This is a genomic window from Amycolatopsis thermophila, assembly GCF_030814215.1.
Classification (GTDB): domain Bacteria; phylum Actinomycetota; class Actinomycetes; order Mycobacteriales; family Pseudonocardiaceae; genus Amycolatopsis_E; species Amycolatopsis_E thermophila.
The window spans coordinates 2,984,136-3,040,500 of the sequence record NZ_JAUSUT010000001.1; the positions used below are offsets into that span (position 1 = coordinate 2,984,136).

A 56,365-nucleotide genomic window follows, 5' to 3' on the forward strand; every position below is an offset into this window, starting at 1 on the left:
TCGATCAGCCGGGTCGTCGCGCCGGTGGTCAGGCCGGTGCGCGTGGAGAGCTCGCCGGAGGTCAGTGACCCCTCGAGGTCGAGCAGGCTGATCGCGTACCACTCGGTCGCGTGCAGGCCGGCCGCTTCGGCGCCGGCCAGGCCGTGCAGTCCGACGGCGTCCAGGTAACGGCGGAACACCACGTGGCGTTCGTCAGAGCTTGCCAAGGGAACCATCCTCTGCCTATTATCTGCATGCACGCAGATACTGCATCACTGAAGATAAGTGTAGCGGACCTGGAGGGACGATCATGATCGACACCGACCGGACGGCAGCCGTCACCGCGGTTCTCGACTCGCTCGCCGAAGCGTGGTCGCGGGGTGACGCCGACGCGTACGCCGCGCATTTCACCGAGGACGCCACCTACATCACCTTCGTCGGCACCCGCTACCAGGGGCGGCAGGACATCGCCGGCAGCCACCGCGCCCTGTTCGCCAAGTTCCTCAAGGGCACCCGCCTCGCGCACGAGGTGATCGACGTCCGCTTCCTCGGCCCGGACGCGGCGGTCCTGACCAGCCGAGGCGACACCGTCAAGGGCGAGCGGCCGAAGAAGCTCACCAAGGTCCAGACCTACACCCTCGTGCGCGAGGACGGCCGCTGGCTCGTCGCCGCGTTCCACAACACCCAGCGCAAGGCTCTGATGGAAGGCATCTCGTTCCGCTTCGCCCCGGAGACGCGCCCGAAGGTGGAGCAGTGAGAGCACTGGTCACCGGAGCCGGCGCCGGGATCGGCCGCACGTTCGCGACCGCCCTGGCCCGGGCGGGTTACGCGGTGACAGCCGTGGCCCGCCGCGAAGACCGGCTCGCCGAACTGGTGGCCGAGCTGGGCCCGGGACACGACTTCCTGGCCGCGGACCTGGCCACGCCGGACGGTGTGCGCACCGCGGCCGATCGGCTCGCCCGCGGGCGCTACACGCTGCTGGTGAACAACGCCGGCGCGGCGGTGCACGGGGACTTCGCGGCGACGCCGCTGGAGGACTCCCTCGCTCAGCTGGACCTCAACTGCCGGGCAGTGGTGGCCCTGGCGCACGCCTTCCTCGGTGCCGCCGAGCCGGGCGCCGCACTGGTGAACGTCTCCTCGACGCTGGGCCACACCCCGAAGCCCGGGCTGAGCGTCTACAGCGCGACCAAGGCGTTCGTCACGTCGTTCTCGGAAACGCTGTGGTACGAACAGAAAACGCGCGGGATCCACGTGATGGCGTTGTGCCCCGGGGTCACGGCGACCGGTTCCCAGCAGGGGGACGACGTTCCGGACTGGCTGGTGCAGACTCCGGGCGAGGTGGTCCGGCAGGCCATGGTCGCGGTGGCCGGCCGCAAGGGCCCGGTCGTGGTGTCCGGCCGCGGCAACGCCGTGCTGACGGGCGTGGCCCGCCTGCTGCCCCGGAGCGCGGTGCTGTCACTGCTCGGCGGCTGAACGGACCCGCCTCACAAGGCGTGCTTCAGGAACCAAGGATCGTGCCCCGACAGGACCGTGACCTCGTCGCCGTGATCGCGCACCAGTTCCCGCAGTCGCTGGTGGTTACCGTGCCGGGCGCCCTTCACGGTCTCCACCCTGGACTCGAACCACGCCAGGCCCGGCGTGGCGTGCGGGCGGAACGGGTCGATCTGGCCGTGGTGGAAGAACGCGTCACCGGCGTGCAGCAACCACCCGTTCCCGGTGTCCACGGCGACCCCGGTGTGTCCGCGCGTGTGGCCGCCCAGCGGCACCAGCAGGATCTCCGGCGGCAGGCCCTTCAGCTGCCGCACCGCGCCGAAGCCGTACCAGGTCTCGCCGGTGTCCAGGTAGCTGCTCCACTGTGGACCGTGGGCGAAGTGCGCCTTCCGGTACCGCCACCGCTCACGCGCGTCGCCGGGCGACTCCAGCGCCCGCAGCTCCTCGGCGTGGACGTGCACCGTCGCGTGCGGGAAGTCGACCAGCCCGCCGGCGTGGTCGAGGTCGAGGTGGGTCAGGACGATGTGCCGGACGTCCTCGACCCGGTAGCCGAGCCGCCGCACCTGCTCCGCGGCGGTCTCGGCGACCGACGTCCGCACGCCGACCATCCGCACGAACCGGGCGCCGAGCCACTCCGCCGCCCGGTCGACCGCCGGGGAGCCCATCCCGGTCTCGATCAGGACCAGCTCGTGCCCGGTGTCGACGAGCAGGCAGTGGCAGACGAGTTCGGCGCGGTGCAGGTACCCGCCGCGGCCGTCGATCAGGCGCCCGCCCAGGGGGCGCATGGTGCCGCAGTTGAGGTGGTGGACCTTCATGGCAGCTCCCGTGCGAAGGTGGCGCGCAGGTGCTCGCCGACGGCGTGCAGCGGCGCGAGGTCGTGCTGGGTCCTGGCCAGGAGCAGGGCGCCCTCGATGGCGCTGAGCGCGATGGTGCCCAGCGTCGCCGCCGTGCCGGGTTCGATGCCCTGTCCGGTCAGGTATTCGGTGATGACCGCGTGCCAGGACGTGTACCCGTCCGTGCAGGCCTGGCGGATCGTCTCGCTGTCCCCGGCGTCGAGCGCGACCGTCGCGATCGGACAGCCGCACCGGTAGTCCGTGCCGGCGAGGTTCTTCCCCAGTGCCTCGACCACCTGGGTGATGGCGGTGCCGCAGTCCGGGGACGCCTCGAGCACCTCGCGCAACAGCGCGGCCATGTTCTCGCTGGAGTGGGTGATCGCTTCGGCGGCCAGTTGCTCCTTGCCGCCGGGGAAGTGGAAGTACAGCGAGCCCTTCGGCGCGCCCCCGGCGCCGACCAGCTGGTTGAGGCCGGTGGCGTGGTAGCCCTGCGCGCGGAACAGTTCCGCGGCCGAGGTGACCATGCGCCGGCGGGTGTCGGTTCTCCGGACCATGACGATCACCGTAGCGCAAACTATGACGACCGGTCTAGTTACTTTCCCGACCGCTAGATTCGGGGTATGGCCAACCCCACGGGACAGCAGTTCGAGATCACCCGCGGCAACGCGCGCGCCGTCGTCACCGAGGTCGGTGCGGGCCTGCGGGCGTTCGAGTTCAGCGGCGTGCCCTACTTGGAGACCTTCGCCGAGGACGCCCGCCCGCCCAAGGGCGCCGGGCAGATCCTGCTCCCGTGGCCCAACCGGACCAAGGCCGCGCAGTGGACCTACCGGGGCGAGACGCAGCACCTGGAGGTCACCGAGGAGGCCCGCGGCAACGCCATCCACGGCCTGACCCGGCACCGCGAGTGGACGCTCGTCGAGCACGCCGAATCGTCGATCACCTTCGAGATCGAGGTGCCGGAGCAGCCGGGCTGGCCGGTGCCGCTGCTGGCCCGCACCACCTACGACCTGGCGCCGCGCGAACTGACCGTCACGCACGAGATCCGCAACGAGGGCGAGTCGGCGATCGGCGTCGGGGTGGGCGCGCACCCGTACTTCCGCATCGGCGACGTCCCGACCGACGAGCTGACCCTGACCCTGCCGGCCACCCGCGTCCGCCCCTACGCCGGTGACCGGCAGCTGCCCTACGCCGACGAGCAGGACACCGCGGGCAGCGGGTACGACTTCCGCGCGGGCCGGGTCCTGGCCGAGGTCGACCTGGACACGGCGTTCGGCGGCCTGGTGCCGGGGGACGACGGCCGGTTCCACCACGTCCTGTCGGCGGGGGAGCGCAGCGTCGACGTGTGGGCCGGGCCGGACTTCAAGTGGGTTCAGGTCTTCACGCCCGCCGACCTCGTGGGCCGCGGACGGGCCGTGGCCATCGAACCGATGACGTGCCCGGCCGACGCCCTCAACTCGGGCACCGACCTGATCGACCTCGACCCGGGCGCGTCCTGGACCGGGAGCTGGGGGATCAGGGTCAATGCCTGATCCCGTCAGACTCGCCGACGCGGACGCGGGCGAGCTGCTCACCCTGCAGCGCGCCGCGTTCGTCACCGAGGCCCGGGCGCACCGCGACCTCGACATCCCGCCGCTGCGCGAGACGCTCGACGAACTGCGCGCCGTGCTCGCGGATCCGGACGTGCTCACCTGGGGTGTGCGGGATTCCGGGCGGCTGGTCGCGGCGGTCCGGATCCGGATCCGCGGCGAGGTCGCGGAGGTCGGGCGTCTGGCCGTCGCACCGGACCGGCAGGGGCACGGTCTCGGGTCGGCCCTGATGCGCGCGGTCGAGGAGCGGCTGCCGCCGCCGGTGCGGGTGCTGCGCCTGTTCACCGGTGAACTCAGCGCGGGCCCGCTGCGCCTGTACGCCCGGCTGGGTTACGTCGAAACCGGACGAACCCCCGAGGCGGACTACCACCTCGTGCACCTGGAGAAGCATTTCCGTTAGCGTGTCTAACCATGGTGAGCGCGATTGTTGGCGGATACGTGGTGCCGGTCGAGGGTGACCCGATCGACGGCGGCACGGTCCTGATCGAGAACGGCAAGATCACCGCGGTCGGCACGGCCGCCGAGGTCGACGTGCCGGAGGACGCGGAACTGGTCGACGCCTCGGGCGCGTGGGTGCTGCCCGGGTTCGTCGACGCCCACACCCACCTCGGGGTGCACGAGGAGGGTGAGGGCTGGGCGGGCAACGACACCAACGAGATGACCGACCCGAACGGCGCCCGCTTCCGCGCGATCGACGGCATCGACCCGTTCGAGATCGGCTTCGACGACGCCCTGTCCGGCGGGGTCACGAGCGTGGTGATCAAGCCGGGGTCCGGCAACCCGATCGGCGGGCAGACCGTCGCGGTGAAGACGTGGGGCCGCACGGCCCTCGACATGGTGTTCGACGAGGCGGTCAGCGTGAAGAGCGCGCTCGGCGAGAACCCGAAGCGCGTCTACGGCGACAAGAAGCAGACGCCGTCCACCCGGCTCGGCGTGGCGGCGATCATCCGCGAGGCGTTCACGAACGCCCGCAACTACGCCGCCCAGCGTGACCACGCCCGCGCCGAGGGCAAGCCGTTCGACGTGGACCTGACGCTGGAGACCCTGGCGAAGGTCCTGGACGGCGAGCTGTACTGGGACCAGCACACGCACCGCGCCGACGACATCGTCACCGCGATCCGGCTCGCCGAGGAGTTCGGCTACAAGCTGGTGGTCAACCACGGCACCGAGGGGCACCTGATCGCCGACGTGCTGGCCGAGAAGGACGTGCCGGTGATCCTCGGGCCGCTGTTCACCACGCGGTCGAAGGTCGAGCTGCGCAACCGGTCCCTGCGCTCGGCCGGCATCCTGGCGCGGGCCGGGGTGAAGATCGCGATCACGACCGACCACCCGGTGGTGCCGATCAACTTCCTCGTCTACCAGGCGGCGCTGGCGGTGAAGGACGGACTGGAGCCCGAGGCGGCGCTGCGGGCGCTGACGGTGAACCCGGCGGCGATGCTGTCGCTGGACGACCGGATCGGCTCGCTGAAGCCCGGCCTGGACGCCGACATCGTGCTGTGGTCCGGCGACCCGCTGGACGTGATGAACCGCGCCATGCGGGTCTTCGTGCGGGGCCGCGAGGTCTACCGGTTCGACGACAGCCGCGGCGAGGGCGTCGTGGCGCCCCGCCGCTACAGCGAGTAGGTCACGCCGCCGGCCGTGGTGCGTGTGATGCCGCGGCCGGCGGCCCCGACCGCGGCGCGCTGCCGCGGGACGGCCGTTCAGGCCTTCTTCAGGTGCCGCGCGATGACCATGCGCTGGATCTGGTTGGTGCCCTCGAAGATCTGTGGCACCTTCGCCTCGCGCATGTAGCGCTCCACCGGGAAGTCGCGCGTGTAGCCGGCCCCGCCGAGGACCTGGACGGCGTCGGTGGTCACCTTCATCGCCGCGTCGGTCGCGACGAGCTTCGCGACCGACGCGGCGCGGCCGAACGGCATCCCGCGGTCCCGGCGCCGCGCCGCGTCCAGGTACGTCGCGCGTGCCGAGTCGACCGCGGCGGCCATGTCGGCGAGCAGGAACTCCAAGCCCTGGAAGTCGATGATCGGCTTGCCGAACTGGGTGCGTCCCTTGGCGTAGGCGACCGCCTCGTCGAGCGCGGCCTGCGCCAGACCGACCGCGCAGGCGGCGATCCCGAGCCGCCCGGAGTCCAAAGAGGACAGCGCGATCCGCATGCCGGCGCCCGGTGCGCCGATGAGCCGGTCCGCGTCAACCCGCGCGTCAGAGAAGATCATCTGCGCGGTGGTCGACCCGGTGAGCCCCATCTTGCGTTCCGGCGGCGCCGCGGACAGCCCCGGCGTCCGCCCGTCCACCAGCAGGCACGAGATCTCGTCGTCGCCGGTGCGCACCATCGTCGTGTAGAAGTCGGCCTGCCCGCCGTGCGTGATCCACGCCTTCGTGCCGTTGACGACGTAGACGTCCCCGTCCAGCCGCGCCCGCGTGGACAGCGCCGCCGCGTCCGACCCGGCGTGCGACTCCGACAGCGCGTACGCGCCCAGTAGCTGCCCTTCGAGCATGTCCGGCAGCCAGCGGTCCCGCTGCTCGTCGGTGCCGTGGTGGGCCAGCGCGAAGCACGACATGGTGTGCACCGACAACCCGACGCCCACCGACATCCACGCGGCCGCGATCTCCTCCAGGACCTGCAGGTACACCTCGTACGGCACCTCGCCGCCGCCCCAGCGCTCCGAGTAGGGCAACCCGAGCAGCCCGGACTTGCCGAGCAGCCGGAACTGCTCCCGCGGGAACCGCTCGGCCTCCTCGTACTCGGCGGCGAGCGGCTTGAGCTCGTCGCGGGCCAGCTCGGTCGCCAGTGCGAGCAGGTCCGTGTATTCGCGGTCGGGCAGCAGGCGGTCGACCGGCATGGCAGCCTCCGAAGTGGTGTACTTGAAGCAGTACTCTGTAATCGTCTCCAGTACAGCACATACGGTGGGTCCATGACCAGTCGCGAGGCGCTGCGAACCCCGGGCGGCAAGGCGCTGACCGCCCGGCAGCGGGCTCTGCTCGCCGAACTGGAGGAGCTCTTCCTGGTCGAGGGCTTCGTGCACTTCACCCTCGACGACCTGGCGGCCAAGACGCACTGCTCGAAGTCGACCCTGTACGCGCTCGCGCCGAGCAAGGAGCAACTCGCCGTCCGCGTGGTCGCGCACTACTTCAAGGGTGCCGCCGACCTGCTGGACGAGCGGATCGCCGGCATCGAGGACGCGCGCGAGATCATCGGCGTCTACCTCGACGGCATCGCCGAGTACCTGAACCGGGCGTCCGCGGCGTTCATGCGGGACATCAACGACTTCGCCCCGGCGCGCGCCGCCTACGAGCTGAACAGCCGGGCCGCGGCGGCGAAGATCCGCTCGTTCATCGCCAAGGGCGTGGCGGACGGGGTGTTCCGCGACGTGCACGCGACGCTCATCGCGGAGATGGCCGGCGTGCTCATCGAGGGCATCCAGAGCGGGGTGGTCGGCGCGCGCACGGGTGTCAGCGACGCGGAGGCCTTCACTGCTCTCTCGGAACTGTTGCTCGGTGGCCTAGCATCACGCCCGTGATCGTGGTGGGTGGCGAGGCGCTGGTCGACATGGTGCCGGGTGCCGAGAAGACGAACGACGGCCTGACGTCCCTGGTGCCGCGCCTCGGGGGTGGCCCGTACAACGTGGCGCTCGCGGCCGGGCGGCTCGGGACGCCGACGGCGTTCCTGTCCCGGATCTCGACCGACCGCTTCGGGCAGGCCCTGCGCGATCGGCTGACGGCCTCGAATGTCGATATATCGATGGTCCAGGAGGGTCCGGAGCACACGACACTCGCCGTCGTGGCCCTCGCGCCGAACGGGTCGGCGAGCTACACCTTCTACACCGAGGGGTCGGCCGACCGGCTCGTCGCGGACCCGGGGCCGCTGCCCGGGGACGTCTCGGTCCTGTGCCTGGGCACCCTCGGCATGGTCCTGGAGCCGGGCGCGACGGCCTACGAGGCGATCCTGCGCCGCGAGTCCGCGCGCGGCGTGCTGACCGCGCTCGACCCGAACATCCGGGCCGACCTCATCGGCGACCCCGACGCCTACCGCCGCCGGTTCACCTCGTGGCTGCCGGACGTGCGCCTGCTGAAGCTGTCCGACGACGACGGCGAGTGGCTCGCCGGGCCGTCCGGCCTGGACGCGGCGGTCAAGTCGTGGCTCGACGCCGGGGTGGACGCGGTCGTGCTGACCCGCGGCGGGGACGGGCTGGCCGTCCACACCGGATCCGTGACCGTTTCGGTACCGTCCGCGCCCGCGAAGCTGGTGGACACGATCGGCGCCGGCGACACGGTGCAGGGCGCCCTGCTGTCGTGGCTGCACGACCGGAATGTGGGCACGCTCACCGCCCTGGGTGAGACCGACTGGCGTGCGGCCTTGACTTTCGCGGCGAAGGCTGCGTCCATCACCGTCTCGCGGAGCGGTGCCGAACCGCCCACGGCGGCCGAGATGGTGTGAACCTGATCCCAACGGTTTGCTCTAGGTAACACAATGGCTGCGCGAAGGCCCGTTGTTCGACTAGCGTAATGGGGGAATTAATACCCCAGCGGGGCGGTGTGCGCGGACGATTTCCGGTGACGCGCGATCAAAGAGCTGCCTGTGTGACCTGCAGGAGCTACCGGCCCGTGTGACCGTGAGAGGGACGACCTGCATGTCCGACGCGACTGCGGCGACCGGTGGCGGCACCGTATCGCTGCGCCTACCGACTGGCGAGCACGAGCTGAAGGTTGTCAATGCCGTCGAGGGTGCTCCCGGCATCGAGCTGGGGAAGCTGCTGGCGTCGACCGGGTACATCACCTATGACCCGGGGTTCGTCAACACCGGGTCGTGTTCCTCGGCCATCACCTACATCGACGGCGACGCCGGGATCCTGCGCTACCGCGGCTACCCGATCGAGCAGCTCGCCGAGCGGTCCAGCTTCCTCGAGGTCTCGTACCTGCTGATCTACGGCAACCTGCCGACCCAGGCCCAGCTGGACGACTTCACCCAGAAGATCAACCGGCACACCCTGCTGCACGAGGACCTCAAGCGCTTCTTCGACGGCTTCCCGCGTGACGCGCACCCGATGCCGGTGCTGTCCTCCGCGGTGTCCGCGCTGTCCACCTTCTACCAGGACTCGCTCAACCCGTTCGACGAACCGAACGTCGAGCTGTCCACGGTCCGGCTGCTGGCCAAGGTGCCGACGCTGGCCGCGTACGCCTACAAGAAGTCCATCGGCCAGCCGTTCCTGTACCCGGACAACTCGCTGGGCCTGGTGGAGAACTTCCTGCGGATGACGTTCGGCCTGCCGGCCGAGCCGTACGAGGTGGACCCCGAGGTCGCCAAGGCGCTGGACCTGCTGTTCATCCTGCACGCCGACCACGAGCAGAACTGCTCCACGTCGACGGTGCGCCTGGTCGGCTCGTCCGAGGCGAACCTGTTCGCGAGCATCTCGGCCGGCATCATGGCGCTGTTCGGGCCGCTGCACGGCGGGGCGAACAGTGCCGTGCTGGAGATGTTGAACGGCATCAAGGCCGACGGCGGCGATGTCGCGAACTTCGTCAGCCGCGTGAAGAACAAGGAAAAGGGCGTGCGCCTGATGGGCTTCGGCCACCGGGTGTACAAGAACTACGACCCGCGCGCCAAGATCATCAAGCGCACCGCGGACCAGATCCTGGGCAAGCTCGCGCCGAACGACGAGCTGCTGGACATCGCGAAGCGCCTCGAGGAGACCGCGCTCTCGGACGACTACTTCATCGAGCGCAAGCTCTACCCGAACGTCGACTTCTACACCGGGCTCATCTACCGGGCGCTCGGGTTCCCGACGCAGTTCTTCACGGTGCTGTTCGCGCTCGGCCGGCTGCCCGGCTGGATCGCGCACTGGCGCGAGATGATCAACGACCCGCAGACCAAGATCGGCCGCCCGCGGCAGATCTACATCGGCGAGAAGGAGCGCGAGTACACCGCGATCTCCGAGCGCTGAGTTCGGGTTTCGACGGCGCGTCCCCGGTTGGGGGCGCGCCGTCTTTTTTTGCGGCTTGCGGTCGTGGTCGGTGGGTGTGGCTGCTGGGTGCGGGTCGACGGTGGTGGCCGTGGCGCCTGCGTGAAGGGGCTGGTCGTGTGGCCACCAGTGGTGCCTGCACGAATGGTCCGGTCGCGCGGTCACCGGCGGCGCTTGCACGAACGGTCCGGTCGCCCAGCCACCAGCGACGCCCGCGTGAAGGCTCCACTCACGCGGACCCACCAACGGCGCCCGCACGAACGGTTCGGTCGCACGGCCACCGGCGGCGCCTCAAGGAAGGGGTCACTCGCGCGGTCGCCAGTGGCGCCCGCGCGAAGGCCTCACTTACGCGGACAGTCCGCGGCGCCCGCACGAAGGGTCCACTGGCACGGTCACCAGTGACGCCTCAGTGAGCGGTCCGGTCGTGCGGTCACCAGTGGCGCCCGCGCGAACTGCCCACTCGCACGGCCGCCAGCGGCGCTCGCACGAACGCTTCAGTCGTGCGGCTGCCAGTGGCGCCCGCGCGAACGCCCCACTCGCACGATCACCACCCGCGCCCGCGCGAACGCCCCACTCGCACGATCACCACCCGCGCCCGCGCGAACGCCCCACTCCCACGGTCACCACCCGCGCCCGCACCAACGCCCCACTCGCGAGGCCACCACCAACCCGAACCACCCATCTACCGCGAAACCGGACACCCGTTCCCCTCCCGGGGCGAATTCTCGCTGTACAACCGGCCGATCAGGTACGCACACGTGGGCACCCCGTCCACCCCGTCGAGCCGGCTGATGTTGGTGATCGTCAGGATCGCCAGGCTGCGCTCGTTCGCGATCCGCGACTCCCGGAAGCTGATCTCGCCCGTCGCGCCCTGGAAGGTCATCTCGCGGAACTGCTGGGCCACCGCGGCGCGGTTCGGGGCCTCGGCGCCCGCCGGGAGCGGCAGGCGACGCGCGGCGTCGACGAAGAAACCGGCCGCGTCGTAGAGCCCGCCGACCCGCTCGCCGGCCCACGGGGTCGTCGGCGCCTCGTCGGGCGGCAGCTGCGCCAGGTCCTTCCGCAGCCCCGAGTATCCGGCGCAGAACGCGTCCAACGCAGGCCCGCCACCGGGCAGCGAACCGGGCCGTCCGTCCACACACGCCTGCCCCCCGAGCACCACCGGGCTGCCCATGCCGACGTACGAGATCGGAACCCCGTTGAGCTCACTGCGGTTCCGGTCCGGCGCGTGCGCCACGAACCGCGACACGGCGTCATCCGCCACGATCCGCGGCAACTTCGCCGGCTCCACACAATTGCTGCGCACCGTCCGCAGGAAATCACCGAACTCGGTCTCCCGCCCGGCGTAGAACACGATCTCCCGGCTCCGGTCGGCCCCATCGGCGCACAGCGACGGCAGCTCACCGACCGTCGCGGCCCACCCCTGGGTCCGCACCTCGACGCCGGTCAGCTTCTGCTGCACCACGTCGACCAGCGTGGTCACGTAACTGTTCTCCGGGGCCAGCCGCGGGTGGTAGATCGTCACCTTCGGCGCGTGCACGTACTGCGCGTACCCGGCCAGCAGCTCGGCCTGCTTCGCGTTGTCCGGCACCAGCTGGAAATACAGCGGGGACTCGTCGGCCAGCCCGACCGCCGTCAACGTCGTCCCCAGCGCCGGGATCCCGTGCGCCCCCAGCACGGCGATCGCCGACTCGGTCTGCGCGACGCTGCGGTCGAATCCCAGCACACCGAGGATCCCCGGCTCCCGCTCCAGCAACGGCACCAGCATGTCCCGCGTGACCACGTCCGCGGCCGACATCCCGGTCCCGCCGTTCGCGACGATCACCCGCAGCAGCGGTTTGACGTTCGACGAGGGGTCGTTCTGCTCGCGCTGCCGGATCACCACACCTTCCAGCTCCTCGGCGACCGCGTGCGCCGTGGCCGGTGAGTTCTCGTTGTTCGTCAGGCCCGCCAGGTACACCAGGCTCACGTACGCCCGCCCCGGGCTGGCGCGGTGCAGCTCCTCGGCCTTCGCGTTCTCCGCGAACACCGACAGCTGCGCCCGCCGCAAGCGTTCGTTGTCGCCGAACACCTGCCGCGCGTTGTCGCTGTAGCCGACGCACTGCCCGTCCACCACCTTCGTCGCCACGCCCGCGGACAACCCGGCCCGGAAGAACGAACAGTCCGCGCCCCAGTACCGGTCCACGGACACCGCGACCGGCGCGAGACCGGCCGCCAGCAGCACGACGACGGCCAGCTCGATGACCCCGCGCCGGGCGATCCGCGGCGGCGGGGGCGGCCCGGACTGGCGGTCCTCCCACACGCTCGCGTCCTCCGGCAGCCGGGCCTTCGCCGTCGCACGGGGCAGGTCGATGAACAGGTACCGCGCGTCACGCGCCAGCATCTGCCGACGGCCGGGCAGGCGGCGCTTCCACGACGCCCATGCGCGCGTGGCGCGGTCGGCCGGCTCGATCCCGGCCCCGGACTCCGCCGGAGGCGGCGGGCGTTCGTCGCTGGCGGTGACGATCAGCAGCGGGTCGAGGTCGCCGGTCTCGTTGCGGACCTCGTTGATCAGGCGGAGCAGTTCCCAGCCGCCGTTGGCTTCGGTGACGTTGTCGAGCAGCACGGTGACGTACGCCGTGCGACGCCAGCCTCGCCGCCGGGGCAGGAACCGCAGCCGCCGCCGTCGGTAGGCGTCCCGCAGGTCTTGCAGGAACGCGTGCACGAGCAGTTTCTTGAGCTGCTCGGGGTTCTCGGAGCCGAGCCGGTCGCGCGTGAGGCGTTCGGCGAAGCCCAGGAAGTCCGCGGAGTGGCGAGGCACCATGAACGGCTGGCGCATGAACCAGCGGCTTTCCCGGCCCAGGCCGGGCACGCGGTGCCGGCCCCACCGGAAGCCGAAGTAGCGCACGATCCACCACGCGATGCTCAGCACGAGCTTGCTCCAGCCGCCCGCCGGCACCTGGTCGACCGCCGCGTCCGCACCGCCCGGCGCGCGCTGCCCGCTCCAGTCCCGCAGCATCCGCACGACCGGCCGGTCGCCCTTGCCCTCCGGCCGCGGCAGGGGACGTTCGGTGAGCCACGTGACGAGCCGGTAGTGGTCGAACCGTTTGAGGTGGCCGCGGCCGAACGCGTCCGCGCCGAGGCGGTCGTGCAGTTCCTCCAGCAGGGGCAGGATCGCGGTGGTGCGCACGGCGTCCGCGTCGAGGTAGGCGTGCGGCACCTGCCGCAGCTCGAGGTCGAGCTGCGCGCCCAGCCGCGGCAGGAACCGGGGCGAGCCCGGCCGCCGGAGCAGGCACACCAGCGGCAGCGGCACGTCGCCCCGGACCCGCAGCTCCGGGTCCCGCTTGCTCAGGCCCGGGCGCCGGTACAGCGTTCGAACGAGGTCGACGAGGGCGTGTGCGCCCTCGAACACGGGGTTCTCCGGTGACTGCCGCACAAGATCTAGACGCACGCAGCGTCATGGACGTTCCCGCACCCGTAGTCACCGCGCCGGATTGACCCGGATCGCCCAGAGCCGGACGCCGTGCGGACCGCGGTGTTATGGTTTCGGCACGATTGCCGCGGGCCGGATCACGAAGCCGGGCGGCGAGCCGGACCGCGTCTTCAGCCCGTTCTGCCGGACTCGGTCCACTGTGGACCGATGGGGTGGGGGTGCGGGATCGAGCCGCTGTGGCCGTCGGTGGTGCTCAACGCACGGGGCGCCCGGGCCCGCCGCGCAGCGCTGTCCGCAACTTCACCCGCGTCCCGGTGCGCAACACGGCGTTCCGGTAGATCCGCCCGCTCACCCACGTCAGCACAGCCCCGCACAACACGGTCAGCACCAGCGCCGACGCGACCTCCCAGGGCGCGGCCACCCCGGCCGCGATCCGCCCCGGCATCAGGATCGGCGAGAACACCGGCACCAGCGAAAGCACCTGCGCGCCCAGCGAGTCCGGGTCCTGGATCAGCACGTTGAACCCGGCCACGAAACCCACCGTCAACGTCAGGCTCACCGGCGTCACCACGGACGCGGTGTCCTCCTGCCGCGACACCAGCGATCCGGCGGCGGCGTACACCATCGCGTACAGGAAGAACCCCAGCAGGTACCACAGCAGACCCCAGGCCACCGCCCCGACGGCGACGCCGGACAGCGTCAGCGCGCCGCTCGCCGCGGCCATCGCGAGCCCGGCGACGGCGAGGATCGCCAGCTGAACCAGGCCCACCAGCCCCAGCCCGATCACCTTGCCGAGCATCAGCTGCCACGGCCTCAGCGTCGACAGCAGGATCTCCACGACGCGGCTGGTCTTCTCCTCGACCACGCCCTGCGCGACCATCCCGCCGTAGGCCTGGATGCCGAAGAACAGCAGGAACACCACCACGAGCCCGATCGCGAGGCGCTGGTCGCCGTCGGCGTCGCGGGGCTGGAGTTCGTCCACCTCGACCCGCGCCGCGGTCACCTCGCGCATCACCTGCGCCGGATCCAGGTCGGCCTCGAGGAGCTTCGCGTTCAGCACCTGCTGCTGCGCGATCCCGTTGAGCACCGCCCGCAGTTGCTGGTCCAGGTCGGACTTCACGACCACGCGCAGGTCGGCGGCGCTGCCGGACAGGACCGCGTCGAGGTCGCCGTCCCGCACCTGCCGGGTGCCCTGCTCGACACCGGCGACGGGCACCGTTTCGACGTCCTCGCCGACCGACGCGGCCGCGGTCCGCAGCTGGTCCGCGATGCCGGTGGTCTGCCCGGCCAGCCCGATCCGCGTGGTGTTGGCGCCGCTGATGAGCGTCGCCTGCAGCAGCAGGTACCCGCCCAGCACCACCAGGATCACCACGGTCCCCACCAGGAACGACCGCGTGCGCAGGCGCGTGTTCAGCTCCCGCCGGGCGACCAGTGCGACGCCCGTCAGCGGTGGGACGGTCATGACGGGCTCCCCGTGACCACGTTCCGGAACAGCTCGGCCAGGCTCGGCCGCCGCCACCGGAATTCTCGCACCGGTCCCGCGGCCAGCGCCGCCGACAACACCGTCTGATCGTCGACGCCCGGTCCGAGCGACAGCACGGTCCGCCCGGACTCCGCGGCCACCACCCGCACCCCGGGCAGCTCGGGCGTCCAGCCCGGCGCGGCGGACACGACCAGGTGCGCGCCGGCCGGGGCGGTCAGCTCCGCCACCGTCCCGCACGCCACCATCCGTCCCTTCTGGACGATCCCGACCCGGTCGCACAGCCGCTCGACCAGATCGAGCTGGTGACTGGAGAACACCACCGGCACCCCGGACGCGGCCTTCTCCCGCAGCACGTCGCTCATCACGTCCACCGCGATCGGGTCCAGGCCGGAGAACGGCTCGTCCAGCACCAGCACCGCGGGATCGTGCACGAGCGCCGCGGCGAGCTGGACGCGCTGCTGGTTGCCCAGGCTGAGCTTCTGCACCTCGTCCCGGCGCCGCCCGGCCAGCCCGAGCCGCTCGATCCACGCCTCGGCCGACCGGTGCGCCCGCGCGGTGTCCAGCCCGTGCAGTTCCGCGAGGTACACGAGCTGGTCGGACACCAGCATCTTCGGGTACAGGCCGCGTTCCTCCGGCATGTACCCGATGCGGGTGCGCGTCTCGTGCGTCACGAGCTCGCCGCCGAAGCGCACCTCGCCGCCGTCGGCGGCGAGCACGCCCAGCGCGATCCGCATCGTGGTGGTCTTGCACGCCCCGTTGCTGCCGACGAACCCGAACAGCTCGCCCGGCCCGACCTCGAAGGAGATCCCGTCGAGCGCCACCACGGATCCGTAGCGTTTGGACACCCGGTCGATCGTCAGCGTCGCCGCGGAACCGCTCACAGCGGCCGCAGGGCCGCGTTGAGGTGGTGGGCCAGCTCGCTGAGCAGCGCTTCGGCTGCGACGTCGGCCGTGGCCGGGCGCAGCGAGAGCACGAACGACTGCACCACCAGCAGCACCGAGCGCGCCTGCACCGCCGTGGTCGCGCGCCGGATCGAGCCGTCCCGGTGCCCGGCCTCCAGCAGCGCGACGATGAACTTCTCGCCGAGCCGCTGGGTGCCCCCGAGCCGGTCCAGCACGTACGGCACGACCAGCGCCGTGTCGACGTCGAGGATGGTCCGCATCAGCGGGTCGGCGTTGAGCAGCCGCACGGCCGCCACGGAGCTGCGCACCAGGCGCGCACGGGCGGTCGGGGCGTCGGCCCCGCTCACCGTGGCCTGGTGCAGCAGCGTGCCGAACTCGCGCGTCATCAGCGCCGACAGGACGCTGCGGACGTCCGGGAACCGGCGGTACAGCGTCATCCGGCTGACCTTCGCGGTGCGCGCGATCTCGGCCAGCGTGGTGCGCCGCAGCCCGGACGCCAGGACGCACCGGCGCGCCGCGTCGAGCAGGACGTCGTCCGACACGCGCGCCGCCGTGGGACGCCCGCGGGCGTTCGCGAGCGCGCTGGGGGGCCGGGCCTGACCGATCACAGCGCGACTGTCATCGTCCATCGGCCGCACTGGAGCCCGTTGCCATTGTTGACCACCATGCCTCATGGTTCGCCTGCCCCCACCGGTACCGAGAGTATCGGGAAATCCGGTGTGAGGCGCGGTGCCTTTTGTAGGCGGGCGATATTAGACGATCGGGAACGGGGTCGCGGGCATGACCCGAACGGGTTCACCAGTTACCAGTAGGCGCGACCGCGCGGGAATTCGACCGCACCGCGGAGCGCCTCGCCGCGGTGCATCTTGCCGAAGGCATCCTCGTCGGCGCCGAGGTCACGAACTGCCGAACCCGCTCGTGCGGTCCGGAATGGCCTCGATGACCTCGTCCGGCGATTTCCCGCGGATGCGCGTCCGCGACGCCTGCTCAGGGGGTGATCAGGTAGACCACGCCGCCGGGTCCGCTCGCGACCGAGCCGTCGTCGGTGTACCGCTTGGTGCGTTGCCAGATGTTCTCGAACTGGGCCCGCGGGTACACGGTCCGCACGTTCGCGTTGCTGTTGGCCGCGGGGTCGTTGGCGATCACGTCACCGTTCTCGGTGAACCCGACGACGACCATGATGTGCCCGGCCGTGCCGTAGCCGGCGCCGTCCAGTTCGTCCGCGCGGAAGGACTGGGACGTGATGACCGGGATCCCGCGGGCGATGTAGTCCTCCAGGTCGGCCAGCGAGTGCAGCCGCGTCACGTGCCCGCGCAGCCCGAAGGTCGCCGCGTAGGCGGTGTTGAAGGGCCAGTTCCCGGTGCCCTCGTAGGAGTGGTCGTAGGTGTACCGGGCGGCGTAGTCGATCGTCCGGTCGGGGTAGTCCGCGGGGATCCAGTCCATGTCCTCCTCGCGCGGACGACGGCCCCAGTACTCGACCACCATTTCGGTGGACGCCGGGCTGCACCAGCTTTCGCCGCCGCCGCCGTACTCCGGGAAGTGTCCCTTGTGGATGTTCTGCGCGTGGGCCGGCACCGGCAGCTCGATGCCGGACGCCTTGCCCGGCTTCGAAACCGGCACCTCGAACCGGTCCGGCACGTTCGAGGTCATCGCGCCGACCGCGCTGATCACCGGCATCGCTCCCGTGCCCGGTTCGCGGTAGAGCGAGACCCGCAGGCGGTAGGAGCGCAGCAGGACGCCGGGCTTCATGACGAGCGTGTCGACCGAGACCTGGGCGTGCGCGTCGTCCTGGCCGTCGACGCTGGTGCGTTCGATGTCGCCGTCGCCGCTGGCCCACCGTCCCATCACGTACCACGCGGTCTGCTCGCCGGTGGCGGTGCTGCCCTGCGCCTCCACCTGGATCCAGGTGTGCGGCGGGGTCCGCGCGTTCCACGACGCGATCAGCTCGGTGGCGTCGAACCCGGGCGCGTGGAACGGCGAGGTCCACTGCGACCGCTCGTAGTCCCGCCCGTCGTGGGCGAGCACGCCGGCCGGCACGAACGGGCCCGCGTGGGTCCACTCGTGGTAGTCGATCGCCTCGTCACCGGCGCGGCCGGGCGAGGCGGAAGCGGGTTGGACGGTCACCGTCGCCATCATCGCGGCGGCCAGCACGGCGAGCAATGCGCGGGTCATCCGGAAATTCTCACCCGCGGCGGCCGGTGGCGTAAACCATTCACCGCCGAGAGCGCGCCGCCGCGCTTCGGGAAACGCCCTGGATGCGACCTAGAGGACCGCCTGGGACTGGGTCACCTTCGCGACGAGCTTGCCCGCGTCGTCGTGCAGTTCGGTCTCCACGACGATCACCTTGCGGCCGGCGTGCAGTGGCCGCGCGGTCGCGGTGACGTGACCCTCCCGCACCCCGCGCAGGAAGTTCGTCTTCGACTCGATGGTCGACGTGCCCTGCGCGCCCTCCGGCAGGTTCAGGAACGCGCACACCGCCCCGGTCGAGTCGGCCAGCGCCATCAGCGCACCGCCGTGCAGCACGCTGCCGATGGTGCACAGCGTCGCGTCCCACGCGAGCCGCGCCCGCACGACGTCCTTCGAGTGTTCCAGGACTTCGACGCCGAGCCGCTCCGAGAACGGCATCGACTGGTGGAACAGCGCCGTTCCGGCCTGATCGAGCTCAGTCATGATCCGTTTCTAGCGCACCGGATGCACGACCGACAACTCCGTGTTGTGGTCGCCGGCCACGAGCGCGACCGTCACACCGGGCCCAGTGTCTCGTGTGGACGGTGCAAGGGGCCGATCAGCGGGTGCGGGTACCCGACGGGGCGGGCGACGGCCCCCCGGGAACGTGCGAGACGGCCACCCGCGTCCCGGCGGGCGCGGGTGGCCGTCAGGCGAACGTCAGAAGTGCGTGACGTCGAGTTTTCCTTGCGAGTGGAAGGCGCGCAGCCGCTTCTTGTCGAACTTCCCGACGCTGGTCTTGGGCACCTCGTCGATGAACGTCCAGTGCTCCGGCAGCTGCCACTTCGCGACCTTGTCGGCGAGGAAGTCGCGCAGCTCCTCGGCCGTCACGCTGTGGCCCTCCCGGACCACGACCGCGACCAGCGGCCGCTCGTCCCACTTCTCGTCCGGCACGCCGACCACCGCGGCCTCGGCGACCGCCGGGTGGCTCATCACCGTGTTCTCCAGGTCGACCGACGAGATCCACTCGCCACCGGACTTGATGACGTCCTTCGCGCGGTCGGTCAGCGTCAGGTAGCCGTCCGGGCTGATCTTGCCCACGTCACCGGTGCGCAGCCAGCCGTCGTGGAACTTCTCCGGGTCCGCGCCGCCGTAGTAGCCGCCCGCGATCCACGGGCCGGCGACCTCGAGCTCGCCGACGGCCTCGTTGTCCCACGGCTGCTCGTTGCCGTCGTCGTCGATGAGCCGCGCGTGCACCGACGCCGGGAAGCGGCCCTGCGTGTAGCGGTACTTCCAGGCCTCTTCGCCGGTCGCGCCCGCGGGCGGTCGCGCCACGCTGCCCAGCGGCGACGTCTCGGTCATGCCCCACGCGTGCAGGATCGGCACGCCGTAGCGCTCCTCGAAGGTGTGCATCAGCGCGGGCGGGCACGCCGACCCGCCGACGACCACCTCGCGCAGGTGCGAGATGTCCTGCGGCTCGGCTTCCAGCTGCTGCAGCAGCCCCTGCCAGATCGTCGGGACCGCGCCGGCGAACGTCGGCTTCTCCGAGGCCAGGATCTGCGCGAGCGGCTTCGGCTGCAGGAAGCGGTCCGGCATGACCAGCGAGGAGCCGACCATGAACGCCGCGTACGGCATGCCCCATGACATCGCGTGGAACATCGGCACGATGACCAGGGCGTTGTCGTCCGGCGCGAGCCGCATGCTGTCGCTCATGCAGACCTGCATCGAGTGCAGCCAGATCGAGCGGTGCGAGTACGCGACACCCTTCGGGTCACCGGTCGTGCCGGAGGTGTAACACATCGCGGCCGCCGACCGCTCGTCGATCTCCGGCCAGTCGAACGTGTCCGGCTGGGCGGCCAGCAGCGCGTCGTAGGAGTGCACCTCGACGCCTGCGGGCGCCTCCAGCGTGGCCGGGTCGCCGTTGGCCACGATCACGTGCCGGACCGTCTTCATCTCCGGCAGCTGCTTGGCCAGCAGCGGCACCAGCGAGCCGTCGACCAGCACGACCTGGTCCTCGGCGTGGTTGGCGACGAAGGTCAGCTGTTCGGGGAAGAGCCGGATGTTGAGCGTGTGCAGCACCGCGCCCATCGCGGGGATCGCGAAGTAGGCGGCGAGGTGCTCGGCGTTGTTCCACATGAACGTGCCGACCCGCTGGTCGCCGGTGATACCGAGACTACGGAGCGCATTCGCCAGTCGCGCCGCGTGACGACCGAGATCGGCGTACGTCTCGCGGCGCGGCCCGTGGTCGGTCCACGTGGTCACCTGGCTGGTGGCGTGCACCCGGCTGCCGTGTTTCAGCAGGTCAGCCAGGGAGAGATGTCCGTCCTGCATGGTGCTCAACATGGCCACTCCCGCGCGGTGATGTTCGACGATGAACGTGCTTGCGGTCACTCTAAGTGGAAGACGCGGCTGGTCGCCAGGACTGATCGCCCCCGCCCCGACCGGGGGTTTCCGCGCGTGTCGAGGTCGCGGCATCGGCCCAGGTGGCGTTTACTTGGCGCGTGGACCAGACGGCCTGGCCAGCGCTTGCGTGAGCAAGCACCTCGCTGGGTGCCAGCCGTCGCCGCGAGAGCGGATATCCGACACACGGAAGGACAACTACGTTGGCTCTGCCCACGTTGACCCCGGAGCAGCGTGCGGAGGCCCTGGCCAAGGCGGCCGAGGCCCGGAAGGCTCGCTCCGAGCTGCTCGCGTCGATCAAGTCCGGTCAGCAGTCCATCGACTCGGTGCTGGCGAAGGCCAAGGACGACAAGACGATCGGCAAGACCAAGGTCACCCAGCTGCTCAAGGCGGTGCCCGGGCTCGGTGCCGTGAAGGTCGCCGCGCTGCTGGAGAAGGCCGGGATCGACCCGGACCGTCGGGCCGGGGGCCTCGGCGAGCGCCAGCGCGCGGCGCTGATCGACGCACTCAAGTAACGCGTTTCCGCAGGTCGGCCAGGAAGTGTTGCGCGAGTGACACTTCCGCACGCCGCTGCCTGAGCGGGCGCACAATGGGGGTGTGGATGCCGCAGAGCTGATCGAGGACTACACGCCCGGCGACTTCTGGTTCGCCACATCACGGCACACGATCTTCGGATCCGGCTCCCGGCTGACGTTCACCGACACCGACGTGTCGGCGCTCAGTGACGAGGTCCCGGCCGCGCTGGCCGGGAACCCGGGGTCGCTCGCGGTCGGTGTTCTGCCCTTCGACACCACCGCGACCCCCGGGTACCTCGTGGTGCCCGAAACCGTGCAGGTCACGGGCCCGGCGCATCCCGCCGCGGCCGGTCTGCCGCGGTTGACCATCGACGGCCCGGCGGCCGTGCGTGCCGTGCCGGAGCCGGTCGGGCACGTCGAAGCGGTCGCCCGTGCCGTGCGGGCCCTGCCGGATCGGGGGCTGCGCAAGGTCGTGCTGGCCCGCGCCCTGGACCTGGAGTTCCCGGCCGGCGTGCCGGTCCGGTCGGTGCTGCACAACCTGGTCAAGGACAACCCCCACGGCTACACCTTCGCCGCCGCGCTGCCCGGTGACCGGTCGCTGATCGGGGCGACACCGGAGCTGCTGCTGTCCCGCAGCGGCCGCCGCGTCGTGTCGCACCCGCACGCCGGGTCGGCTCCCCGGTCCGCGGACCCGGTCACCGATCGGGAGAACGCCGAGCGGCTCGCGTCCTCCCGCAAGGACCACGTCGAGCACGCGGTGCTGAGCGAGGCGATCGTGGAGACGCTGCGGCCGTTCTGCCGCAACCTGCACGTGCCGAGCAGCCCGTCGCTGGTGTCGACGCCGACGATGTGGCACCTGAGCACGATGGTGACCGGTGAGCTGGTCGATCCGGACGTCACCGCGCTGCACCTGGCCGGAGCCCTGCACCCGACCCCGGCGATCTGCGGGTCGCCCACCGAGGAGGCGCGGCAGCTGGTCGGCGAGCTGGAGCCGTTCGACCGCGGTTACTACGCCGGGACGGTCGGCTGGATGGACGCCCAGGGCGACGGCGAGTGGGCCGTGTCGATCCGCTGTGCCGAGGTGTCCGAGTCGCGGCTGCGGCTGTACGCGGGCGGCGGGATCGTGCCCGCGTCCGATCCGAAGGCCGAGCTGGACGAGACGTCGGCCAAGTTCCAGACGCTGCTGCGGGCTATGGGGTTGGACCTGTAGTCCACCAGCGCTCGCTGACCTCGAGGTCGTCACCGGCCAGGACGGCGATCGCCGCCCGGTAGCCCTCGCCGGGGTCGAGATCGGCCAGCCGGGTGTGCGCGGGGTGGAGCTCCGGATCACCCGAGGCGACCAGGCGCGGCGGCTCGTCCGGACCGGCGAGCGTGATGCTCCGCAGCGGGATCTTCAGCCCGCGCCCGGTGGCCTTCATCAGGGCTTCCTTGCCGCACCAGTACCGGAAGAAGGCAGCGGACCGCTCGGTGCCGGACAGGCCGTCCAGCGCCTGCCGCTCGGTCTCGTTCAGGGCGTAGGCGATGAGCGAGTCGTCCGCCTGGCGGGTGGCGGTCTCGACGTCCAGCCCGACCGGAACGCCGCGGGTCACCGCCACCCCGATCCGTTCACCGGAGTGCGAGATGGACAGCTCGAACCCGGCGTCGGGCACCCGCGGCCTGCCGTGCGGCTTGCCGCAGTCGTCGCAGGTCGCGTCGAACGCGACGTCGCCGGGTGCGCGTCCGAGCAGCTCACCGGCCACGGTCTTGGCGAGCACCCGCCCGGTGAGGAACCGCCGCCGGTCGATCTCCTGCCGGTAGGCCTGGTGCCGGCCGCGTTCGACGTCGTCCAGCAGGGCGAGGTACCGGGGGTCGTTCGGCAACGGGGTCGCCCACCACACCGAGCACTCGATCACGGTGTCAAACGTACGCTGTCCGCGAACCGGGCCGCGAGGAGTGGATCTCGTCCCTACCGTCGACGCCGTGACCGAGATTCGAGTGAACGGGGTCGACCTCGCCTACGACGAGGCGGGCGCGGGACCCGCCGTGGTGTTCGTGCACGCCGGCGCGGCGGACCGGCGCCTGTGGAACCACCAGTTCGCGGCCCTCGCGGACGGGTTCCGGGTGATCCGCTACGACCAGCGCGGGTTCGGCGAGTCGGGGGACGCGCCCGGCGACCACCACCACTACCGCGACCTGCTGGGGTTGCTGGACGCCCTCGACGTGGATCGCGCGGCCCTGGTCGGGTGCTCGATGGGCGGGTCGTACTCGATCGAGGCCGCGCTCGCCGCGCCGGAGCGGGTCGCCGCGCTGGTGCTGATCTGCTCCGGGCTGTCCGGCCACGAGTGGCCGGAGTCGATGCGCGAGCGCGCGGCCCGTGAGGTGCACAGCGCGGTCCCGGCCGAGCGGTTGCGCGCCTACGCCGCTCGCACCCGGGAGCCCGACCCGGCCGACGTGGAGGCGATGGCGCGCGCCCAGGCGCGGTTCCTCGTGCCGGAGCCCGGCGAGCTGGTCCTGGACATGCTTCGCGGCGTCTTCCGGCGCACCTGGACCGGGCCGCAGCGCACCGAACGTCATTTGGAGCCGGCGCCGGTGCACCGCCTGGGTGAGGTCGCCGCACCCACCCTGGTGATCAACGGCTGTCGCGACGTGTCCGAGATCCAGCGGGTGTCCGACCTGCTCAGCGGGGGTATCCGCGGAGCACGACGGGTGGACCTGCCGGACGCCGGGCACCTCCCGCCGGTGGAACGGCCGGAGCAGGTCACGGCCGAACTGCGCGCGTTCCTGACCGAACGGCATTCCGGTCGCTGACCGCGTGCGCTAGCCTTGAGCTAAGCAAGCGCTTAGTAGGAGGGCCGAGGATGGACTTCAGCTTGAGCACCGAAGAGCGGGAAGTGCGCGACTGGGTGCGCACGTTCGTCCAGCGCGAGCTGATGCCGCTCGAACAGGAGGTGCTGCGCCGCGAGCGCCGCAACGAACCGGGTCTGACCTCGGACGAGCTGACCGCGCTGCAGCTCAAGGCCAAGGAGTCCGGTTTCTGGGGTGTGCAGACCCCGGAGGAGTACGGCGGGATGGGGCTGTCGGCCGTCATGACCGCCCTCCTCGAGGCCGAGCTGGGCCGCACGTTCGTGCCGTTCCGCTTCGGCGGCGCCGCCGACAACATCCTGTTCCACGCGAACGACGAGCAGAAGGAGCGGTACCTGCTGCCGACGATCGCGGGCGAGCGCAAGTCGTGCTTCGCGATCACCGAGCCGGGCGCCGGCTCCGACGCCAAGAACATCCGCACCTCCGCCCGCAAGGACGGGGCGGACTGGATCATCAACGGCGAGAAGACCTTCATCACCGGCGGCAACGAGGCCGACTTCGTGATGGTGTTCGCGGTCACCGACCCGGAGAAGGGCGCCAACGGCGGGGTGACCTGCTTCCTCGTCGACCGGGACATGGGCTGGAAGTCCGAGCCGATCGACACGATGGGCGAATGGGGGCCGGCGTCCCTGGTCTTCGAGAACGTGCGCGTCCCGGCGAGCCAGATCCTCGGCGAGGAGGGCCGCGGTTTCGAGCTGGCGATGCAGTGGATCGGCCGCGGCCGCTACCTGCTCCCGGCCCGCGCCATCGGGTCCTGTGAACGGCTCATCTCGATGGCGATCGAGCACGCCAACACGCGGGAGACGTTCGGGGCGCCGATCGCGACCCGGCAGGCGATCCAGTGGATGATCGCGGACTCCGGTGTCGAGCTGGAAGCCCTGCGGTGGCTCGTGCTGCACGCCGCGTGGCAGGTGGATTCCGGAATGGACTCCCGGCACGCGCAGTCGATCGCGAAGCTGTACGGCGGGCAGAAGGCCAACGAGATCGTCGACCGCGTGCTGCAGATCCACGGTGGCATGGGTTACACCCGGGAGCTGCCGATCGAGCGCTGGTACCGCGAACTGCGGCTGCTGCGCATCTACGAGGGCACCGACGAGATCCAGCGGCGCACGATCGCCCGCAACCTGCTGAAGGGGCACGTCAAGATCAGCGGCGCGCTGGGCTGAACACAACCCTCAGGGCCGCCCCCGGAAACCCTTCCGGAGGCGGCCCTGAGGTATTCCGACAGGTGTTTCAGGATTTGTTCGCGGCGTCCCGCAGTGCGCGCGGCGCCCCGGCCAGGTCCTCCTCGTTGCAGAGGAGCTTCAGGTCGTAGTACGGCGCGCCTTCGCGGTCGTCGTAGTCGAGGTGGATGGAGACCACATCCACCGGCTCGCCCAGCCATTCCTGTGCCGACTTCAACCACTTCGCGCACCGCTCGAGTGCGGTCGGCAGGTCGTCGTCACGGAACTGGACGGGGCGGTAGGGCACATCGTGTACATGATCCTGAGGGTGAGACGGAGCCGGGAGTCCCAGTGCGAGACCCGACTCGTCCAATTCCAGTTGGATCGTTCGCTCAGTCACCCTTCGAGGGTCCCTCAGCCCGGCCGAGTCGGCAAGACCCCAGCTAGGGCCGTATGCGCCACACCCGGGTGGCGACCTCGCGGGCCCGTCCGGCGGCGGTGTCGCCGTCCGGCGCCGGGCTGCCCAGCATCCGCAGCGCGAGCTGGGCATATCGGGCGGCGAGGCGGTCCAGCGGCAGTGGACCACGTGGCGAATACCACCGGGCGACGCCGGTGCACATCTCCAGCAGGGCGAGCCTGGTCACGGCCGGTTCGGGCGCGTCGAACACGCCGGCCGCGACCCCCTCGTCGAGGATGCCGGCCCAGATGGCCTCGTACTCGTCCCGCAGGCCGACGACCCGCCGTCGCGCGGCGCGGGACAGGGCGGCGACCTCGTTGTCCACCACCCGGGTCTCGTCCGGCTGCGCGGCGTGGGCCATCACGTGCAGGGTGACCAGCGCGGACAGGCGGCCCGGCGGGTCGTCGAGGTCGGCGAGCGTCTCGCGGGCGGCCAGCAGGAGCCGGTCGAGGCACTCGCGCATGATCTCGACGAGCAGGTCCTCCTTCGTGCCCATGTAGTGGTAGAGGCTCGCGCTCGAGATCTTCGCGGCCTGGGCCAGGTCCCGGATGCCGGTGCCGTGGAACCCCTTGGCGGCGAACAGTTTGACCGCGGCGCGGCGGACCCGTTGCTCGGTGGTCAGAGCCATGTGCCGGCCGCCCGGTCGTAGGTCGGTGCGTCGTGCTCGGCGAGCTTTCCCTTGGCGATGCGTTCGGAGGGCGTGCGGGGCAGGTCGTCGGCGAAGGCCCAGTAGCGGGGGACCTTGAAGTAGGCGAGCTGGGTGGCGCAGAACCGGGCCAGCTCGTCCGGGGTCGTCTCCCGGGCCGGGACGATGAAGGCCTTGACCTCTTCGCCGCGCAGGTCGTCCGGGACGGCGATCACCGCCGCGAGTTCCACGGCTGGGTGCAGCAGGAGGGCGCGCTCGACCTCGTCGGCGGAGATGTTTTCGCCGCTGCGGCGGATCATGTCCTTCGTGCGTCCCACGTAGTGGACGCGGCCCTCGGTGTCCATTGTGGCCAGGTCGCCGGTGTGGAACCAGCCGCCCGCGAACGCGCGGGCGGTGGCCTCGGGGTCGTCGTGGTAGCCGTGCATGAGGCCGACGCCGCGGATGAGCAGTTCGCCGGTTTCGCCGCGGGGCAGCGGCCGGCCGGTCTCGTCGGCGATCATCACCTCCCGCTCCCGGATGGGGCGGCCGATGCGGCCGCTGCCCGGACGGTGGTCGCCGGGTCGGTCGCGGATGTCGCCGCCGGTCTCGGTCATGCCGAACGCCTCGTACCACGGCACGCCCCAGCGGTGTTCCAGGTCGGCGTGCAGGTCGCGGGGGATCGCGGAGGCCATGACCGAGCGGACGCGGTGCCGGCGGTCGTCGTCGTGCCTGGGCTGGCGCAGCAGGAGCGTGGGCATGAGGCCGAGGCAGTAGAACCAGGTGACCCCGTGTTCGCGGACCTTGGCCCAGAAGGTGCTGGGGTGGAACCGGTCGAGGACGACGAGGGTGGCGCCGGCCGCCAGTCCCGCCGCGACGTTCCACTGTGGATCGATGTAGTGGAACGGCTGGGCGGTGAGGATGGTGTCCCGCTCGGTGAGGGACGGGAAGTCGTCGACGAGGCTGCGGGCGAGCGTGGTCCAGTAGCGGTGCGGGAGGACGCAGCCCTTGGGGGCGCCGGTGGTGCCGGAGGTGTACTGGATGTTGGTCGGCGCTTCGCTCACCGCTCGGTGGTCCGGTGGGTCGCCGGCGGGGAGTTCGTCCGGGGTGAGGACTCGTTCGAGGCCCGTGCTGCGGAGGAGGCCGGTGAACTCGGGCGCGGCGACGGCGAAGCGGGCGCCCGAGTGGCGCAGGACGTGGCCGCCGTCGAGTTCGCGGTAGTTGGTGTTGACGGGCACGAGGACCGCACCGAGCTTCGCGAGGGCGAGCCAGAGCAGCGGGAAGGCGGGTTCGTTGCGCAGCATGACGGCGACGCGGTCACCGGGCCGCGCCCCGAGTTGCGCGAGGCCGCCCGCGAGGCGGTCGGTTTCGCGGTCGATGTCGGTGAAGGTCAGGCGGGTGCCGGTCTGGTCGAAGAGCCAGGCGGTTTTGTCCGGCCAGTTCCCGGCAGCGCGCCGCACGAGGGCGACGAGGTCGTCGGGGATCGTGCCGGGAGGCGTCTCGGGGGTGTGGCGGGCGGCGTTCATGCGCGGCTGCCGAGGGCGTTGTCCGGCAGGTGCTCGGTGATCAGGGCGTGGCTCACCTCGAGTTCGAGGGCCTGCTCGAGGGCGCTGTCGATGCCGGCGTCCAGCGCGCGTTTGGCCAGGGTGGTCGCCGGGTGGGCGGGGATGCGGCGGGCCCAGTCGAGCGCCGTGCGGTGCACATCGGGGACGACGGCGTTGACCAGGCCGAGTTCGAGGGCGCGGTGCGCGTCGATGCGGTCGCCCAGCAGGAGGAGTTCCTTGGCCTTGAGCGGTCCGACGAGGAGGGGCAGCAGGCGGGATGCCGCGCCGGTCACGCTCAGCCCGAGGCCGGCCTCGGGGAACGCGAAGACGGCGTCCTCCGCGGCGAGGACGAGGTCACACCCGAGTGCGAACTCCGCCCCCGCGCCGATGGCGTACCCGTGTACCGCCGCGATGACGGGCTGGGGAAGCGCCCGCAGGCGGCGCGTGACGTCCTGGAGGCGCTCGATGCGGGCGCGGGAGTCGCCGGCCGGGGTGTCCTTGAGGTCGTGGCCGGCGCAGAAGGCGCGCCCCCGCCCCGCGAGCACCACCGCGCGGCTGTCCGGTACCCGGTCCAGCGCGGAGAGCAACTCATCGACCAGCGCAGGCGCGACGGCGTTGAGCCGGGCCGGCCGGTTGAGCCAGAGGCAGGCGACGTCATCGACGAACTCGAGTTCCACCGAGGTCATGAGGGGGAGGGTAATCGATCGATCGATCGGTTGGATAGGTGCGGCGGGCGCCCTGTCGGTTCGGTGGGTTGTGCTGCTCTGCGCTGGGTTGGGTTGTGCCGCTCGGGGCGGCGGGGGTGGGCCTTGCCGCTCGCTCGGTGGTGGGTTGGGTTTTGCCGCTCGTCTCGGGGGTTCTGGACCGAGCCATTCGCACCGCGGCGGGCTGGGCCTTCCCGCTCGTCTCGGGGTGTGCCGGACCCAGCCACGCGGGCTGGGCTTGCCGCTCGCTCTGCGGTGGATTGGCGGTTGCCGCTCGTCCCAGGGTGTGCCGGACCTGGCCACGCGCGCGAGTGCGGGCTGGGCCTTGCCACTCGCCTTGCCGTGGACAGCGTGAAGGCGCGCTGGCTCGGGGAGGCTCGCCGTGCCGCGGACATTGCGAAGGCGCGCGCCCGGCCGGAAGGCTCGGCCTCGCTGCTCGGTAGCCGTGGATAGGCGGAGGCGCGTGCCGGCCGGGGGGAGGCTCGGCTCTCCTTTGCCGTGGACAGTGCGAAGGTGCGCGGCGGCCGATCGGCGCGGCCTCGCCGTGGGCCGGACGAAGGCGCACCGAGCCGTCGGCCTCGGCCTGCCGCTCGTCTCAGTCCAGGCCCTCGCCTGCGGCTCGTCTCAGTCCAGCCACTCGCCCGCGGCTGGCCATGTTCCCAAGGCACGTCCGTCACCCGAGCCGGGCGCCGCACGAACCTCCCACTCGTGCTGTCGCGAACGGGTCATCCGGCCGCACACGAGCGTCTCCGTGGAGGGTGGATGAGCACGTATCCGTGTCTCGCCCGCCCACGGACCGGCCGCCGCATGAACGGTCCCTTCGCGCCTTCACGGGTGGCCCTTCCGGTGGCCGGCGAAGGCGCCGCTGCCTCACAAATGAATGGACCACTCGTCCTCCAGTGCAGTGGCTCACCCACCTACCCAGAGAGCCATCGGTTCCGTCGATGCATCAACCGCCGGCGCTGCGCGAACGGTCCACTCACGGCTTCACGAGCGGACCTTTCGTCGACCCACGAGAGGGCCACCCGCCCGGCGATGACGTTCCCAGCGGATCTCTCACGACAGGACCAACCGTCGCAACGCCCGGGTTCTGCACGCGACAGAGCCGCTCGTGGCATTGCGAAAGTCCCATCCGCGAGTGTCCGACCACCGCCGGTCAGGTGAGTTCGCGGCGCAGTTCGTCCAGGCGGTCGGCGACGTCGGCTGTGCTGGCGGGCGCGAAGTGCAGCAGCTGGTCGTCGTAGTGGGGTTTGGTCAGGATGGTCCAGCGGCCTTCGGCGTTGTCGTACACCCGCAGCGGGAAGCGGGCGTGCCGCGGCTGCCCGCTGTGGTCCCGCACTTCCGCGTGCAGCTCCGCGATGAGGTACGGCTCGAGCGAGGCGAGGTAGTCGGCGCGCTGGACGGCCCGGCTCGGGCGGGTGCCGTTCAGCTCCGCCTGGCGGGCGCCGCGGACCTCGCTCCGCAGGACGGTCAGCGACGGTTCGGGCGACTTCCGGACGTCCTTCGGCAGAACGTCCGCGAGCACCTGGCTCAGACGGTCACGCCGGAACATGCGCAGCGCGACCTCCTGGTCCTGCCGCACCGCGACGACCCCGAAGTGCGCATTCGCGGCGACGAGGGTGGCCAGGTTGACGCCGGTCGTGGTATCCGACACCCAACCGAAACGCGCCTCGTCCGGGGTGCTGAGCAGGCGCGCGACGTCGGCGAAGGTCGGCTCGTCGCGGGTGGGCACCTGGTAGCGCGCGAGGGCGGCGTCGGCGGCGCGGTTGAACGCGGCCTGCGCCTGGTCGGGGCGCCACACGGCCTGCGGGGCGAGCGCGATGTGCAGTTCGGTGCCGGTGACCCTGGCGACCATGGCCGCGAGGAGGTCGACCTGGAACCGTTCCGGTTCGGCGAGCCACATGGCTTACTGACCCAGAACCGGTGGCGACACCGTCATGCCCGTGATCGGGTCGACGGCCTTCTCGCCCTCCGCGGTGAGCTGGAAGTGCTCATCCTCGTCCACAATGTACTTCCGCTGGTGCTCGGCGTCGTCTTCGCCCTTGCCACGGTTGCCGCCTCCGGCGCCCACGCCGCCCGGGCTCCCGGCCGACCCGGGCCGGCCCGCCGCCCCGCCACGGGCGAACGACTCGCCCGCCGCGGAGTTCCCGGCACCGAAGCGCTTGCCCTCGCTGAGGGGGTTGCCGCCGCTGCCACCGGGTCCAAACCCACGAGCGCCGCCCGCGCCGCTCCCGATCGAGCCGCCGCGACCGTACGAGCCACCGCCGGCACCGAAGCGCCCCGCGGCCGAGCGTCCGCCGCTCGGAGTCGCGCCGCGATAGCCGGTGTTGTTCCCGTAGCCGCCGGGCACGCCGTACGGGCCGGGTGCCCCGTAAGCGCCGCCGGGGCCGCCCTGCTGGGGCACGTTCGGGCCGTACCCACTCGCACCGGCCGGCGGCGTCCAAGCAGCATCCGACGCCACGGTGCGCCCGTCGGCGGGCACCTGACCGGCCGGCGCCTGGTAGGGCAGGCCACCCGACAACGACGAGGTCCCCCCAGTGACCGCGCCGCCGCCTCGGGAGGCACCCCCAGCGCCCCCGAGGTCAGGCCCGCCGCCGGTGGCCCGGCTGCCCACATCGGGCCCGGGCGGTGCCGAGCCCTGCGACACGCCGAGAACGCCTGCGTCGAGGGTGCCGTAGGTGGTGGGCATCTTCGAGCCATTGTCACCGGAGGTGACGGACCACGTCTGCATGGCCTCGGTGTTCTGCTTGGCGGCCGCGTTGGCCGCGGCGACCTTGGCCATCTGGCTCCAGCCGCCGTGGGAGTCTCCGATCAGATCCTTGAGCGCCGGCGGAGTCTGTGGAATTTCGGGAACCGGGACGACCCGGTTCTTCGTGTCGAAGAAGGCTTGGCACTGGTTCTCGATGAGACTGCTCGCCGTGCCCATGGCGGTGGCCGCATCGGCGTGGGACGCGGCAAGGTTGCGGACACTTCGCGAGGCGGCGTCGGCGGCGCCACCGGTCCAGCCTTCCTGCATCATCCCGGACAGCGAGCTTATCTGCCGACTGCGGACCTCGTACTTCTTCATGACCTTCTGCAGGTTGTTCTGCGCCTGCTGAAGGCCGCCCGGCCCTGTCGCATTCTGGAAGTTCTCGTAAATCTGCTGGGCCGTCATCCCGCTGAGCGATGCGGTCGAGCCCAATACGGCGCCGGTCATCAACGCTCCCCTGTTTTGATCGTCGAGATGATCCGTTGAGCAACGTTCGTCGTGGCCTTGCAGTTGTCCTTGTCCGCCTGCCCGGTGACGGCGACTGTCAGCAGCATCTCGTCGTTGATCCCGACGCTGAGGTCACACCGGCCCTGTGGACGCGTGTCGGCCATGCCGTTGAAGACTCCGGGGTATCCGTCGACCGAAGTGGGTTCGAAGTAGCCGCCGTCGAACGTGCCGGCCGCATCCTGGTCGTAGACGTTCTGGATGCCGTTTTTTGTGTCCGGAATCGCGTATGCGACTTGAATCTTCCATTCGAGATTGGCGCCGAACTTCCAGTCGCAAGTCTTGATCGTGCCGATTCCCACGTTCTGTTCGGTGCCCTGTCCTCCGATGCCGAGCTGGTCGCTCTGCTCGGCCGTGAGGCTCGCGCAGGGGTGATCGACGAGGTTGCCGGGATCGAGTGGGGCCGGCACGGCCGGCGCGCGTTCCCCCGTCGACGCGGAGCGAGCCGAAGCGGAGCTGCTGCCTGGAAACGTGCCGGTCGCTCCGCCATTCGAGCAGGCGGCGACTGTGAGCACTGCGGTGCTCATCAGGAGCGTGCCGGTCAAGGTCCTGATCTTGCGCACTTGTTCCCCTACTGGTAGAGCCCGCTGCCGTCGGGAGTGTCAGGGGCGCCGTACAGCCCCTTCAAGGCTGTGTCGTCCTGCTCTCGGTAGGTGCCGTTCGCCTTCCTGAGTGTGTCGATCCAGAGCTGAGCGTAGTTACGCAGATTCGCGTTGTGTTCGATGGCCGCCCGAATCGATGCACTGATCTGGCGCGCGTTGTTCTGTGCCGGCGCGTCCGCGGACGGGGCGGCGGTGACCTGGGCCGCCATCTGCAGTTGCAGCTGGTCGTCGTCGAGCCCGTCGCGCAGTTCCTCCCACTTGGGGATCAGCGCCTCGATCTGCTCGGGGTCGAAGCGGTACCCCGCGCCGCCCACGGAGCTCAGCCCGGCGCCCACCGTGGGGCCGATCGGGGTCGCCCTGTTGCCCTCGGTCATCTGTTCCCTACCCCCTGTGCGGAACGCAGTTCAAGGAGAGCCTAGCGCGTCTGGATCATGCTTGGCGTCCGGTTGGCGGAGATCGCCGCTTAGCATGGGCTCATGCCGGTACGTGAAGCCGAGGTCGCGGACGCCCAGGAGATCTGCTCGCTCATCGAGGAGCACGCCCGATTCGAGGGCAACGACACCCTCACCCTGGACCGCGCCGAGATGACCAAACACCTCTTCGGCCCGGAGCCCAAGGCCTGGGTGCTCATCGCGGAGCCGCCGGGTGAACCCGTCGTCGCCGGGATGGCGTTCTGCTCGTGGAACTTCTCCACCTGGGAGGGCCGCCCGGGCATCTGGCTGGACGACCTCTACATCCGCCCCCGGTACCGCCGCCACGGGCTCGGCAACGAACTGCTCACCGCGTTGCGCGCGCGCACCGACGGGCGCATCGAGTGGGACATGCAGGAAGGCAACGACCGCGCCGCCGCGTTCTACGGTCAACTCGGCGCTCAGCCGGTGCCCGGATGGATCCGCTACCGCTGGTCACCGACGAGTTAGGCAAGGCTGACTCACGCCGCGAGCGCACGTAGAGTTATCCGCATGCCTGACAGTCCGCACCGCTCATCCTCCTCGTCGATCGAGGACTACATCCGGGTCATCTACGGCCTGGTCGAGCGCGGTGAGGCCGTCACCAACACGACACTGGCCGGGCGCCTCGAGGTGAGCCCCTCGTCGGCGTCGGGCATGGTCACCAAGCTCGCCCAGCAGGGGCTCGTCGAGCACGTTCCGTACCGGGGCATCGAACTGACCCCCGACGGCAGGCTCCTCGCGCGCGGCGTGCTGCGGCGGCACCGGCTCATCGAGACCTACCTGGTCCAGGAACTCGGCTACACCTGGGACGAGGTGCACGCCGAGGCCGACGCGCTCGAGCACGCGGTCTCCGACCGGCTCGTCGAGCGCATCGCGGCCAAGCTCGGCAACCCCGTCCGCGACCCGCACGGCGACCCCATCCCGGCGGCCGACGGCAGCGTCGAGGAGGTGCCGACGCGCCTGCTCGATGAGATGGAGCCCGGTGCGGTGGGGCAGATCGTGCGGGTGTGGGACACCGACCCGGACATGCTGCGGTACCTGGCCGACCACGCGATCGCCCTGGGGGAGCGGATCGAGGTGGTGGAGCGGCAGCCGTTCGGCGGGTCGCTGGTGGTGAAGGTGGGGTCCGGGCCCGGGGCGGTCACGCACGCGCTGGGCAAGGAGATCGCGCAGGCGTTGAGCGTCGCCGTGTTCTGACGCCGCGGTGGGTGGCACGGGGAGGTCACCGCCGAGCGACGGTGCGCTCCTCGACGTAGGCGGGAGAGTCGACATCCGGCGGACGCGGTGACCGTCGTCGCACCGGCACCATTTCCCCATGACTGACAAACCATTCCGCTTCGGCGTCGTCGCCGGTCCGGCGGGCACCCTCGAAGACTGGACCGGCCTCGCGCGTCACACCGAGGGGCTCGGTTATGACACGTTCCTCTCGCCAGACCCGCAGGCCGGCCTCGACCCCTTCACCCTCCTGTCGGCGGCCGCCGCGGCCACCACCACCCTGCACGTCGGCACGTTCGTCGCCGTCAGCAAGCTCCGCGACAAGCGCCTCCTGGCCTGGCAGGCGGAAAGCCTGCACAAGATCACCGGCGGACGGTTCGAACTGGGGCTCGGCACCGGGCGGCCGGACGCCGCCGGGCCGCTCGCCCGCCTCGGCATCGAGTTCGGCACCCCGGGCGAACGGTTCGCGCAGATCAGCGACACCGTCGACCACCTCAAGACGCACGCCGACCGCCCGAAGCTCCTCCTCGCCGCGGGCGGCCCGAAGATGATGGCCCTCGCCGGGCGCGAAGCCGACATCGTCACCATGGCCTGGTGGCCCCGCGCCACCGAGGACGAGGCCCGCGACATGGTCCGGCCCGTCCGCGAAGCCGCCGGGGACCGTGACGTCGAACTGGCGATGAACCTCCTCGCCGTCGGCGACGAACCGGCCCCGTGGCTGGAGAAGTACATCGGCACGACCGTCGCCGAGCTGGCCGCGGGCGGCTCGGTCAGCGTCCTGCCCGGCACACCGCAGCAGGCGGCCGACACGCTCCTGCGCCGGCGGGAGACCCTGGGGATCTCCTACATCACCATCAACTCCGGTTACGCCGACCGGTTCGCCCGGGTCGTGGAACTGCTCAAGGGCCGCTGACGCCACGTAGGGTGTCGGGGTGCGCGCAGTCGTCTTCACCGAGTTCGGGGCAACACCGCAGGTCCGCGAAGTGCCCGACCCGGCGCCCACACCCGGCGGGGTGGTCGTCGCGGTCGAGGCGACCGGCGTGTGCCGCAGCGACTGGCACGGCTGGCGCGGCCACGACAGCGACATCGCGCTCCCGCACGTCCCGGGTCACGAACTGGCCGGTCGCGTGGTCGCCACCGGTGACCGCGTGCGCCGTTGGCAACCTGGTGACCGCGTGACTGTCCCGTTCGTGTGCGCGTGTGGTGCGTGCGAGCAGTGCGTCAGCGGCAACCAGCAGATCTGCGCGAACCAGACCCAGCCCGGGTTCACGCACTGGGGCTCCTTCGCCGAGCTGGTCGCACTCGAGCACGCCGACGTCAACCTGGTCCGCCTGCCCGGCGACCTCGACAGCACCACCGCCGCCGCGCTCGGCTGCCGGTTCGGCACCGCGTTCCGCGCCGTGCTGCGGCAGGGCCGCGTCAGCGCCGGGCAGTGGGTCGCCGTGCACGGCTGCGGTGGCGCGGGGATCTCCGCGGTCATGCTCGCCGTCGCCGCGGGTGCCCGCGTGGTGGCCGTCGACGTCTCGCCGGACGCGCTCGCGCTGGCCACGAAGATGGGCGCCGAAGTCGCCGTGGACGCGACCGGCGACACCGCGGCCGCCGTCCGGGACGTCACCGGCGGCGGCGCGCACGTCTCGCTGGACTGCGTCGGGCTCCCGCAGACCTGCGCGGTTTCCGTGGCGAGCCTCCGCCCGCGCGGCCGGCACGTGCAGGTCGGCCTCATGCCACCGGGACAGGGCGTGCCGCCGATCCCGATGCACCGCGTCATCGCCGACGAGCTGGTCCTGCTGGGCAGTCACGGAATCCAGGCCCACGAGTACCCGGAGATGCTCGCGCTCATCGAACGGTCCACAATGGACCTCCGGGCGATCGTTGGCCGCCGCATCACGCTCGACGAGGCGCCGGAGGCGCTGATGGCGATGGACGATCCGGTCGGCGGCGCCGGCGTCACCGTGGTGGAGCTGCGGGTGTGAAGGCGCCGGGGAGTTACCAGGAGCTGGCGGAGCTGCTCCGGAGCCGGTTGCCGAAGCTGGCCTCGGGGCAGCTGCGCATCGCCCACCTGCTGCTCGCCGACCCGGAAGGCACGGCCTACCGCGGCATCTCCGAGGCCGCGAAGCTGCTGGAGGTCCGCGAGTCGTCGGTGACCCGGTTCGCGAACTCCCTGGGACTACCCGGATATCCCGACGTCATGGAGCTGTGCCGGACGTGGGTGGCCGAGCAGGCGCAGGTCGCGCGGCGCACCGGGCAAGCCGGCGAGCCGGAGAGCCCGGGCGGCCTGCTCTCGGCGACACTGGAGCAGGAACAGACCAATCTCGCGCGCACCTTCGGCCAGGTGGAACGACCGTCCTGGCTGCGGGCGGTGGAACTGCTCGCCGAGGCGCCGCGCGTGCACGTCATCGGGCTGCGGGAGTGCCGGGCCGTGGCGGACCTGGCCGCGCAGCGGCTGGGCGAGGTCCTGCCCGCCGTGCACCGGCTCGGCGGCGGATCGCTGCCCGACGAGCTGAAAGAACTGTGCGAGGACGAGGTTCTGCTCGCGATCTCGATTCGCCGCTACGCGGCGGACACCGTGCGGGTGGTGTCCTACGCGCGCGAGACGGGGCTGCCCGTGGTCGCGCTGACCGACAACCCGGCGTCGCCCCTGGCGGAATCCGCTGAGGTGGCGTTGTTCGCCGAGACCAGCGGGGTTTCGCACAGCCGCTCGCTCACCGCGCTCCTCGCCGTTGCCCAGGCGCTGGTCACCGAGGTCGCGCTGAAGCTGGGCGACCCCAAGCCGGACCACCGCCTGCTCGACACCCTCCGCTTCTACTACTGACGCACGAAAAGGCCGCCCCCACCAGGAGGGCGGCCTTCACGCGCTCACTTCAGTACCGCCGGTCGACGACCGTTCCGTTCGGGTACCACTGGATGTAGCCCCACTGGAAGTTGTTCCGCCGGCCGCCGGCCGAGTTGAACTCGCCCGACGTCGGGTAGCCGAGGTAGGACTTTTCCCAGCCCAGCGCCGACCACCGCGCCCGGATGGCGCCGTAGACCTCGTGCGCCCCGGTCGACGGCGAGAAGTAGATCGACGCCGCCTTGCTGAAGTGGTTGTACCGGCCGGCACCGTCCGGCGTGACCAGTTCATCGGTGACCGGGTAGCCCATCGGCCCGGCCTCCCAGCCGGTCTGCTGCCACACGGTGCGGATCAGGCCCCAGACCGAGTGGGCGCCGTTCGCGGGCGTCCAGTAGATCGAGCCGTTCTTGCTGAAGTGGTTGTACCGGCCGACACCGTCGGGCGTGACCAGTTCGTCGGTGACCGGGTAGCCGAGCGGCCCGGCCTCCCAGCCCTTCTCCGCCCACTTCTCGCGGATCACACCCCAGATCGCGTGCGTCCCGGTGTTCGGCGAGAAGTACACCGACGCCGTCAGCGTGCCCGGCGTACCGACGTAGTGGTTGTACCGGCCCACACCGTCCGGCGTGGTCAGCTCATCGGTCGTCGGCGCGCCGAAGCGGGTGTGACCGCCCAGCTCGAGGTACTTGCCCAGGATCGCGCCGTGCACCTCGTGCACGCCGGTCTGCGCCGACCAGTACATCCGGCCGTTCTGGTAGACGCGGTACCGCACGTTGCCGTCCTGCACCTCGGGCGCGGTGGGGGCGCCGAGCAGCGTGCGCACGGCAGAGTCGTTGTTGTAGCGCTGGTCGATCGGCGTCGCGTAGTTCGCCGTCAGCGTCACGTCCGAAGCACCGATGGTCAGCGTCCGGGTTCGCGCGGTGGGACCGTCGGCCCACGCGGAGAACTTCGACGCGCCGTCGGAGGCGGTCTCCGCGGCCACGACGTCGAGCGTCGTGCCCTCCGTGACCATCGCGGAGTTGCCCCCGCCCTCGGCCGGGATCTGCAGCGACGCGGGCAGGTTCGACAGCAGCGTCAGGCGGTGCCGCCGCGGCCAGGCCGTGTAGCTCGTCGACGTCGACACGCCCGCGCTGTCGGTCACCGTGGCGGTCAAGACCATCCGCGAGTCGGGGTGATCGGTGAACGGGAGGGTGAACGTCGCACCACTGGCCCCCACGCCCGGGTGCGAGTGGCAGGTCGCCTCCTCCGGGCAGTGCAGCACGGTGCTGGTCCAGTTGACCTGCAGCGGACCGTCCTCGGCGTCGGTGGCGGTCGCGGACAGCGACACGTTCTCGCCGACCGCGAACTGCGCGGCGCCGGGATCGGTCAGGGTGATCACCGGCGTGTGGTTGGCCGGTGCGACGGTGAACGTCGTGGTCCCCGCCGCGCCGAGCTTGTCCCGCACGGTCAGCGTCGCGGTGTACGGGCCGTCGCCGGTGTAGGTGTGGGACGCGGTCACGCCGGTCCCCGCGGTGCCGTCACCGAAGTCCCACGAGTAGGTCAGCGTGTCCCCGTCGTAGTCGCTGGACCCCGACGCGTCGAAGGTGACGGTGCGGGTCGCGGGATCCGTGGTGGTCGTCGCCTTGGCCACCGGCTTGCTGTTGCCGGTCGGGAAGCTGAGCCGGCGCAGCTTGCCGGTGTAGATGTCGGCGTAGACGATGTCGCCGTTGGGCGCGGCCGCGAACTTGACCGGGCCGCCGATGTCGGTGGCCCACGGCGGGTCCTGCGGTGCCTGCGTCAGCGTGCCCGCGGTGTTCCACCGGGCCGTCCACAGCTTCTTGCCGACGTAGTCGCCGAAGAAGTACGCGCCCTGGTACTCCTGCGGGTAGCTGGTGCCGGTGTAGACGATGCCGGCGGTGATGCTGTTGCCCTGGTTGGAAGCGCTTCCGTGGTGGTACTCCCACAGCGGCGCGGTGTTCGTCACCGACGCGCAGCCGGGCAGTTCGGCGTAACCGGGGGTCAGGTGGTTGCCCTCCCAGCACGGCCAGGCGTAGTTGCGGCCCGGCTGCACCAGGTCGAGCTCCTCCCACTCGTTCCAGCCGACGTCGCCGACGACGGGCAGGCCGCTGCTCGGGTCGAGCGTGAACCGGAAGGGGCTGCGGAACCCGCTGGCGAAGACGCGGCTGCGGGCGGCGGTGGGGTTGGCGGCGTCGTAGTACGGGTTGGCCGGGACACCGCGCCCGTCGGCGGTGAGGTGCAGGATCTTGCCCTGCAGGCTGTTGACGTCGACGGCGCGCAGCGCGTTGGGGTCCACGCGCGTGTAGTCGGCGTTGTCGCCGATGGACAGCCACAGCGTGCCGTCGTCGGCGGCGATCAGGCCGGTCATGCCGTGGACGTCGGAACCACCGGGCAGGTCGATGATCGTCTGCTCGCCGCTGATCCCGGTCGGATCGGGCGAGCCGGTGACCGTCCACCTCGCCAGCCGGAGCGTGAACGACGTCGCGTTCGGCACCGAGCGGATCAGGTAGATGGCCTTCGAGGTGGCGTAGTCGGGCGCCACGGCGACGCCCACCAGCCCCAGGTCGCCCTCGTTGCGGACGGTCAGGGTGCGCAGCGTGCGGGTGGTGCTGCCATCGGCGGACGTCCAGTTCAGCTTGCCGCTCTTGGCGGTGCTCAGGAAACTCCCGTCCGGCAGGTAGGCGAAGTCGGTGAGGTCGAAGGCGGCTTGGCCGGTCGCCTGGTCGAGCAGGACGAAGCCGGGGGGCGGCGCGGCGGCGGCCTGCGGAGCCGAGATCGCCGTCACCAGCCCCAGTGTGATCAAGCCGGTCCCGATGAGCGCGAAAACGCGCCTCAGTAACCACCGAGAGTGCATGTATCCCCCTTCCAGGCGTACGCCTTCTCTTCGCCTGAAAGAGGGAATTCGTTGCCGTCAGTTATTGACCTGTGATGCGAGGTCCTTGCCCGAACGCGCTCTCGCCGGTGATCGCCTTGCTTCTGCCGGGGCCCGCGGGGTCCCTTGTGGACGGACGTTGGGGATGGCCGCGGGCCTGCCCGGGTCACGGCCGGCAGATGATCCACAGGACGCAGGTCGGGGCCGGCCGGGTGGGCGTCGTGGTGGTCGGGTTGGTGGTGCGTCCGCCGCTCGGCGTGGTGCCGGTTTGGCCGGGGTCGGCCGGGGTGCCGGTCTCGGTGCCGGAGGTCGGCGGATCACCGGAGTCGGTGACGGTGACCGTTGCGGTCGAGGTGTGGGTGCGGGACTTCGTCTGCCACGGGATGCCGTCGTCGCCGTCCTCGGCGCCGGCGGACTCGTTGGTCACGACGACGTGGGTGGAGCTGTTGGTGCGCTCACTGCTGTTCTGCTCGGGCAGGCCGCCGCCGGCGAGGCCGCCGGTCGGGCCGTGCGGGAGGCTGAAGATCGCGGCCTGGTCGTCGGGCTGGGTGTCGGCGCCGACCTTGACCAGGATCGCGGCGAGGCCGCACCCGAGGATGACGGCCATCATGACCGCCACGACCTGCATCCGGGATCGCGGCTTGCGCTCCTGCTCGGTCCAACCCTCGCGTTCGAGCAGTTCGGCCACCGACACTTCGTCGTTCACCGGACCCACCTTTCGGACGCGAAGGCATACCGACAGTTGCGCGCATTTGTACCGCAACCGGGTGAACTAGAAGCAGGCAGGGTGGTAAAACAGCGTCCAAATTACCGTGTGTGTTGGGAAATCGCGCGTTGCGCCTCGGTTAGTCAACCTTCAGCAACGCCCGCACCCCGTCGATGGCGCGTTCGAACGGCTCCGGCGACCCGGCCGCGCGGGCGAGCACGTAGCCACCCTGCACGGCGGCGGCGATGGTGGCGGCGGTGGCGTCCGGGTCGAGGTGGGGCGGGAGCTCGCCGCGCTGCCGGCCTTCGTCGATCACGCGGCTGATGCGCTGCTGGAGCCACTCGAAGGTCTCGTGCACGGGCCGGCGGAGTTCTGGGCTGGCGATGATGTCCGGATCCTGGGCCAGCCGCCCGATCCGGCAGCCGCGCAGGACGTCGCGTTCGCGCGACAGGTACGCCTCGATCCGCTCGGGGGCCGTGCCGTTCCCGGAGAGGGCGGCCTCGGCCTCGGCGCGCAATTCCCCGGCGCTGCGCTGGATGGCCGCGAGTGCCAGGTCCGCCTTGCCGGTGAAGTGGTGGTACATGCTGCCCTGGCCGGCGTCCGCGTGCTGCTGGATGGCCTTCGGGCTGGTGCCCACGTAGCCGCGGTCCCAGAGGAGTTCCTGGGTGCTGCGGATCAGTCGCTCCGGGGTGTCCACGGTTTCTACTGTACCTACTGGTAGGTACGGGTGGGCGGTTCTTGTGGGCGGTTCGTGGGGTCCGGGTTGTGGGGCCAGGGACGGCTGGAGGGATGTGGGTCGGGCGGCTGGAGGGTTGTGGGCCCAGGGACGGCTGGGACGTTGGAGGGGCTGCGACTGGGCTTGTCGCGGGCGCGTGACTGGACCAGCGGCAGGCGCTTGGCTGGACGAGTGGCGGGTCTGTGACTGGACCAGTGGCGGGCGCTTGGCTGGACGAGTGGCGGGTCTGTGACTGGATCAGTGGTGGGCGTTCGGCCGGGCGAGTCGCAGCCGTACGAGGGGGCACTTCGTGGCTATACGAGCGAGATTCTCGTGGCTGTACGAGGAGGGGGTTTCGTGGTGGCGCGCGGGGGATTCTCGTGCGCGCTCGAGTGGCCCACCGGTCGGCTCGCGAGAGGATTCTCGTCCCCGCGAGAGGGGAATTTCGTGTCTGCGGGCGGGGGATTGTCGTGGGCGCGTCCGAGTGAGCCGCCGGTCGGCGCGTGCGGGGGAATCTCGCGGCTGGGGGATTCTCGTGGGCATTCGAGCGGGCCACTGGTCGGCGCACGAGGAGGAACCTCGTAGAGGAGCGAGGAGCGAGGAGCGAGGAGCGGGGAGGGGAGCGGGGACGAGGTCCCGTCCGTGCCCGATCGGGGTGCTCGTCGCCGCGCTGGGGGGAATTTCGTAGCTGCCGGCGGGAAAGGAATTTCGCGCGGCCGCGGCTGGGCTGTTCGTCGCCGCGTGAGGGGGCCATTCGCGGGGCACGGCTGGGCTGTTCGTTGGCAGGTGAAGGGGAACCGCGTGTTGGGCGCCAGAGGGGATCTCGTCGGGGCGCGAAAGGGAACCTCGTGACGGCGCGGCTGGGCCATTCGCCGGGGGTGTGAGGAGGATCTCGTGCCGGTGCGGCTGGCCCGCTCGCTGGTCTCCGAAAGGGAACCTCGTGCCGCCGCAAGGGGAATCGTCGGGGCAGCCGAGGCAACTTAGATCAGGCGTAGATCAACCCCACCGCGAAGCAACACGCAGCCGCGATAAGGCAGCCCGCCCGTGCCCGACCGTGGAGCAACACGCAGCCGCGGCAGGCCGCCCGCCCGGACCCGACCGCGGAACGGCACGCAGCCGCGACAGGCAGCCCACCCGCACCAGGCTGCGAAAGCGACGGACATCCGATGCAGGCCGCCCGCCCGCACCCGGCTGCGAAGCGACCGGCACCCGTGGCGCGCCGCGCGCCCCCGACCGTCTATCGCGAAGCAACGCACATCGGCAGACCTGCCGGCCCGCCCGACCGCGGAAACAGCAACGCACATCGGCAGGCCCGCCGCCCCGCCCGACCGCGGAAACAGCAACGCACATCGGCAGGCCCGCTGCCCCACCCGACGGCGGAAACAGCTCAGAGCAGCTCGGGCGCGTGCTGACGCACCGCGGCCAGCACTTCGTCCACGGTGGGGTTCACCATGGCCGCGGGACCGACGAACACCGTCGGCACGGTCTCGTTGCCGTTGGCCACCTCGCGGACCCGCTCGGCCGCTCCGGGCTCCTCCCAGATGTTGACCTCGGTGAACGGCAGGCCGGCACGCTCGAGCCCCGCGCGCAGCGCCATGCAGAAGCCGCAGCCGGGGCGCCAGTAGAACTCGACCGTGCCCGCGCCGGTGCGCTCAGTGTTCATGCGTTCAGGTTAACCGCTCACGAGACGACGTTGTGATGTCGTGATCCGAAGGCAGGTAACACGAAGGTGGCACTTCTCGAATAAACCGAACGCAGCGTGACGAACCCGTCCCGCTCCCTGCAGCACGGGGGAGGCCCGTTGTCTCGAAAGATGCACAGATTTCGTCGTGCGCTGTTACCCCTCGTGGTTGGCGCGTTGGCCGTCACCGCGACTCCGACCGCTGTGGCGGACAACACCACGGCCGCACACGACACTCTGCGCACCGGCTGGGACGACGACGAATCCGGCCTCGCGCCGGCGCAGGTGAGCGCCACCGACTTCGGCCAGCTTTTCGCCGCTCAACTGGACGGGCAGATCTACGCCCAGCCGATCGTCGCCGGTGGGGTCGTCATCGCGGCCACCGACAACAACCAGGCGTACGGCCTCGACCCGGTCACCGGCGCCCAGAAGTGGCACGTCTCGTTCGGCAAGCCCTTCGCCGCCGCGACCGTCAGCTGCCAGGACCTCACCCCGAACATCGGCGTCACCGCAACGCCCGTGTACGACCCCGGCACCGGAACCGTCTACTTCACCTCGAAGGTCGACGACGGCCCCGACGCCCAGCACCCGCACTGGTACCTGCACGCCCTCGACGCGAAGACCGGCGCCGAACGCACGGGCTTCCCCACCACGATCAAGGGCGCCCCGAGCAACAACCCGGCCGTCCCCTTCAACCCGATGACCGCCATGCAGCGCCCCGGCCTGCTGCTCCTCGACGGCGTCGTCTACCTGGGCTTCGCGAGCCACTGCGACCGCACCCCGTACGTCGGCTACGTCGTCGGCGTCGACGCGGCCAACGGCGCGCAGACCACGATGTGGGCGACCGAGGCCGCGGCCTCCGACGAGGGCGGCATCTGGCAGTCCGGCTCCGGCCTGGTGTCCGACGGCACGGGCCGCATCATCGTCGCCACCGGCAACGGCGTCGCGCCCGCGCCCGGCCCCGGCGACCTGCCGCCCAACACCCTCGGCGAGTCCGTGGTGCGCCTGCAGGTCGGCGCCGACGGCAACCTGACCCCGGTCAGCTTCTTCAGCCCGCACGACAACACCAAGCTCAACCAGGACGACGCCGACCTCGGCTCCGGTGGCCCGATGGCGATCCCGGCCGGGTACGGCAACGCCGCGCACCCGCGGATGGTCGTCCAGGTCGGCAAGGACGGCCGCATCTACCTGCTCGACGCCGACAACCTCGGCGGCTCCGGCCAGGGCCCGAACGGCGGCGACCAGGTCGTCGCCATGACCGGTCCCTTCCAGGGCGTGTGGGGGCGTCCCGCGTTCTGGGGCGGCGACGGCGGTTACGTCTACGTCGTCGGCGCCAGCGGCCCGCTGCGCGCGCTCAAGTACAACTCGGCCGCGCCGTCGCTGACCTCGGTCGGCACCACCGCCGACAACTTCGGCTACACCTCGGGCTCGCCGGTGGTCACCTCGAGCGGCACCACCTCCGGTTCCGCGCTGGTGTGGGTCATCTACAGCACCGGCCCGACCGGGGCGAACGCCCAGCTGCGGGCCTACGACCCGGTGCCGGTCAACGGCGTGCTCAAGCTGCGCTACTCGGCGCCCATCGGCACCGCCACCAAGTTCTCGGTGCCGGGCACCGACGGCGGTCGCGTGTACGCCGGCACCCGCGACGGCAAGCTGTACGGCTTCGGCCGCCCGACGACGGCCGTGCTCGCGACCAAGCCCTACGACTTCGGCTCCGCGCCGGTCGGCCAGACGACCGGCGGCACCGTCACCGTGACCGCGAACCGCGACCTGACCGTGAACGGCGTCGCCACCGAGGCGCCGTTCACCGCCGCCCTCGGCGCACCCGTGACGCTGACCAAGGGCCAGACGCTGTCCGTCCCGGTCACGTTCACGCCCACCACGTGGGGCGGCGCCACCGGCAGCATGACGTTCACCACCAACGCCGGCACCGCGGCGCTCGACCTGCACGGCCAGGGCACCCAGCCCGGCCTCGGCGCTAGTCCGTCCACTCTGGACTTCGGGCCGGTGCGCACCGGCGCGGCGAAGGAACTCGGCGTCAACATCGTCAACACCGGCACGCAGGCCGAGACGATCACCGGTGTGACCGGACCGACCGGTTCGTTCACTTCGAACACCCTGCCGTCCACGGGAACGGTGCTGCAGCCGGGTGCGTCGCTGACGGTGTCCGTCGTGTACACCCCGTCCGGCGGCACCGACACCGGTGTTCCGGAGAGCTCGCAGTTCACCGTGACCAGCGACCAGGGTTCGGTGACGGTACCGCTCAACGCGACCGCGCTGTCCGGCCAGCCGCAGCTCACGCTGGAGCCGGAGCTCGTCGACTACGGCATCGTCGCGGTCGGTCAGCCGGTGACGAAGACCTTCACGATCGCCAACACCGGCACCGTGCCGCTGACGATCACCAAGGCCAAGGCGCCCGAGGGCGTGTTCCACACCGACGACCCGCTCGCCGAGGGGCAGGTGCTCCCGCCCGGCGACGAGCTGCAGCAGACGGTGACGTTCACGCCGGCCGACGCCTACCCGGCCTCCGCGCAGTACCAGATCACCGGCGACGACGGCCGGGGCGCGCAGATCGTGACCCTGACTGGCAACATGGACCCGATCACCGACTACTACAACAAGCTCGGCGGCGCGCGGGACTCCTACCTGAGCGACCCGGTGTCCGGTCAGTACCCGACCGCGAACGGCGGTGAGGCGCAGGACTTCCGCGGCGGCACCATCTACTGGTCGCCGAACACCGGGGCGCACGCGGTCCAGGGCGCGATCCTGGAGCGGTACAAGGCGATGGGCGGCCCGTCGAGCTCGCTCGGCTACCCGGTCACTGACGAGCTGGCCACGCCGGACGGCATCGGCCGGTACAACCACTTCGAACAGGCCGACGGCGGCTCGATCTACTGGTCGCCGAACAGCGGGGCGCACGCCATCCAGGGCGCGATCCGGGCGAAGTGGTCGCAGCTGGGCTGGGAAGCCGGGCCGTTGGGCTACCCGGTGACCGACGAGCTGGCCACGCCGGACGGCATCGGCCGGTACAACCACTTCTCGCGGGCGGACGGCGCCTCGATCTACTGGTCGCCGAACAGCGGTGCCCACGCGATCCAGGGCCAGATCCGCGACAAGTGGGCCGCGCTCGGCTGGGAGGCCGGCGGCCTCGGCTACCCGGCCACCGACGAGCTGGGCACACCCGATGGCGTGGGCCGGTACAACCACTTCAGCAAGGACGGCTCGATCTACTGGACCCCGGCCAACGGGGCGCACTCGATCTGGGGTGCGATCCGGACGGTGTGGCAGCAGACCGGCTGGGAGGCCGGGCCGATGGGCTACCCGGTGACCGACGAGCTCACCGCGCCCGACGGGGTGGGCAAGTACAACCACTTCAGCAAGGCCGCGTCGGTCTACTGGTCGCCGTCGACGGGTGCGCACGAGATCTACGGCGCCATCCGGGACCGCTGGGCCCGGCTCGGCTGGGAGACGTCCTACCTCGGCTACCCGACCTCGGGCGAGTTCGCCGCCGACGGCGGGCGGCGGAACAACTTCCAGTGGGGCTACATCCAGTGGTACCCGAACGGAACGGTCGTGGACCGGCGGTACTGACGTGAAACGGGGAGGCCATCCGCACCGGTGGCCTCCCCGTTCCTCACGGGATGACCTTGCGCTTGCGCAGGTCGTCGAAGATCGACAGGAACATCTCCTCGGTGTCGACGAACTCGTGGAAGCCGAACCGGCGCGCCTTGGAACCGTCGGCGATCACGTCGTAGTCCCAGCCGAACACGAAGTCGCCGAACCGCCACGCGGACACCTCGTCGTAGGACGCGGTCAGGCCGTACCGCTCGCGCATCTCGTTCCACAGCGGTTCCTTGTCCGCCATCACGGTTTCCAGCGACATCCGCAGCGGCGGCGCGACCTCGAGGTCGAACCAGCGGGCCAGTTTCGGCCACAGGCCGCTCCACCGGAACAGGTCACCGTTGTTGATGTTGAACGCCTGGTTGGCGCAGCGCTCGTCGGTCGCCGCCCACACGGTCGCCTTGGCGAGCAGGCCGGCGTCGGTCATCTCCAGCAGCGAGGTGTAGGCGCCGGGTTCGCCCGGGAACCGCAGCGGCACACCGAGTTCCTTCGAGATCGACGCGTACACCGCGATCACCGTCGCCAGGTTCATCGGGTTGCCGAGCGCGAACCCGCACACCACCGACGGCCGCAGCGCCGACCACGTCCAGGCCTTGCCGGATTGCCGCCGCTCCAGGAAGTTCTGCTGGTCCACATTGAACTCGGGCGGCATGTGCCCGGCGTCGTCCTCGCGGGCCGGCGTCGGGAACGGGCCCAGGTGCGCGCCGTAGACCTTGTAGCCCTGCATCAGGCTGATGTGCCGCAGCCCTCGCGCGACCGGTTCGATCGCGTCGACGAGGTTGACCAGCATGCCGACGTTCGGCGGCACCAGCTCGGCCCACGTCGGCTTGTCCTGGTAGGCCGCGTAGAAGACGTCCGTCACCTCGGTCAGGCCGCGGAGCTTGTCCCTGGCGTCGGCGGGGTCGAGGAGGTCGACCGCGATGTGCCGCACGCGCCCGCGGTCCGCGCCGCCGCGCCGGGACAGGCCGATGACGTCCCAGTCGCCGAGGGAGACCAGGTGGTCGACCAGGTTCCCGCCGATGACCCCGTTCGCCCCGGCGACCAGGGCGACCTTGCGTTCGTTGTTCATGGGACCAGCGTGCGCCGGCCCCGCCGATAAGTCGAAGTCCTCTTTGTCAGCGGAGCCATGAGCAACGTTCATGGCTCCGCCTGACGGCAGGCAGCGCAACCGTTCCCCATCGACGGACCGCCCCGCCGGCCGGGCGCCGGTGCACCTGCGGCGGCTCAGCCCCAGGTCCGGCCGGTGATCCGCTCGTAGACCTCGATGTAGCGGCTGCGCGTGGTCGCCACCACGTCGGCCGGGATCTCCGGCGCCGGCGGGGTCTTGTCCCAGCCGGTGCCGCTCACCCAGTCGCGCACGTACTGCTTGTCGAACGAGAACTGCGGGCGCCCGGGCCGCCAGCGGTCAGCGGGCCAGAAGCGGGACGAGTCGGAGGTGAGGACCTCGTCGCCGAGGGTCAGCACGCCGTCGGCGTCCCAGCCGAACTCGACCTTCGTGTCGGCGACGATGATCCCGTTCCGGGCGGCCCGCTCGGCGCCGGTGCGGTAGATCGCCAGCGTCAGGTCGCGCAGCCGCTCCGCGGTCTCCCGGCCTTCCTGCGCGACGACGTCGTCGAAGGTGATGAACTCGTCGTGCCCCTCGGTGGCCTTCGTGGTCGGGGTGAAGATCGGCTCGGGCAGCTTGCTGCCCTCGACCAGGCCGGGCGGCAGCTGGACGCCGGACACCGTGCCCCGCTTCTGGTACTCCTTGAGGCCCAGGCCGGTCAGGTGGCCCCGCGCGATGCACTCGACCTGCACCATCTTCAGCGGCTTCACGCGGATGGCGCGGCCGGCGAACTCCTCCGGCACGTCGGTGGACACCACGTGGTTGGGCACGATCTCCGTCAGGTGCTCGAACCACCACAGCGACAGCTGGGTGAGCAGCTTGCCCTTGTCCGGGATGGGGGTGGGCATCACCACGTCGTAGAGCGAGATCCGGTCGGACGCGACGAGCAGGATGTCCTCCCCGTCGGAGTAGAGCTCCCGGACCTTGCCCGCGTAGATGTGCTTCATCGTCCCGTCCCGTGTCGCTGAATCCGCCGGGTCCATCCTACGTTGCTGCTCAGCGGGCATTGACCTCGACCTTGCTCGAGGTTCCTCCTGGTCCGGCGTCATGAACCGGGCCGCACTCTCGTCGCCGTCGCATAAGCTGCGTTCATGACGCTGCGTCAGCTGGAGTACCTGGTGACGATCGTCGACGCGGGCTCGTTCACCCGCGCCGCCGAGTTGCTGCACGTGACGCAACCCGCGTTGTCGCACCAGGTGCGGGCGCTGGAGCGGGCCACCGGCGGGCCGCTGCTGGAACGGTTGCCGCGGTCGGTGCGGCTCACCCCGATGGGGCGCGCGATGCTGCCGCACGCCCGCGCCACCCTGGCGGCGGCCCGGAAGTCGGTGTCCGCCGCGCGGCAGGCGGCGGACCTGCAGTGCGGCGAGATCATGGTGGCGACCGTGTACTCGCTGAGCCTCGGGGTGCTGCCGCCGGTGCTCAAGGCGTGGCGGCGCGCGTACCCGGACGTGCACGTGCGGCTGTTCGAACACCGGCACGCGGACGAGCTGGCCGCCGCGATGGCGCAGGGCCAGGCCGACCTGGCCGTCGGACCCGCACCGTCCGATTGGGACGGTCCGGTGCATCCGCTGGGCGAGGAGGAGTTCGTCGTGGTCGTCCCACCCGGTGACCCGGCGGCCGGGTCGGCGCGGGTGCGGCTGGCCGACCTCGCCGACCGGGAGTGGGTGCACTACGCGCCCGGCAACGGGCTGGCGGACCTGCTCGACCAGGTATGCGCGGCCGCCGGGTTCCAGCCGCGGGCCTCGGTGCGGACGGAACAGACGGCGGCCGCGCCGTCACTCGCCGCGGCCGGTCTCGGGCCGGCACTGGTCCCGGCGAACGTCCTGCCGCCGCGGTTCCCCGGGCAGCTGCTGCGCCCCGACCCGCCGGTGCGGCGCACCCTCGCCGCCTACACCCGGTCGGGCGCCGACCCGGTGACCGCCGCGTTCGCCGAAATCCTCCGCCGGAAAGCGATTCTGGTGCCCGGTCACGTCGAGCGGTGCCTGCATTAGGCGACGCGTGATCCGTTTCGCGTTATATTCCAGCCTCCACCGGCGCTGCCGATCAACTGGGAGGGTCCATGCAGGAGCGCCCCTGGCTGTCCGACGACCAGCTCCGGGCCTGGGTGCACTACCTGGGCGCGCACACGCTCGTGCAGCGCGCGCTCGAACGGCACCTGCACGAGGCCGCGGGGATTTCCCACGCCGAATACGAAATCCTCACCCGGCTGGACGGCGCACCCGGCCGTCGCATGCGAATGGGTGAGCTGGCCGCGGTGCTGTTCTCGCCGGGCAGCAGGCTCAACTACCGGATCACCCGGCTGGCCGGGCTGGGCTGGGTCCGCCGGGAACAACACCCGACGGACCGCCGCGGCCTGTACGCCGTCCTGACCGACGAGGGGGCCGATTTCCTCCGCGGCGTCACACCCGGATACCGCCAGGCCGTCCGGCGCCACGTGGTCGCCCCGCTGACGGACGAGGAATTCGCCGAACTCGGCCGCCTCAGCCGCAAGCTCTTCCAGCACCACCTCGCGCGGGGCGATTAGGACACCACCACGCCGCCGCAGGCCAACCGCCGGGCGCGGGCCGCCTACGACCGCTGCAGGAAGGCCGCCAGGGCCGCGTTGAAGGCGTCCGGGCGCTCCAGGTTCGGCATGTGCGCCGCGCCCTCGACGACCACCAGTTCGGCGCCCGGGATGCGGGAGTGCGTGAACTCGGCCTCGGCGACCGGGGTGTACTCGTCCTGGTCGCCGACCACGACCAGCGTGGGTACCCGGATCTCGCCCAGCATCGGCACGTAGTCGGGCCGCTCGGCCCGGCCGAGCAGCGCCGCGGCGGCGCCCTCGGGCGAGGTTTCGCGCATCATCCGGTGGACGTGCTCGGCGACGTCCGGCATCGCGGCGACGTTGGCCGGGGCGACCATCTTCGTCAGGACCTCGTCGGCGTACGGTCGGAGACCTTCTCGGAGCAATCTGGCGGCCATCTCGGCGCGCAACCGCTTCCCCTCGTCCGTCTCCGCCCGCGGCGTGGTGTCGGCGAGAACCAGCCCGCGGACCCGGTCGGCGAACAGCCGGTGCACCTCGAGGACGATCTGGCCGCCCATGGACAGCCCGCCCAGGACGAACTCGCCGACGCCCAAGCGGTCGAGGAGCCCCACGATGTCACGGGCGAACACGTCCAGCGGCGTGGTGCCGGGGACGACGGTGCTGTCGCCGTAACCGCGCAGGTCGGGGGCGATCACGCGGTGGCCGCCCGCGCCGAAGTGCTCCAGCTGCGGCGCCCACATCGACCGGTCGAACGGGTGGCCGTGGACCAGGACCAGTGCCGGCCCGGAGCCCTTGTCGTCGTACGCGATGTCCATGTCCCGACGGTAGGACTCGTGATAACCTCGGTGCAATAGAAACATTGCACTCGGAGCAATCATGCGCGACTACCGGGCGATCGCCGACGCGGTCGCTTCCGACATCACCGCGGGACGGCTGCGGCCCGGCGACCGCCTGCCGCCGCAACGCCGGTTCGCCCGGCAGCACCGGATCGCGGAGTCGACGGCCGCGCGGGTCTACGGCGAGCTGGTGCGGCGCGGACTGGCGGTCGGGGAGACGGGACGCGGCACGTTCGTGCGAGCGGGGGCGCCCAAGCCGGAGTCCGCGCTCGCCGAACCCGCCGCGGCGACGGTCGACCTGGAGCTGAACTTCCCGCTGCTGCCCGAGCAGGCGGAGCTGATCGCCGCGAGCCTCGGGCCGCTGCTGCGCCCGGACGTGCTGGGGGACGCACTGCGGCCCGCGGTCGTGACCGGAACCGCCGCGGCCCGGGAGGAGGCCGCACGGGTGCTGGCGCGCGGCGAGTGGGCGCCGGAGCCCGGGCAGGTGCTGTTCACCGGTAACGGGCGGCAGGCCATCGCGGCCGCGATCGCCGCCCTGGTGCCGGCCGGGGAGCGGCTGGGGGTCGAGGAGCTGACGTACCCGGTGGTCAAGGGCATCGCGGCGCGCCTCGGCGTGACACTGGTGCCGCTGGAGATGGACGAGCACGGTGTGCTGCCGGACCTGCCGCCGCGGCTGCGCGCGGTGTACCTGCAGCCGGCGCTGCACAACCCGCTGGGCGTGACGATGCCGGACTCGCGGCGCCGGGCTCTGGTCGAAGAGTTGCGGGCGCGGGACCTGCCGGCGATCGACGACGGGATCAACGGCTTCCTGCGGCCGGACGTCGCGCCGCTGGCGGAGCTGGCGCCGGAACGGACGGTCGTGCTGGACAGCCTGTCGAAGCGGCTCGCGCCGGGTCTGTCGCTGGGGTTCGTCGTGGCGCCGCCCGCGTTGCGGGAGCGGTTGACCGCGGCCGTCCGGTCGGGCGGCTGGGCGGCGGCGCGGTTCCCGATGGCCGCGGCGACGCGCCTGATGGCCGACGGCACGCTGGCGAAGATCGAGACCGCCAAGCGCGCGGACGCCTCGGCCCGGCAGGAACTGGTCCGCACGCGCCTGGCGGGGTTCGACGTGCGGGCGGACCCGCGCGCCTACCACTGCTGGTGGGAGCTGCCCGAGCCGTGGCGGGCGGAGATGTTCGTGGCGGCCGCCGCGCGCGCCGGGATCGCGGTCACCCCGGCGGCGGCGTTCGCGGTGCGGCCGGGCCGCGCGCCGAACGCGGTGCGGCCGGGCCGCGCGCCGAACGCGGTGCGGCTGGCGCTGGCCTCCCCGCCGGCGGACGTGCTGGCCGGGGCGTTGCAGACGCTGGCCACGCTGGCCCGGTCGAGTCCCGAGGACAGCGGCATCGAGTGAACGCTCGCCGCGCGGACGGGCGCCGGCGCGCCTAGGTTCGGAAACCATGGCCACCGAAGACACCGACCCGCCCGCGGCCTCGGCGGCACCCGAGCCGCCCGGCGGCCTCGCCGCCGATCTGCGGGACGCGATCGCCCCGCGGACCGTCCTGCTCGTGATCGGCGTGCTGCTCCTGCAGCTCGGCTTCATCCTGTCCTACGTCGGCGCCTTCCACAGCCCGGCACCGCACCGGGTCGCCGTCGCCGTAGTCGGTCCACAACAGACGGTCGACCGGATCAACGCCATCGAGGGCACGCCCATCGAGGCCTCCGTCAGCACCGGCGCGGACGAGGCGCGCCAACGGATCCTCACCCGCGACGTCCAGGCGGCCTACGTCGTCGACACCGCCGGCACGACCGACACCCTCCTGGTCGCCACAGCGGGCGGCCCCGCGCTCGCCACCGCCGTCGAGCAGGTGTTCACCCAGCTCGGCGCCGCCCAGCACCGCGGCCTGACCGTCCAGGACCTCGTCGCGCCGCAACCGGGCGACGGCCGCGGGCTCACCGCCTTCTACGCCGTGGTCGGCTGGCTCGTCGGCGGCTACCTCGCCGCCGCCGCGCTCGGCATCGCCAAGGGCGCCCGGCCGGCGACCCTGCGCCGCGCCGCGATCCGGCTCGCCGCGATGGTGCCGTACGCGATCGTGTCCGGGCTCGGCGGCGCGCTCGTCGTCGACCAGCTCCTCGGGGCGCTCACCGGCCACTTCGTCAGCGTGTGGTGGATCGGCGCCGCACTGACCTTCGCCGCGGCGACCGTGACCATGGCCTTCCAGGTGCTGTTCGGGGTCATCGGTGTCGGCATCACCGTGCTGATCTTCGTGATCCTCGGCAACCCGAGCGCGGGCGGCGCCTACCAGACCGAACTGCTGCCCACGTTCTGGCGCGCGATCGGTGACGCGCTGCCGAACGGCGCCGGAACCGCGGCGATCCGCAACGAGGTGTACTTCGGCGGGCACGCGACCGGTCGCCCGATCCTCGTGCTGCTGATCTGGGGCGTCGCCGGGCTCGTGGTCACGGTGCTGGCCTCGGCGTTGCGGATCCGGCGGGAAAACGCCGGCGATTCCACTACCCTGACCGGATGAAGGAGCGTTCCCTGCCCAGCGGCGAGGAAGCCCAGGCCATGATCGCCGAGGCGCGCAAGGCGCTGTGGGTCATGGTCGGGTTCCTCGCCGTCATCTGGATCGTCCAGATCGTCAACTGGGCCACCGGGTACCGGCTCAGCTTCGACCTCGGCATCGAATCGCGGGACGTGAGCTCGCTGCCGGAGATCTTCACCGCGCCGTTCCTGCACGGCAGCTGGGGCCACATCGAGGGCAACTCCGGGCCGCTGTTCATCTTCGGGTTCCTCGCCGCCTACCGAGGGGTGCGCCGGTTCTTCGGCGTCACCCTGCTCATCATCGTCGGCAGCGGGCTCGGCGTGTGGTTCGTCGCCGGTGCCAACACGATCACCGTCGGCGCGAGCGGTGTCGTACTCGGCTACTTCGGCTACATCATCGTGCGCGGGCTGTTCGACCGCCGCCCGATCGACATCGTGATCGGGCTCGTGATGGCGCTGTGCTTCGCCTACCAGTTCGCCGCGCTGCTGCCCGCCGAGGAGGGCATCAGCTGGCAGGGGCACCTGTTCGGCTTCGCGGCCGGCGTGATCGGCGGATGGGTGTTCCGCGAGCGGCGGCGCAAGCAGGTCGAGCCCGCGCCCGCGGACCCGACGGTCACGCTGGATCCGCCGAAGCAACCCTGATACCGGCGAACAGGTCGTCCTCCGGCGGCTCGGCCGGGACCAGCGAGCGGGCCAGCACGTAGTCCTCGGTCGGCCACACCGCCCGTTCCAGGTCGCGCGGGTGCCGGAAGAACGGGTGATCCGGGGCGACCTGGGTTTCGTGCGCGCGCAGGGCGCGGTCGCGGACGTCGAAGTAGTCCGCGCAGTGGACGCGGGTCGTCACCGCGACCTCGGTCTCCGGCAGTTCGGCCAGCACCTCGCCCATGCCGGAGTCGATGCCGCGCGCGGTCATCGCGTCGTGCAGGGCCTGGAACCACGGCCGGGACAGCGTGGCGAGGTAGTACAACTTCGCGATGCGCCAAGGGGTCGCGGCGACGGCGTCGAACGCGGCGACGGCGACCTCGTGGGTGCGGACGTGGTCGGGGTGCGGGTAGCCGCCGGTCTCGTCGTAGGTGACGAGCACGTCCGGGCGGAAGTCGCGGATCGCGTCGACGAGCCGCTCGACGGCGTCGTGGAGTGGTTGCCGCGCGAAGCTGTCGGCGGGTGGGGCGTCGGTGAGGCCGGAGTCGCGGAAGCCGAGGAAGCGGTGCCGCACACCGAGGATCTCCCGGGCGCGGGCCATCTCGCGCCGCCGGATGGCGGGCAGGTCGGCCCGGACCTCCGGGGTGTTCAGGCGCGGGTTGAGGACGTCGCCGCGCTCGCCGCCGGTGCAGGTGACGACCAGGACGTCGACGCCTTCCGCGGCGTAGCGGGCCAGCGTCGCGGCGCCCTTGCTGGACTCGTCGTCGGGGTGCGCGTGGACGGCCATCAGGCGCATCGGATCTCCTTTGTTGGGTTCGACCTAATTTAGATCGGACCTAATCTTGGGTCAAGCCTAATTTTTCGATAGGCTGCGCGGGTGAAGCGTGGGCTGAAGAAGCAGCGGACCCGGCAGGCGATCTCGGACGTGGCGACGCGGTTGTTCATCGAGCACGGGTTCGAGGCGGTCACGATCGCGCGGATCGCGGACGTGGCGCAGGTCGCGAAGATGACCGTGACCAACCACTTCGCCCGCAAGGAGGACCTGGTCTTCGACGTGCACGAGGAGTTCGTGGCGAGCCTGGCCGCCATCCGGGGCCGTCCGCTGGTCCTGGCGCACCGCCACGCGTGGTTCGACGGCCTCGCGCGCGGAGACGCGCTCCTCGGGTTCGCCGGCCCGGAGTTCGCGCGGATGGTCGTCGCCAGCCCGACGCTGCTCGCCCGGCTGCGGGAGCTGCACGAGGAGCGGGAGAAGGCGCTGGCGGAGTCACTGGACCTGCCCCCGGACACGGCCCGAGCGGCGGCGGTCCAGATCGCGGGGGTGCACCGTGCCCTGTTCGACGAGGTGCTGCACCGCATCGCGGCGGGCGCGGCGGACGAGCAGGTGCGACAGGAGGTCGGCCCGCTCGGGGTGCGGATGTTCGAGCTGCTGGAGGCAGGACTGGGCGTGCTCGGCTGACACGCCTCCCGCCGCCCGGGCCGCCGTGGGTGGGCGCGGGCGGCCTCGGCGCGGCCAGGGCTCGCGGTCCGGCGCGGTGGGCAGCGTGTTGGCTCATCACGTGCCGCCCGATGCGTTGGCCCCTGACTCGGCGGGCCGGTCTCGCTGAGTCAGGCCCGTGGCGGGCGCTCAACGGGCGTGGGCGAACGGCCCGGCCCGGCCCGCCGTGGCTTGCGTAGCGGGCCATTCACGGAGTGCGCGGGGCGTCGTGTCGGCGCATTCGGGCACCAGGGCATCGGGGCCCGTGGCCGTGCTGACCCAACAGGCGCGGTCCCGCGAATCAGGCCCGCGGCCGAGGCCCATCGCGCGGGCGAACAGCCCGCAGCCGCGGCCCGAGCGCAGCCAAACCGACGGCGTGCGCGGGGCGCGGTCGTGTCGGCGCATCCGGGTGCCCAGCGCTTCGGGCCCGTGGCCGTGCTGAGTCAACACGCGCGGCCACGCGAATCGGGCCCGTTGGCCGGCGCCCATCGGGCGGGCGAACAGCCCGCAGCCGCGGCCCGAGCGCAGCCAAACCGACGGCGTGCACGGGGCCGGCCGTGGTGGTGCAACGGGGCACCACCCGCCGCATCAAGCCTGCGGCAGGACTGGTCAGCGCGTCAGGCGTTGCCCGCGGAGGCCTGCTTCGCGCGGGCGAGGAGCAGGTCCCGTTCCCGGGCGTTCCGCGTCAGCGACGCCGCCCGGCTGAACTCGGCTTCGGCTTCCTCGAAGCGGCCCACCTTGGCCAGCAGGTCGCCGCGGACGGTGGGCAGCAGGTGGTAGCGGGCCAAAGCCGGCTCGGCGGTCAGCGCGTCCACCAGCGGCAGCGCCGCCTCCGGCCCAGCGGCCATCGACACCGCAACCGCCCGGTTCAGCTCCACCACCGGCGACGGGGTCACCTGTGCCAGCTCGCCGTAGAGCGCCGCGATCCGCGCCCAATCGGTGTCCTCGGGCGTCCCCGCCCGGGCGTGGCACGCGGCGATCGCGGCCTGCAGCGTGTACGGGCCGCGCCGCGCGGACAGGCTCTCCGCCCGCGCCAGCGCCGCCAGTCCGTGCCCGATCAGCAACCGGTCCCACTTGGCGCGGTTCTGGTCCATCAGCAGGATCGGCTCGCCGTCGGCGGTCACCCGCGCCCGCGACCGCGACGCCTGCAGTTCCATCAGCGCCACCAGCCCGAGCACCTCCGGCTCCTGCGGCGCCAGCCCGGCCAGGATCCGCCCCAGCCGCATCGCGTCGGCGCACAACGCGGGGCGCATCCAGTCGTCGCCGGCCGTGGCGG

53 protein-coding genes (2 of these 53 only partly in view) are annotated in these 56,365 nt (G+C 71.5%); 24 read left to right on the top strand and 29 right to left on the bottom strand.

The annotated features are described in order from the left end of the window. On the bottom strand, window positions 1-206 hold the beginning of the coding sequence (locus FB470_RS14850) for a MarR family winged helix-turn-helix transcriptional regulator (RefSeq protein WP_306992048.1). 247 nt of this gene lie to the left of the window's left edge; the window shows 206 of its 453 coding nt (coding positions 1-206); the start codon lies at window positions 204-206; its stop codon lies off the left edge, out of view. Window positions 207-289: 83 nt separating this feature from the next. Between FB470_RS14850 and FB470_RS14855 the strand changes: the two genes are divergently transcribed. Next, on the top strand, window positions 290-736 hold the full coding sequence (locus FB470_RS14855) for an SgcJ/EcaC family oxidoreductase (protein WP_306992050.1): 447 nt from the start codon (window positions 290-292) through the stop codon (window positions 734-736). Then, window positions 733-1,452 (top strand): SDR family NAD(P)-dependent oxidoreductase, encoded by a 720-nt coding sequence (locus FB470_RS14860; RefSeq protein ID WP_306992052.1) that lies wholly within the window; start codon window positions 733-735, stop codon window positions 1,450-1,452. The genes FB470_RS14855 and FB470_RS14860 overlap by 4 nt, the downstream gene beginning before the upstream one ends. An 11-nt stretch (window positions 1,453-1,463) precedes the next feature. Here the strand turns inward: FB470_RS14860 and FB470_RS14865 are convergent, their stop codons facing one another. After that, window positions 1,464-2,285, bottom strand: coding sequence for an MBL fold metallo-hydrolase (locus FB470_RS14865; RefSeq protein WP_306992053.1), 822 nt, complete (start codon window positions 2,283-2,285; stop codon window positions 1,464-1,466). Continuing rightward, complete coding sequence (locus FB470_RS14870) at window positions 2,282-2,857, bottom strand: TetR/AcrR family transcriptional regulator (protein WP_306992055.1); 576 nt, start codon at window positions 2,855-2,857, stop codon at window positions 2,282-2,284. Before FB470_RS14870 ends, FB470_RS14865 begins: the two co-directional genes overlap by 4 nt. A 66-nt stretch (window positions 2,858-2,923) precedes the next feature. Between FB470_RS14870 and FB470_RS14875 the strand changes: the two genes are divergently transcribed. Genes FB470_RS14875 through FB470_RS14885 form a run of 3 tightly spaced genes read left to right on the top strand, consistent with a single transcriptional unit; the run spans window position 2,924 to window position 5,512 of the window. Next, on the top strand, window positions 2,924-3,832 hold the full coding sequence (locus tag FB470_RS14875) for an aldose 1-epimerase family protein (protein WP_306992057.1): 909 nt from the start codon (window positions 2,924-2,926) through the stop codon (window positions 3,830-3,832). After that, complete coding sequence (locus FB470_RS14880) at window positions 3,825-4,289, top strand: GNAT family N-acetyltransferase (RefSeq protein WP_306992059.1); 465 nt, start codon at window positions 3,825-3,827, stop codon at window positions 4,287-4,289. The genes FB470_RS14875 and FB470_RS14880 overlap by 8 nt, the downstream gene beginning before the upstream one ends. A gap of 11 nt (window positions 4,290-4,300) precedes the next feature. Beyond that, window positions 4,301-5,512 (top strand): amidohydrolase, encoded by a 1,212-nt coding sequence (locus FB470_RS14885; RefSeq protein WP_306992060.1) that lies wholly within the window; start codon window positions 4,301-4,303, stop codon window positions 5,510-5,512. A 77-nt stretch (window positions 5,513-5,589) separates the two neighbouring features. Here the strand turns inward: FB470_RS14885 and FB470_RS14890 are convergent, their stop codons facing one another. Continuing rightward, on the bottom strand, window positions 5,590-6,726 hold the full coding sequence (locus FB470_RS14890; RefSeq protein ID WP_306992062.1) for an acyl-CoA dehydrogenase family protein: 1,137 nt from the start codon (window positions 6,724-6,726) through the stop codon (window positions 5,590-5,592). Window positions 6,727-6,798: 72 nt separating this feature from the next. Here FB470_RS14890 and FB470_RS14895 point away from each other — a divergent pair, with 72 nt between their 5' ends. The 3 genes from FB470_RS14895 (at window position 6,799) to FB470_RS14905 (ending at window position 9,825) form a co-directional block, all read left to right on the top strand. Continuing rightward, window positions 6,799-7,404: a TetR/AcrR family transcriptional regulator gene (locus FB470_RS14895; RefSeq protein WP_306992064.1), complete on the top strand. Its 606-nt coding sequence runs from the start codon at window positions 6,799-6,801 to the stop codon at window positions 7,402-7,404. Then, a complete protein-coding gene (locus FB470_RS14900) occupies window positions 7,401-8,321 on the top strand; it encodes a carbohydrate kinase family protein (RefSeq protein WP_306992066.1) in 921 nt (306 codons plus the stop codon). Before FB470_RS14895 ends, FB470_RS14900 begins: the two co-directional genes overlap by 4 nt. 193 nt (window positions 8,322-8,514) lie before the next feature. Beyond that, entirely contained in the window at window positions 8,515-9,825 is a 1,311-nt protein-coding gene (locus FB470_RS14905; protein ID WP_306992068.1) for a citrate synthase, read from the top strand. A 700-nt stretch (window positions 9,826-10,525) separates the two neighbouring features. Here the strand turns inward: FB470_RS14905 and FB470_RS14910 are convergent. The 7 genes from FB470_RS14910 to FB470_RS14940 all read right to left on the bottom strand — a co-directional run bounded on the left by FB470_RS14910 (window position 10,526) and on the right by FB470_RS14940 (window position 20,146). Then, complete coding sequence (locus tag FB470_RS14910; protein ID WP_306992070.1) at window positions 10,526-13,231, bottom strand: type 1 periplasmic-binding domain-containing protein; 2,706 nt, start codon at window positions 13,229-13,231, stop codon at window positions 10,526-10,528. Window positions 13,232-13,505: 274 nt separating this feature from the next. Next, the gene (locus FB470_RS14915; RefSeq protein WP_306992072.1) at window positions 13,506-14,714 is read right to left on the bottom strand and encodes an ABC transporter permease; all 1,209 of its coding nucleotides are present in this window, start codon (window positions 14,712-14,714) and stop codon (window positions 13,506-13,508) included. Beyond that, window positions 14,711-15,580 (bottom strand): ABC transporter ATP-binding protein, encoded by an 870-nt coding sequence (locus FB470_RS14920; RefSeq protein WP_306992075.1) that lies wholly within the window; start codon window positions 15,578-15,580, stop codon window positions 14,711-14,713. Before FB470_RS14920 ends, FB470_RS14915 begins: the two co-directional genes overlap by 4 nt. Window positions 15,581-15,612: 32 nt before the next feature. Beyond that, window positions 15,613-16,266: a TetR/AcrR family transcriptional regulator gene (locus FB470_RS14925; protein WP_306992077.1), complete on the bottom strand. Its 654-nt coding sequence runs from the start codon at window positions 16,264-16,266 to the stop codon at window positions 15,613-15,615. Window positions 16,267-16,624: 358 nt separating this feature from the next. Beyond that, entirely contained in the window at window positions 16,625-17,809 is a 1,185-nt protein-coding gene (locus tag FB470_RS14930; RefSeq protein WP_306992079.1) for a peptidase C39 family protein, read from the bottom strand. Window positions 17,810-17,899: 90 nt separating this feature from the next. After that, entirely contained in the window at window positions 17,900-18,307 is a 408-nt protein-coding gene (locus FB470_RS14935; protein ID WP_306992081.1) for a PaaI family thioesterase, read from the bottom strand. 216 nt (window positions 18,308-18,523) lie between these two features. Further along, window positions 18,524-20,146, bottom strand: coding sequence for a long-chain fatty acid--CoA ligase (locus FB470_RS14940; protein WP_306992082.1), 1,623 nt, complete (start codon window positions 20,144-20,146; stop codon window positions 18,524-18,526). A 260-nt stretch (window positions 20,147-20,406) separates the two neighbouring features. Between FB470_RS14940 and mihF the strand changes: the two genes are divergently transcribed. Further along, window positions 20,407-20,718: an integration host factor, actinobacterial type gene (gene mihF / locus FB470_RS14945; RefSeq protein ID WP_167103949.1), complete on the top strand. Its 312-nt coding sequence runs from the start codon at window positions 20,407-20,409 to the stop codon at window positions 20,716-20,718. 82 nt (window positions 20,719-20,800) lie between these two features. Further along, on the top strand, window positions 20,801-21,928 hold the full coding sequence (locus FB470_RS14950) for an isochorismate synthase (protein WP_306992085.1): 1,128 nt from the start codon (window positions 20,801-20,803) through the stop codon (window positions 21,926-21,928). Here the strand turns inward: FB470_RS14950 and FB470_RS14955 are convergent. After that, complete coding sequence (locus FB470_RS14955; protein WP_306992087.1) at window positions 21,909-22,610, bottom strand: 4'-phosphopantetheinyl transferase family protein; 702 nt, start codon at window positions 22,608-22,610, stop codon at window positions 21,909-21,911. The two genes, FB470_RS14950 and FB470_RS14955, sit on opposite strands and share 20 nt — an antisense overlap. 67 nt (window positions 22,611-22,677) lie before the next feature. Here FB470_RS14955 and FB470_RS14960 point away from each other — a divergent pair, with 67 nt between their 5' ends. Further along, window positions 22,678-23,505, top strand: coding sequence for an alpha/beta fold hydrolase (locus tag FB470_RS14960; protein ID WP_306992090.1), 828 nt, complete (start codon window positions 22,678-22,680; stop codon window positions 23,503-23,505). Window positions 23,506-23,555: 50 nt separating this feature from the next. Beyond that, on the top strand, window positions 23,556-24,725 hold the full coding sequence (locus tag FB470_RS14965) for an acyl-CoA dehydrogenase family protein (RefSeq protein ID WP_306992091.1): 1,170 nt from the start codon (window positions 23,556-23,558) through the stop codon (window positions 24,723-24,725). 67 nt (window positions 24,726-24,792) lie between these two features. Here FB470_RS14965 and FB470_RS14970 read toward each other — a convergent pair whose 3' ends face one another. The 8 genes from FB470_RS14970 to FB470_RS15005 all read right to left on the bottom strand — a co-directional run bounded on the left by FB470_RS14970 (window position 24,793) and on the right by FB470_RS15005 (window position 32,278). Then, on the bottom strand, window positions 24,793-25,122 hold the full coding sequence (locus FB470_RS14970) for a hypothetical protein (RefSeq protein WP_306992093.1): 330 nt from the start codon (window positions 25,120-25,122) through the stop codon (window positions 24,793-24,795). 43 nt (window positions 25,123-25,165) lie between these two features. Then, a complete protein-coding gene (locus FB470_RS14975) occupies window positions 25,166-25,807 on the bottom strand; it encodes a TetR/AcrR family transcriptional regulator (RefSeq protein ID WP_306992094.1) in 642 nt (213 codons plus the stop codon). Next, on the bottom strand, window positions 25,798-27,327 hold the full coding sequence (locus FB470_RS14980) for an AMP-binding protein (RefSeq protein WP_306992095.1): 1,530 nt from the start codon (window positions 27,325-27,327) through the stop codon (window positions 25,798-25,800). The genes FB470_RS14975 and FB470_RS14980 overlap by 10 nt, the downstream gene beginning before the upstream one ends. Beyond that, the gene (locus tag FB470_RS14985) at window positions 27,324-28,031 is read right to left on the bottom strand and encodes an enoyl-CoA hydratase/isomerase family protein (protein WP_306992097.1); all 708 of its coding nucleotides are present in this window, start codon (window positions 28,029-28,031) and stop codon (window positions 27,324-27,326) included. Before FB470_RS14985 ends, FB470_RS14980 begins: the two co-directional genes overlap by 4 nt. Before the next feature lie 1,174 nt (window positions 28,032-29,205). Further along, entirely contained in the window at window positions 29,206-29,952 is a 747-nt protein-coding gene (locus FB470_RS14990; protein ID WP_306992098.1) for an ESX secretion-associated protein EspG, read from the bottom strand. 3 nt (window positions 29,953-29,955) lie between these two features. Further along, window positions 29,956-31,245, bottom strand: coding sequence for a hypothetical protein (locus FB470_RS14995; protein WP_306992100.1), 1,290 nt, complete (start codon window positions 31,243-31,245; stop codon window positions 29,956-29,958). After that, window positions 31,245-31,847, bottom strand: a complete 603-nt coding sequence (locus tag FB470_RS15000) for a DUF3558 family protein (protein WP_306992102.1) — start codon at window positions 31,845-31,847, stop codon at window positions 31,245-31,247. The genes FB470_RS14995 and FB470_RS15000 overlap by 1 nt, the downstream gene beginning before the upstream one ends. Window positions 31,848-31,873: 26 nt before the next feature. Continuing rightward, window positions 31,874-32,278, bottom strand: coding sequence for a hypothetical protein (locus tag FB470_RS15005; protein ID WP_306992103.1), 405 nt, complete (start codon window positions 32,276-32,278; stop codon window positions 31,874-31,876). A 102-nt stretch (window positions 32,279-32,380) separates the two neighbouring features. Here FB470_RS15005 and FB470_RS15010 point away from each other — a divergent pair, with 102 nt between their 5' ends. The 5 genes from FB470_RS15010 (at window position 32,381) to FB470_RS15030 (ending at window position 36,383) form a co-directional block, all read left to right on the top strand. Beyond that, entirely contained in the window at window positions 32,381-32,824 is a 444-nt protein-coding gene (locus FB470_RS15010; RefSeq protein ID WP_306992105.1) for a GNAT family N-acetyltransferase, read from the top strand. A gap of 42 nt (window positions 32,825-32,866) precedes the next feature. Next, on the top strand, window positions 32,867-33,553 hold the full coding sequence (locus FB470_RS15015; protein ID WP_306992107.1) for a metal-dependent transcriptional regulator: 687 nt from the start codon (window positions 32,867-32,869) through the stop codon (window positions 33,551-33,553). A gap of 118 nt (window positions 33,554-33,671) precedes the next feature. Continuing rightward, window positions 33,672-34,484, top strand: coding sequence for an LLM class flavin-dependent oxidoreductase (locus FB470_RS15020; protein ID WP_306992109.1), 813 nt, complete (start codon window positions 33,672-33,674; stop codon window positions 34,482-34,484). Between the two features lie 19 nt (window positions 34,485-34,503). Next, window positions 34,504-35,544 (top strand): zinc-dependent alcohol dehydrogenase family protein, encoded by a 1,041-nt coding sequence (locus FB470_RS15025; RefSeq protein ID WP_306992111.1) that lies wholly within the window; start codon window positions 34,504-34,506, stop codon window positions 35,542-35,544. Then, on the top strand, window positions 35,541-36,383 hold the full coding sequence (locus tag FB470_RS15030) for a MurR/RpiR family transcriptional regulator (protein ID WP_306992113.1): 843 nt from the start codon (window positions 35,541-35,543) through the stop codon (window positions 36,381-36,383). The genes FB470_RS15025 and FB470_RS15030 overlap by 4 nt, the downstream gene beginning before the upstream one ends. A 49-nt stretch (window positions 36,384-36,432) precedes the next feature. Here the strand turns inward: FB470_RS15030 and FB470_RS15035 are convergent, their stop codons facing one another. The 4 genes from FB470_RS15035 to FB470_RS15050 all read right to left on the bottom strand — a co-directional run bounded on the left by FB470_RS15035 (window position 36,433) and on the right by FB470_RS15050 (window position 42,351). Next, window positions 36,433-39,189 (bottom strand): PQQ-dependent sugar dehydrogenase, encoded by a 2,757-nt coding sequence (locus FB470_RS15035; RefSeq protein ID WP_306999279.1) that lies wholly within the window; start codon window positions 39,187-39,189, stop codon window positions 36,433-36,435. A gap of 244 nt (window positions 39,190-39,433) precedes the next feature. Next, window positions 39,434-39,973, bottom strand: coding sequence for a hypothetical protein (locus FB470_RS15040; protein ID WP_306992115.1), 540 nt, complete (start codon window positions 39,971-39,973; stop codon window positions 39,434-39,436). A gap of 139 nt (window positions 39,974-40,112) precedes the next feature. Beyond that, window positions 40,113-40,670: a TetR/AcrR family transcriptional regulator gene (locus FB470_RS15045; protein ID WP_306992117.1), complete on the bottom strand. Its 558-nt coding sequence runs from the start codon at window positions 40,668-40,670 to the stop codon at window positions 40,113-40,115. A 1,405-nt stretch (window positions 40,671-42,075) separates the two neighbouring features. Continuing rightward, window positions 42,076-42,351 (bottom strand): glutaredoxin family protein, encoded by a 276-nt coding sequence (locus FB470_RS15050; protein ID WP_306992119.1) that lies wholly within the window; start codon window positions 42,349-42,351, stop codon window positions 42,076-42,078. A 222-nt stretch (window positions 42,352-42,573) separates the two neighbouring features. On the opposite strand from FB470_RS15050, the gene FB470_RS15055 reads away from it, so the two are divergent. Continuing rightward, a complete protein-coding gene (locus FB470_RS15055; protein ID WP_306992121.1) occupies window positions 42,574-45,960 on the top strand; it encodes a choice-of-anchor D domain-containing protein in 3,387 nt (1,128 codons plus the stop codon). Window positions 45,961-46,003: 43 nt separating this feature from the next. Here the strand turns inward: FB470_RS15055 and FB470_RS15060 are convergent, their stop codons facing one another. Then, complete coding sequence (locus tag FB470_RS15060) at window positions 46,004-47,059, bottom strand: SDR family oxidoreductase (RefSeq protein WP_306992123.1); 1,056 nt, start codon at window positions 47,057-47,059, stop codon at window positions 46,004-46,006. Window positions 47,060-47,214: 155 nt separating this feature from the next. Continuing rightward, on the bottom strand, window positions 47,215-48,042 hold the full coding sequence (locus FB470_RS15065; protein WP_306992125.1) for a phosphoribosylaminoimidazolesuccinocarboxamide synthase: 828 nt from the start codon (window positions 48,040-48,042) through the stop codon (window positions 47,215-47,217). 144 nt (window positions 48,043-48,186) lie between these two features. Here FB470_RS15065 and FB470_RS15070 point away from each other — a divergent pair, with 144 nt between their 5' ends. Beyond that, a complete protein-coding gene (locus FB470_RS15070) occupies window positions 48,187-49,086 on the top strand; it encodes a LysR family transcriptional regulator (RefSeq protein WP_306992127.1) in 900 nt (299 codons plus the stop codon). Between the two features lie 68 nt (window positions 49,087-49,154). Further along, complete coding sequence (locus FB470_RS15075) at window positions 49,155-49,619, top strand: MarR family winged helix-turn-helix transcriptional regulator (protein ID WP_306992128.1); 465 nt, start codon at window positions 49,155-49,157, stop codon at window positions 49,617-49,619. A gap of 44 nt (window positions 49,620-49,663) precedes the next feature. Here FB470_RS15075 and FB470_RS15080 read toward each other — a convergent pair whose 3' ends face one another. After that, window positions 49,664-50,434, bottom strand: coding sequence for an alpha/beta fold hydrolase (locus tag FB470_RS15080; protein ID WP_306992130.1), 771 nt, complete (start codon window positions 50,432-50,434; stop codon window positions 49,664-49,666). A 61-nt stretch (window positions 50,435-50,495) separates the two neighbouring features. Between FB470_RS15080 and FB470_RS15085 the strand changes: the two genes are divergently transcribed. The 3 genes from FB470_RS15085 to FB470_RS15095 are packed head-to-tail and all read left to right on the top strand — an operon-like array spanning window position 50,496 to window position 53,615. After that, window positions 50,496-51,842 (top strand): aminotransferase-like domain-containing protein, encoded by a 1,347-nt coding sequence (locus FB470_RS15085; protein ID WP_306992132.1) that lies wholly within the window; start codon window positions 50,496-50,498, stop codon window positions 51,840-51,842. Window positions 51,843-51,888: 46 nt separating this feature from the next. Continuing rightward, window positions 51,889-52,959, top strand: a complete 1,071-nt coding sequence (locus FB470_RS15090) for an ABC transporter permease (protein ID WP_306992134.1) — start codon at window positions 51,889-51,891, stop codon at window positions 52,957-52,959. After that, window positions 52,956-53,615 carry a rhomboid family intramembrane serine protease gene (locus FB470_RS15095; RefSeq protein ID WP_306992135.1) on the top strand — a complete coding sequence of 220 codons (660 nt, stop codon included), beginning with the start codon at window positions 52,956-52,958 and terminating at the stop codon, window positions 53,613-53,615. Before FB470_RS15090 ends, FB470_RS15095 begins: the two co-directional genes overlap by 4 nt. On the opposite strand, the gene mca is transcribed toward FB470_RS15095, so the two are convergent. Further along, a complete protein-coding gene (gene mca, locus FB470_RS15100; RefSeq protein ID WP_306992137.1) occupies window positions 53,587-54,411 on the bottom strand; it encodes a mycothiol conjugate amidase Mca in 825 nt (274 codons plus the stop codon). The two genes, FB470_RS15095 and mca, sit on opposite strands and share 29 nt — an antisense overlap. 81 nt (window positions 54,412-54,492) lie before the next feature. Between mca and FB470_RS15105 the strand changes: the two genes are divergently transcribed. Beyond that, window positions 54,493-55,071 carry a TetR/AcrR family transcriptional regulator gene (locus tag FB470_RS15105; RefSeq protein ID WP_306992139.1) on the top strand — a complete coding sequence of 193 codons (579 nt, stop codon included), beginning with the start codon at window positions 54,493-54,495 and terminating at the stop codon, window positions 55,069-55,071. A gap of 635 nt (window positions 55,072-55,706) precedes the next feature. Here FB470_RS15105 and FB470_RS15110 read toward each other — a convergent pair. Continuing rightward, window positions 55,707-56,365: the 3' portion of an RNA polymerase sigma factor gene (locus FB470_RS15110; protein WP_306999282.1), read on the bottom strand. 598 nt of this gene lie beyond the right edge of the window; the window shows 659 of its 1,257 coding nt (coding positions 599-1,257); the start codon falls outside the window, past its right edge; the stop codon is at window positions 55,707-55,709.

Excerpts from the sequence above, each read along its gene's own strand:
- FB470_RS14885 (WP_306992060.1), top strand. The coding sequence starts at position 4,301 with ATGGTGAGCGCGATTGTTGGCGGATACGTGGTGCCGGTCGAGGGTGAC.
- FB470_RS14870 (WP_306992055.1), bottom strand. The coding sequence starts at position 2,857 with ATGGTCCGGAGAACCGACACCCGCCGGCGCATGGTCACCTCGGCCGCG.
- FB470_RS14905 (WP_306992068.1), top strand. The coding sequence starts at position 8,515 with ATGTCCGACGCGACTGCGGCGACCGGTGGCGGCACCGTATCGCTGCGC.
- mca (WP_306992137.1), bottom strand. The coding sequence starts at position 54,411 with ATGCGCCTGATGGCCGTCCACGCGCACCCCGACGACGAGTCCAGCAAG.
- FB470_RS14980 (WP_306992095.1), bottom strand. The coding sequence starts at position 27,327 with ATGAACGCCGCCCGCCACACCCCCGAGACGCCTCCCGGCACGATCCCC.
- FB470_RS14985 (WP_306992097.1), bottom strand. The coding sequence starts at position 28,031 with ATGACCTCGGTGGAACTCGAGTTCGTCGATGACGTCGCCTGCCTCTGG.
- FB470_RS15085 (WP_306992132.1), top strand. The coding sequence starts at position 50,496 with ATGCGCGACTACCGGGCGATCGCCGACGCGGTCGCTTCCGACATCACC.
- FB470_RS15020 (WP_306992109.1), top strand. The coding sequence starts at position 33,672 with ATGACTGACAAACCATTCCGCTTCGGCGTCGTCGCCGGTCCGGCGGGC.
- FB470_RS15010 (WP_306992105.1), top strand. The coding sequence starts at position 32,381 with ATGCCGGTACGTGAAGCCGAGGTCGCGGACGCCCAGGAGATCTGCTCG.
- FB470_RS14930 (WP_306992079.1), bottom strand. The coding sequence starts at position 17,809 with ATGACCCGCGCATTGCTCGCCGTGCTGGCCGCCGCGATGATGGCGACG.
- FB470_RS15060 (WP_306992123.1), bottom strand. The coding sequence starts at position 47,059 with ATGAACAACGAACGCAAGGTCGCCCTGGTCGCCGGGGCGAACGGGGTC.
- FB470_RS14880 (WP_306992059.1), top strand. The coding sequence starts at position 3,825 with ATGCCTGATCCCGTCAGACTCGCCGACGCGGACGCGGGCGAGCTGCTC.
- FB470_RS15075 (WP_306992128.1), top strand. The coding sequence starts at position 49,155 with ATGCAGGAGCGCCCCTGGCTGTCCGACGACCAGCTCCGGGCCTGGGTG.
- FB470_RS15005 (WP_306992103.1), bottom strand. The coding sequence starts at position 32,278 with ATGACCGAGGGCAACAGGGCGACCCCGATCGGCCCCACGGTGGGCGCC.
- FB470_RS15050 (WP_306992119.1), bottom strand. The coding sequence starts at position 42,351 with ATGAACACTGAGCGCACCGGCGCGGGCACGGTCGAGTTCTACTGGCGC.
- FB470_RS14895 (WP_306992064.1), top strand. The coding sequence starts at position 6,799 with ATGACCAGTCGCGAGGCGCTGCGAACCCCGGGCGGCAAGGCGCTGACC.
- FB470_RS15080 (WP_306992130.1), bottom strand. The coding sequence starts at position 50,434 with ATGGACATCGCGTACGACGACAAGGGCTCCGGGCCGGCACTGGTCCTG.
- FB470_RS14890 (WP_306992062.1), bottom strand. The coding sequence starts at position 6,726 with ATGCCGGTCGACCGCCTGCTGCCCGACCGCGAATACACGGACCTGCTC.
- FB470_RS15095 (WP_306992135.1), top strand. The coding sequence starts at position 52,956 with ATGAAGGAGCGTTCCCTGCCCAGCGGCGAGGAAGCCCAGGCCATGATC.
- FB470_RS14925 (WP_306992077.1), bottom strand. The coding sequence starts at position 16,266 with ATGGACGATGACAGTCGCGCTGTGATCGGTCAGGCCCGGCCCCCCAGC.
- FB470_RS14915 (WP_306992072.1), bottom strand. The coding sequence starts at position 14,714 with ATGACCGTCCCACCGCTGACGGGCGTCGCACTGGTCGCCCGGCGGGAG.
- FB470_RS15065 (WP_306992125.1), bottom strand. The coding sequence starts at position 48,042 with ATGAAGCACATCTACGCGGGCAAGGTCCGGGAGCTCTACTCCGACGGG.
- FB470_RS14975 (WP_306992094.1), bottom strand. The coding sequence starts at position 25,807 with ATGGCTCTGACCACCGAGCAACGGGTCCGCCGCGCCGCGGTCAAACTG.
- FB470_RS14935 (WP_306992081.1), bottom strand. The coding sequence starts at position 18,307 with ATGACTGAGCTCGATCAGGCCGGAACGGCGCTGTTCCACCAGTCGATG.
- FB470_RS14855 (WP_306992050.1), top strand. The coding sequence starts at position 290 with ATGATCGACACCGACCGGACGGCAGCCGTCACCGCGGTTCTCGACTCG.
- FB470_RS14990 (WP_306992098.1), bottom strand. The coding sequence starts at position 29,952 with ATGTGGCTCGCCGAACCGGAACGGTTCCAGGTCGACCTCCTCGCGGCC.
- FB470_RS15090 (WP_306992134.1), top strand. The coding sequence starts at position 51,889 with ATGGCCACCGAAGACACCGACCCGCCCGCGGCCTCGGCGGCACCCGAG.
- FB470_RS14865 (WP_306992053.1), bottom strand. The coding sequence starts at position 2,285 with ATGAAGGTCCACCACCTCAACTGCGGCACCATGCGCCCCCTGGGCGGG.
- FB470_RS14940 (WP_306992082.1), bottom strand. The coding sequence starts at position 20,146 with ATGTTGAGCACCATGCAGGACGGACATCTCTCCCTGGCTGACCTGCTG.
- FB470_RS14995 (WP_306992100.1), bottom strand. The coding sequence starts at position 31,245 with ATGACCGGCGCCGTATTGGGCTCGACCGCATCGCTCAGCGGGATGACG.
- FB470_RS15070 (WP_306992127.1), top strand. The coding sequence starts at position 48,187 with ATGACGCTGCGTCAGCTGGAGTACCTGGTGACGATCGTCGACGCGGGC.
- FB470_RS15015 (WP_306992107.1), top strand. The coding sequence starts at position 32,867 with ATGCCTGACAGTCCGCACCGCTCATCCTCCTCGTCGATCGAGGACTAC.
- FB470_RS14875 (WP_306992057.1), top strand. The coding sequence starts at position 2,924 with ATGGCCAACCCCACGGGACAGCAGTTCGAGATCACCCGCGGCAACGCG.
- FB470_RS14965 (WP_306992091.1), top strand. The coding sequence starts at position 23,556 with ATGGACTTCAGCTTGAGCACCGAAGAGCGGGAAGTGCGCGACTGGGTG.